The organism is Corynebacterium sp. HMSC034E11, assembly GCF_001835905.1.
GTDB classification, from domain to species: domain Bacteria; phylum Actinomycetota; class Actinomycetes; order Mycobacteriales; family Mycobacteriaceae; genus Corynebacterium; species Corynebacterium coyleae.
The window spans coordinates 282,870-340,540 of sequence record NZ_KV826394.1; the positions used below are offsets into that span (position 1 = coordinate 282,870).

At 60.9% G+C, this 57,671-nt stretch carries 50 protein-coding genes (1 of these 50 only partly in view); 15 read left to right on the plus strand and 35 right to left on the minus strand.

The window, feature by feature from the left end; genetic code table 11:
- From rimM to rpsP, 3 genes are all read right to left on the minus strand, one after another.
- Nucleotides 1–479 (minus strand): ribosome maturation factor RimM (gene rimM, locus HMPREF2690_RS05380; RefSeq protein WP_070820419.1); only part of this gene is annotated, 479 nt, incomplete at its 3' end.
- Nucleotides 480–520: 41 nt separating this feature from the next.
- A complete protein-coding gene (locus tag HMPREF2690_RS05385; protein ID WP_070483910.1) occupies nucleotides 521–1,300 on the minus strand; it encodes an SDR family NAD(P)-dependent oxidoreductase in 780 nt (259 codons plus the stop codon).
- A 132-nt stretch (nucleotides 1,301–1,432) separates the two neighbouring features.
- On the minus strand, nucleotides 1,433–1,942 hold the full coding sequence (rpsP, locus tag HMPREF2690_RS05390) for a 30S ribosomal protein S16 (RefSeq protein WP_070483912.1): 510 nt from the start codon (nucleotides 1,940–1,942) through the stop codon (nucleotides 1,433–1,435).
- A 391-nt stretch (nucleotides 1,943–2,333) separates the two neighbouring features.
- Here rpsP and HMPREF2690_RS05395 point away from each other — a divergent pair, with 391 nt between their 5' ends.
- Nucleotides 2,334–4,529 carry an acyltransferase family protein gene (locus HMPREF2690_RS05395; RefSeq protein ID WP_070820341.1) on the plus strand — a complete coding sequence of 732 codons (2,196 nt, stop codon included), beginning with the start codon at nucleotides 2,334–2,336 and terminating at the stop codon, nucleotides 4,527–4,529.
- Between the two features lie 59 nt (nucleotides 4,530–4,588).
- Here HMPREF2690_RS05395 and ffh read toward each other — a convergent pair whose 3' ends face one another.
- Nucleotides 4,589–6,217 (minus strand): signal recognition particle protein, encoded by a 1,629-nt coding sequence (gene ffh, locus HMPREF2690_RS05400; protein WP_070422388.1) that lies wholly within the window; start codon nucleotides 6,215–6,217, stop codon nucleotides 4,589–4,591.
- Between the two features lie 111 nt (nucleotides 6,218–6,328).
- Nucleotides 6,329–7,966: a signal recognition particle-docking protein FtsY gene (gene ftsY / locus HMPREF2690_RS05405; protein ID WP_246819512.1), complete on the minus strand. Its 1,638-nt coding sequence runs from the start codon at nucleotides 7,964–7,966 to the stop codon at nucleotides 6,329–6,331.
- Nucleotides 7,967–8,156: 190 nt separating this feature from the next.
- On the opposite strand from ftsY, the gene HMPREF2690_RS05410 reads away from it, so the two are divergent.
- Complete coding sequence (locus HMPREF2690_RS05410) at nucleotides 8,157–9,647, plus strand: HNH endonuclease signature motif containing protein (RefSeq protein WP_070483915.1); 1,491 nt, start codon at nucleotides 8,157–8,159, stop codon at nucleotides 9,645–9,647.
- A gap of 29 nt (nucleotides 9,648–9,676) precedes the next feature.
- Here the strand turns inward: HMPREF2690_RS05410 and smc are convergent, their stop codons facing one another.
- Genes smc through gdhA form a run of 9 tightly spaced genes read right to left on the minus strand, consistent with a single transcriptional unit; the run spans nucleotide 9,677 to nucleotide 19,777 of the window.
- Nucleotides 9,677–13,135 carry a chromosome segregation protein SMC gene (smc, locus tag HMPREF2690_RS05415; protein ID WP_070820342.1) on the minus strand — a complete coding sequence of 1,153 codons (3,459 nt, stop codon included), beginning with the start codon at nucleotides 13,133–13,135 and terminating at the stop codon, nucleotides 9,677–9,679.
- 31 nt (nucleotides 13,136–13,166) lie between these two features.
- Nucleotides 13,167–13,451: an acylphosphatase gene (locus tag HMPREF2690_RS05420; protein WP_070422246.1), complete on the minus strand. Its 285-nt coding sequence runs from the start codon at nucleotides 13,449–13,451 to the stop codon at nucleotides 13,167–13,169.
- 18 nt (nucleotides 13,452–13,469) lie between these two features.
- On the minus strand, nucleotides 13,470–14,951 hold the full coding sequence (locus HMPREF2690_RS05425; protein WP_070422245.1) for an alanine/glycine:cation symporter family protein: 1,482 nt from the start codon (nucleotides 14,949–14,951) through the stop codon (nucleotides 13,470–13,472).
- A 52-nt stretch (nucleotides 14,952–15,003) separates the two neighbouring features.
- Nucleotides 15,004–15,510, minus strand: coding sequence for a flavin reductase family protein (locus HMPREF2690_RS05430; RefSeq protein ID WP_070422244.1), 507 nt, complete (start codon nucleotides 15,508–15,510; stop codon nucleotides 15,004–15,006).
- A 10-nt stretch (nucleotides 15,511–15,520) separates the two neighbouring features.
- Nucleotides 15,521–16,342, minus strand: a complete 822-nt coding sequence (mutM, locus tag HMPREF2690_RS05435; RefSeq protein WP_070820343.1) for a bifunctional DNA-formamidopyrimidine glycosylase/DNA-(apurinic or apyrimidinic site) lyase — start codon at nucleotides 16,340–16,342, stop codon at nucleotides 15,521–15,523.
- Complete coding sequence (rnc, locus tag HMPREF2690_RS05440) at nucleotides 16,335–17,102, minus strand: ribonuclease III (RefSeq protein ID WP_070422242.1); 768 nt, start codon at nucleotides 17,100–17,102, stop codon at nucleotides 16,335–16,337. The genes mutM and rnc overlap by 8 nt, the downstream gene beginning before the upstream one ends.
- Complete coding sequence (locus tag HMPREF2690_RS05445) at nucleotides 17,099–17,635, minus strand: YceD family protein (RefSeq protein WP_070570036.1); 537 nt, start codon at nucleotides 17,633–17,635, stop codon at nucleotides 17,099–17,101. The genes rnc and HMPREF2690_RS05445 overlap by 4 nt, the downstream gene beginning before the upstream one ends.
- A gap of 34 nt (nucleotides 17,636–17,669) precedes the next feature.
- Complete coding sequence (locus HMPREF2690_RS05450; RefSeq protein WP_070422240.1) at nucleotides 17,670–18,404, minus strand: DivIVA domain-containing protein; 735 nt, start codon at nucleotides 18,402–18,404, stop codon at nucleotides 17,670–17,672.
- 26 nt (nucleotides 18,405–18,430) lie between these two features.
- Nucleotides 18,431–19,777 carry an NADP-specific glutamate dehydrogenase gene (gene gdhA, locus HMPREF2690_RS05455; protein ID WP_070450958.1) on the minus strand — a complete coding sequence of 449 codons (1,347 nt, stop codon included), beginning with the start codon at nucleotides 19,775–19,777 and terminating at the stop codon, nucleotides 18,431–18,433.
- 111 nt (nucleotides 19,778–19,888) lie between these two features.
- On the opposite strand from gdhA, the gene HMPREF2690_RS05460 reads away from it, so the two are divergent.
- Nucleotides 19,889–21,016 carry a glycerate kinase gene (locus tag HMPREF2690_RS05460; protein ID WP_070820344.1) on the plus strand — a complete coding sequence of 376 codons (1,128 nt, stop codon included), beginning with the start codon at nucleotides 19,889–19,891 and terminating at the stop codon, nucleotides 21,014–21,016.
- Here the strand turns inward: HMPREF2690_RS05460 and HMPREF2690_RS05465 are convergent.
- On the minus strand, nucleotides 20,986–21,375 hold the full coding sequence (locus tag HMPREF2690_RS05465) for a hypothetical protein (RefSeq protein WP_070422386.1): 390 nt from the start codon (nucleotides 21,373–21,375) through the stop codon (nucleotides 20,986–20,988). The genes HMPREF2690_RS05460 and HMPREF2690_RS05465 overlap by 31 nt on opposite strands.
- A gap of 40 nt (nucleotides 21,376–21,415) precedes the next feature.
- Between HMPREF2690_RS05465 and HMPREF2690_RS05470 the strand changes: the two genes are divergently transcribed.
- The 3 genes from HMPREF2690_RS05470 to HMPREF2690_RS05480 are packed head-to-tail and all read left to right on the plus strand — an operon-like array spanning nucleotide 21,416 to nucleotide 26,441.
- A complete protein-coding gene (locus HMPREF2690_RS05470; protein ID WP_224213725.1) occupies nucleotides 21,416–22,768 on the plus strand; it encodes a DUF4921 family protein in 1,353 nt (450 codons plus the stop codon).
- Nucleotides 22,769–22,775: 7 nt separating this feature from the next.
- Nucleotides 22,776–24,029, plus strand: coding sequence for an amidohydrolase (locus HMPREF2690_RS05475; RefSeq protein ID WP_070820345.1), 1,254 nt, complete (start codon nucleotides 22,776–22,778; stop codon nucleotides 24,027–24,029).
- Nucleotides 24,030–24,050: 21 nt separating this feature from the next.
- Complete coding sequence (locus tag HMPREF2690_RS05480) at nucleotides 24,051–26,441, plus strand: glycogen/starch/alpha-glucan phosphorylase (RefSeq protein WP_070820346.1); 2,391 nt, start codon at nucleotides 24,051–24,053, stop codon at nucleotides 26,439–26,441.
- Here the strand turns inward: HMPREF2690_RS05480 and HMPREF2690_RS05485 are convergent.
- On the minus strand, nucleotides 26,438–26,896 hold the full coding sequence (locus tag HMPREF2690_RS05485; protein WP_070450949.1) for a GNAT family N-acetyltransferase: 459 nt from the start codon (nucleotides 26,894–26,896) through the stop codon (nucleotides 26,438–26,440). The genes HMPREF2690_RS05480 and HMPREF2690_RS05485 overlap by 4 nt on opposite strands.
- A 29-nt stretch (nucleotides 26,897–26,925) precedes the next feature.
- Between HMPREF2690_RS05485 and HMPREF2690_RS05490 the strand changes: the two genes are divergently transcribed.
- Together HMPREF2690_RS05490 and HMPREF2690_RS05495 are read left to right on the plus strand one after the other, a co-directional pair.
- Nucleotides 26,926–28,770, plus strand: a complete 1,845-nt coding sequence (locus HMPREF2690_RS05490; RefSeq protein WP_070820347.1) for a chorismate-binding protein — start codon at nucleotides 26,926–26,928, stop codon at nucleotides 28,768–28,770.
- Nucleotides 28,763–29,506, plus strand: a complete 744-nt coding sequence (locus HMPREF2690_RS05495) for an aminotransferase class IV (protein WP_070771463.1) — start codon at nucleotides 28,763–28,765, stop codon at nucleotides 29,504–29,506. Before HMPREF2690_RS05490 ends, HMPREF2690_RS05495 begins: the two co-directional genes overlap by 8 nt.
- A 118-nt stretch (nucleotides 29,507–29,624) precedes the next feature.
- Here the strand turns inward: HMPREF2690_RS05495 and HMPREF2690_RS05500 are convergent, their stop codons facing one another.
- The 11 genes from HMPREF2690_RS05500 to HMPREF2690_RS05550 all read right to left on the minus strand — a co-directional run bounded on the left by HMPREF2690_RS05500 (nucleotide 29,625) and on the right by HMPREF2690_RS05550 (nucleotide 40,273).
- Entirely contained in the window at nucleotides 29,625–32,042 is a 2,418-nt protein-coding gene (locus HMPREF2690_RS05500; protein WP_070820421.1) for an excinuclease ABC subunit UvrA, read from the minus strand.
- An 18-nt stretch (nucleotides 32,043–32,060) separates the two neighbouring features.
- Nucleotides 32,061–33,485, minus strand: a complete 1,425-nt coding sequence (gene pyk, locus HMPREF2690_RS05505) for a pyruvate kinase (RefSeq protein ID WP_070820348.1) — start codon at nucleotides 33,483–33,485, stop codon at nucleotides 32,061–32,063.
- Nucleotides 33,478–34,437, minus strand: coding sequence for a prolipoprotein diacylglyceryl transferase (gene lgt / locus HMPREF2690_RS05510; RefSeq protein WP_070422383.1), 960 nt, complete (start codon nucleotides 34,435–34,437; stop codon nucleotides 33,478–33,480). Before lgt ends, pyk begins: the two co-directional genes overlap by 8 nt.
- Before the next feature lie 18 nt (nucleotides 34,438–34,455).
- Nucleotides 34,456–35,274: an indole-3-glycerol phosphate synthase TrpC gene (locus HMPREF2690_RS05515; protein WP_070422231.1), complete on the minus strand. Its 819-nt coding sequence runs from the start codon at nucleotides 35,272–35,274 to the stop codon at nucleotides 34,456–34,458.
- A gap of 39 nt (nucleotides 35,275–35,313) precedes the next feature.
- Nucleotides 35,314–35,979 carry a TIGR02234 family membrane protein gene (locus HMPREF2690_RS05520; RefSeq protein ID WP_070483936.1) on the minus strand — a complete coding sequence of 222 codons (666 nt, stop codon included), beginning with the start codon at nucleotides 35,977–35,979 and terminating at the stop codon, nucleotides 35,314–35,316.
- Nucleotides 35,980–35,995: 16 nt separating this feature from the next.
- Nucleotides 35,996–36,784 carry an inositol monophosphatase family protein gene (locus tag HMPREF2690_RS05525; RefSeq protein WP_070422229.1) on the minus strand — a complete coding sequence of 263 codons (789 nt, stop codon included), beginning with the start codon at nucleotides 36,782–36,784 and terminating at the stop codon, nucleotides 35,996–35,998.
- The gene (locus HMPREF2690_RS05530; protein WP_070422228.1) at nucleotides 36,777–37,433 is read right to left on the minus strand and encodes a type 1 glutamine amidotransferase family protein; all 657 of its coding nucleotides are present in this window, start codon (nucleotides 37,431–37,433) and stop codon (nucleotides 36,777–36,779) included. Before HMPREF2690_RS05530 ends, HMPREF2690_RS05525 begins: the two co-directional genes overlap by 8 nt.
- 27 nt (nucleotides 37,434–37,460) lie before the next feature.
- Nucleotides 37,461–38,774, minus strand: a complete 1,314-nt coding sequence (locus HMPREF2690_RS05535) for an MFS transporter (protein ID WP_070820349.1) — start codon at nucleotides 38,772–38,774, stop codon at nucleotides 37,461–37,463.
- A gap of 1 nt (nucleotide 38,775) precedes the next feature.
- The gene (locus tag HMPREF2690_RS05540; protein WP_070483940.1) at nucleotides 38,776–38,955 is read right to left on the minus strand and encodes a hypothetical protein; all 180 of its coding nucleotides are present in this window, start codon (nucleotides 38,953–38,955) and stop codon (nucleotides 38,776–38,778) included.
- An 86-nt stretch (nucleotides 38,956–39,041) separates the two neighbouring features.
- A complete protein-coding gene (locus HMPREF2690_RS05545) occupies nucleotides 39,042–39,563 on the minus strand; it encodes a hypothetical protein (protein ID WP_141761207.1) in 522 nt (173 codons plus the stop codon).
- Nucleotides 39,563–40,273: a hypothetical protein gene (locus tag HMPREF2690_RS05550; protein WP_070422224.1), complete on the minus strand. Its 711-nt coding sequence runs from the start codon at nucleotides 40,271–40,273 to the stop codon at nucleotides 39,563–39,565. The genes HMPREF2690_RS05545 and HMPREF2690_RS05550 overlap by 1 nt, the downstream gene beginning before the upstream one ends.
- A gap of 210 nt (nucleotides 40,274–40,483) precedes the next feature.
- Between HMPREF2690_RS05550 and HMPREF2690_RS05555 the strand changes: the two genes are divergently transcribed.
- The 5 genes from HMPREF2690_RS05555 to HMPREF2690_RS05575 all read left to right on the plus strand — a co-directional run bounded on the left by HMPREF2690_RS05555 (nucleotide 40,484) and on the right by HMPREF2690_RS05575 (nucleotide 46,333).
- A complete protein-coding gene (locus tag HMPREF2690_RS05555) occupies nucleotides 40,484–41,041 on the plus strand; it encodes a TetR/AcrR family transcriptional regulator (RefSeq protein ID WP_070450933.1) in 558 nt (185 codons plus the stop codon).
- 39 nt (nucleotides 41,042–41,080) lie between these two features.
- Nucleotides 41,081–43,270, plus strand: coding sequence for a glycogen debranching protein GlgX (gene glgX, locus HMPREF2690_RS05560; protein WP_070820351.1), 2,190 nt, complete (start codon nucleotides 41,081–41,083; stop codon nucleotides 43,268–43,270).
- Nucleotides 43,271–44,632 carry an exonuclease domain-containing protein gene (locus HMPREF2690_RS05565; RefSeq protein ID WP_070820352.1) on the plus strand — a complete coding sequence of 454 codons (1,362 nt, stop codon included), beginning with the start codon at nucleotides 43,271–43,273 and terminating at the stop codon, nucleotides 44,630–44,632. It abuts the gene before it with no gap.
- A 103-nt stretch (nucleotides 44,633–44,735) separates the two neighbouring features.
- On the plus strand, nucleotides 44,736–45,287 hold the full coding sequence (locus HMPREF2690_RS05570) for a hypothetical protein (protein WP_070450928.1): 552 nt from the start codon (nucleotides 44,736–44,738) through the stop codon (nucleotides 45,285–45,287).
- Nucleotides 45,288–45,301: 14 nt separating this feature from the next.
- Nucleotides 45,302–46,333, plus strand: coding sequence for a GTP pyrophosphokinase (locus HMPREF2690_RS05575; RefSeq protein WP_070820353.1), 1,032 nt, complete (start codon nucleotides 45,302–45,304; stop codon nucleotides 46,331–46,333).
- 6 nt (nucleotides 46,334–46,339) lie between these two features.
- Here HMPREF2690_RS05575 and HMPREF2690_RS05580 read toward each other — a convergent pair whose 3' ends face one another.
- The 4 genes from HMPREF2690_RS05580 to ilvA are packed head-to-tail and all read right to left on the minus strand — an operon-like array spanning nucleotide 46,340 to nucleotide 48,907.
- Nucleotides 46,340–46,723, minus strand: coding sequence for an RNA-binding S4 domain-containing protein (locus HMPREF2690_RS05580; protein ID WP_070570058.1), 384 nt, complete (start codon nucleotides 46,721–46,723; stop codon nucleotides 46,340–46,342).
- A gap of 4 nt (nucleotides 46,724–46,727) precedes the next feature.
- A complete protein-coding gene (locus HMPREF2690_RS05585; protein ID WP_070422217.1) occupies nucleotides 46,728–46,961 on the minus strand; it encodes a hypothetical protein in 234 nt (77 codons plus the stop codon).
- An 11-nt stretch (nucleotides 46,962–46,972) separates the two neighbouring features.
- Nucleotides 46,973–47,623 carry a YigZ family protein gene (locus tag HMPREF2690_RS05590; RefSeq protein ID WP_070483953.1) on the minus strand — a complete coding sequence of 217 codons (651 nt, stop codon included), beginning with the start codon at nucleotides 47,621–47,623 and terminating at the stop codon, nucleotides 46,973–46,975.
- A complete protein-coding gene (gene ilvA / locus HMPREF2690_RS05595) occupies nucleotides 47,624–48,907 on the minus strand; it encodes a threonine ammonia-lyase IlvA (RefSeq protein ID WP_070483955.1) in 1,284 nt (427 codons plus the stop codon).
- A 277-nt stretch (nucleotides 48,908–49,184) separates the two neighbouring features.
- Between ilvA and HMPREF2690_RS05600 the strand changes: the two genes are divergently transcribed.
- Together HMPREF2690_RS05600 and HMPREF2690_RS05605 are read left to right on the plus strand one after the other, a co-directional pair.
- Complete coding sequence (locus HMPREF2690_RS05600) at nucleotides 49,185–49,628, plus strand: hypothetical protein (RefSeq protein WP_070820354.1); 444 nt, start codon at nucleotides 49,185–49,187, stop codon at nucleotides 49,626–49,628.
- Between the two features lie 29 nt (nucleotides 49,629–49,657).
- Nucleotides 49,658–50,152 (plus strand): hypothetical protein, encoded by a 495-nt coding sequence (locus tag HMPREF2690_RS05605; protein WP_070771485.1) that lies wholly within the window; start codon nucleotides 49,658–49,660, stop codon nucleotides 50,150–50,152.
- Nucleotides 50,153–50,542: 390 nt separating this feature from the next.
- Here the strand turns inward: HMPREF2690_RS05605 and dnaE are convergent, their stop codons facing one another.
- From dnaE to HMPREF2690_RS05625, 4 genes are all read right to left on the minus strand, one after another.
- Complete coding sequence (gene dnaE / locus HMPREF2690_RS05610; RefSeq protein WP_070450911.1) at nucleotides 50,543–54,103, minus strand: DNA polymerase III subunit alpha; 3,561 nt, start codon at nucleotides 54,101–54,103, stop codon at nucleotides 50,543–50,545.
- Nucleotides 54,104–54,136: 33 nt separating this feature from the next.
- On the minus strand, nucleotides 54,137–55,405 hold the full coding sequence (locus tag HMPREF2690_RS05615) for an ABC transporter permease (protein ID WP_070771487.1): 1,269 nt from the start codon (nucleotides 55,403–55,405) through the stop codon (nucleotides 54,137–54,139).
- Nucleotides 55,406–56,116 carry an ABC transporter ATP-binding protein gene (locus tag HMPREF2690_RS05620; protein ID WP_070422382.1) on the minus strand — a complete coding sequence of 237 codons (711 nt, stop codon included), beginning with the start codon at nucleotides 56,114–56,116 and terminating at the stop codon, nucleotides 55,406–55,408.
- Nucleotides 56,117–56,278: 162 nt separating this feature from the next.
- Nucleotides 56,279–57,671: the 3' portion of an efflux RND transporter periplasmic adaptor subunit gene (locus HMPREF2690_RS05625; protein WP_070450906.1), read on the minus strand. It continues 197 nt past the right edge of the window; the window shows 1,393 of its 1,590 coding nt (coding positions 198–1,590); its start codon lies off the right edge, out of view; the stop codon is at nucleotides 56,279–56,281.

Genomic DNA, 57,671 nt, shown 5'->3' on the forward strand with positions numbered 1-57,671 from the left:
GGCGGCGTAATCACCAGGTAGCCATCAGCGAGGTCAATATCCGGCACAAACTCCATAACGAAGGGCACGAGGACTTCCTTGCCGCGATAGTCGATCTCCAGAATCTTGCGATTCGGCGCATCCATCACGCCAGTAACCTCGCCAACTTCATCGCCGTCATGGCGGACCTTCAACCCGATGAGTTCGTGGTTGTAGTACTCGTCGGAATCCTCGTCGCGCTCCAGAGGTTCTGCAAAAAACTTCATGCCACGCAGACTGTCCGCGGCAGTGCGGTCTGGCACCTCCTCAAAACTGACGAGGAGGCGCTTCTGATGAGGCCGAACCGTCTTCACAGTCAAGTGCTGTTCCTTGCCAGCCTGGCGGCCAGTGAGCACCTCGCCGACAACAATGTGGTCTTCAGACTCGTCGGCGAGTAGCTCGACTGCTACCTCACCCTTCACGCCATGCGACTTCACGACGCGGCCAATGTTGAGCTCCATAATCGGCTACGGTAGCAGCCCCACAAATTGCCCTTGTCGGCCTACCAGACCTTGTCGCCACGAACTGTGGCGTCGAAGCCGCCGTCGATAAAGACAACCTGGCCGCACAGGTGGGTATTCTCCTCACTGGTCAGCCATGCAATGAAGCTGGCCGCAGCCTCTGCCGGCATCCAACCGTTCAGCGGCATCGGCACCTGTGCCAACTGCGCACGACCTTCGTCGGTGTTGCGCAGCTCTTCAGTCATCGGGGAAATCACAACGGCCGGCGCAATAGCGTTCAGCGCAATGCCCTTGCCAGCCCACTCCTCGGAGATCGCGTTCTTGCGCACCCAACGAGCAATGGCCTGCTTAGAGGACGAGTAGTTAAGGTATGCAACCTCGGGGCCCTGGTCAGCAAGTTCCTGACCGCGCTTGACAGTGGCTTCCTCATCACCAGCAAGCATCGCCTCAATGAGCTGATCGTCAGCCGGCTGCAGTGATGCGATCGACGCCGTCACCACAGCGCGCGGCGCATCCGACTCCTCCAGCAGCGGACGAAGCCCCTCAAGCGTTGCCACCGCGCCGAAGTAGTTCACCTGCGCGGTCTTCGGCGTCGGCGCCTGCATACCTGCATTCGCAATGACGCCGTCGAGCTTTCCTTCGGAAAGCTTGGTTGCCTCATCGACGAGTGCCTGTCGGCCCTCAACAGTTGTGAGATCCGCATTGATATCCGCATTCGCAATATCGGCAGTAATCACCTTGTGGCCGCGAGAAGTAAGCAACTCCGCAGTCGCCTTGCCAATGCCGCCCGCGCCACCAGTCACCAAAAACGTACGAGCCATGATCCGCTCCCCTTTCGATTAGGAAATGTCTACATGCCCAACCGTACGCAAGTTTTGCAAAGCTGCAGCACGAAAAACCCCGCACCGGCACGAAAAGTGTGCGGTGCGGGGTGTCGTCGATAAGCGAAAGGCTTATGCCTCCTCGGCCGGAGCCTCCTCAGACTCAGCCTCAGCAGCCTCGCCCTCGGCCTCTGCAGCCTCGGCCTCTGCGGCAGCTGCAGCCTCAGCAGCTGCCTTAGCCTCAGCGTCTTCCTTAGCCTTCTTGCGCTTCTCGGTGATCGCCTCAGCGGTCGGGCCGTTCTTAGCCTCTTCCAGAGCCTGGTTGAACAGGTCGAGCTTGGACGGCTTCTCCTCAGCAACCTTGAGGGTGCCCTCAGCACCGTCGAGGCCCTTGTGCTTCTGCCAGTCGCCGGTCACCTTCAGCAGCGCGAGCACCGGCTCGGTCGGCTGTGCGCCGACACCCAGCCAGTACTGAGCGCGCTCGGAATCGATGCGGATGAGCGACGGCTCTTCCTTCGGGTGGTAGATGCCGATGTTCTCGATGACAGCACCGTCACGACGGGTGCGAGCATCAGCGATGACGACACGGTACTGAGCGTTGCGGATCTTGCCAACGCGCTGCAGCTTGATCTTGACAGCCATGGTGTACTTCCTTTAGGTCACTGGGCAGTGCAGACACCCGCCGCTTCTCGACGAGCCGGTTCAACCCTTCTTATTTACCCTGCGCGTGCCTGGCCGGTCGACCATCCCCTCCCAGGCAACCTGGGAAGGATCCAGACGGATCCGGCGCGTACGCAGTTATAGACTTGTCGTGCCAAACGCCAACAATGACGTCAGACAACCTTTGACACCTTACGGGCTAAAACCCCAAGACACCAAACTCCCGCACGGCAATGCCTTGCAATGCCCCGGTGTGGCTGGTTCGGTCATGCAAAGTTCAGACTGTATGGTCTTTACCGATTGCGACGCGCATTGCCAGCTGCAATACACGTCGCCTGTAACGAAATAGAAGTAGTTGACAAGGTTGGACACGATGGCAGGACAATCGGCACAGTCGACAAAAGGCTCGACCGCATACCGCGTCGACCTCGATGGGCTGCGTGGATACGCCATCGCACTCGTCGTCCTGTTCCACGTCTTCGTCGGACGTGTCTCTGGTGGCGTCGACGTCTTCCTGCTGCTGTCCGGTTACTTTTTCCTTGGCGGGCAACTGCGATACGCCCTGCGTCCGAACCCAAACCTGAACCCGTGGTGGCCCCTGTGGCGCACCATCCGCCGACTCGTACCGGCGCTCGCACTTGTCATCGTTAGCGTTGTCCTTCTCGTTCTCGCGTTTACGCCAGAACTGATGAGCCAGCAGCTCGCGAGCCAAGTCACAGCGTCGATGCTGTACTACCAAAACTGGGAACTCATCGCCCAAAATGCCGACTACGCTGCAGCAAGCCAGGAAACATCCCCGCTACAGCACCTGTGGTCAATGTCGGTCCAGGGCCAGTTCTACATCTTCGGCATCCTCATGGGCACCCTATTGGCTGTTGCAGTATCGAAGCTCAAAGCCAACCCTGTCTGGGCGCGACGCGTAGCCATCGGAGTGCTGGCACTCATCACTATCGCCTCCTTCGCCTGGGCCTCCCGCTTCGGTTTCGTCGGCACCGGCGCCAACTACTACTCCACGTTCTCTCGCGCATGGGAACTCTCCCTCGGCGCACTGCTCGCCTTCGTACCAGCCGAGCGATTCTTCCCACAGCGTTTCGCCTGGTTCACTGCGCTACTCGGCGTCGCAATGATCACCATCACCGGCATCGTTATCCCAACGTCGCTCGCATTCCCCGGCCCCCTCACACTGCTGCCACTGACCGGTGCCGCACTGGTCATCCTGTCAGGCAACAGCAACGCTGTCTCCGGCGTGCTGGCATCTGCACCCATGACCTGGCTGGGCAAGATCGCTTACTCGCTCTACCTTTGGCACTGGCCGCTTTTGATCATCGTCACCGCCCTCGGCGGATACGCCGTTCCCCCAGCATGGCTCGGCGCATGTGTCATCGCCGTGTCCCTCGCCCTCGCACACATCACCCACATGCTGGTGGAAGATCCACTACGCCAGCATCGTGCGCGCCCGCGTGCCATGGATACGCCGGTGCGCGACGCGGGGTCGTCGCTACGCACGTGGCCCGGAAAATTCCGCGCAACGGGTGGTGTGCTCACCGCCGCTTTGTTTGCCGCAGCACTTGCCATCCAGCCAATCTGGAACGATCGTATCGACGACGCCGACAAACCCCTCGACCCCGCCATCTACCCAGGCGCACTCGCACTCGCCGGCGCCGAAGTCCCCGACGTCGAAGCCCGACCAGACCCGAACCTGGTTGCAGGCATCTACCCACCAATCGGGCTGGACAACTGCATGGTCTTCCTCCCCGAAGGCCCAGACATCATGCCGGGACCTCACTGCGTATACGGTGACCTGGAAGCCGACACCACCATCGCACTGGTCGGCGGCTCCCACATCGAACCATTCGGCATCCCACTGGACATCCTTGGCAAACGCCACGGCTTCAAAGTTGCAACATTCGTGCGCCAAGAATGCCCACTCGTCGTCGGAGGCCCCTGGGACCCCGCCAACGCCGACATTGTCTCGCCAGAATGCGCAGAATGGGGCGAGAACGCGTTCGCAGAACTCGTCGAACTCAACCCTGCCATGGTGATCTCCACCTCCACACGCCCCGCAGGTCACGCAGGCGGTGGCATCGCCTCTCAGGACTACGTGCCTGACGCATACGCAAACTTCTGGCAACGCCTCGCTGAATACGGCATCCCATTCGTCGGCCTGCGCGACAACCCATGGATGTTCAACCCCGACGGCGACCCAATGGACCCCAACCTGCGCCTCGTAGCCGGATACTCCGAAGCCGACTGCTCCATGGACGCACACGTGGTCTACTCCCCTGAAGACCCTGCGAAGTACTTCCTCGACGGCGGCTACAACCAGTGGGAAATCGACACCGCCAGCTGGTACTGCATCGACGGCATCTGCCCGCCACAGATCGGCAACATTTACATCTACCGCGACCAGAATCACATCTCCAACGCGTACGCCGAATCGCTCGCCCCATTGATGTGGGAAGAGCTCACCCCGATCTTCAACAAGCTTGGGCTTATCGACGACACCACGCTGGCCCCCGAAACCGCCACCGACTCTGCCCAAGATGGCGAAGAGGCCAACACCCTCTAAAGTGCTGGCCTCTCCCCCCCTTTGATCTGTGAAGCGTTCGCGCTGCGGCGCGCTGCGCGCTAGAAGAACTTCCCCTTCTGCATACGCTTCATCGCCTCGTTGAAATCGAGGTTGTTGAGATCCATGCCCTGCATGCCCGCAGGAAGCTGGCTCTGCAACTTTTCCAAATCCTTCATATCCGGCATACCGCCACCCATGCCCGGCATTCCTGGCATTCCTGGCATCCCTGGCATCTTCGGCATGCCCTGATTTCCACCGCGCTTCACCGGCTTGCGCTTGCCGTTCTTGCCCCGGCGACCCTTCGGCTTCTTCTTAGTAGCGCTTCGGCCCATGCCAGGCATACCCGGCAAGCCGAACTGGCTGGCCATCTGCCCCATCATCTTCTTCGCCTCGAAGAAGCGCTCCACCAACTGGTTCACATCCGAGACCTTCACACCGGAACCGTTAGCGATGCGCTTGCGGCGCGATGCGTTCAAAATCTTCGGATCCTGGCGCTCCTGAGGAGTCATACCGCGAATGATGGCCTGGATACGGTCGAGCTGCTTCTCGTCGACCATGTCCGCCATCTGGTTCATCTGCTTGCCGCCAGGCATCATCTTGAGCAGGTTGCCAATCGGCCCCATGCGACGAATCATGAGCAACTGGTCGAGGAAGTCCTCCAGTGTGAGTTCGCCGGAAGCCAACTTGGTTGCGGCTGCCTCAGCGTCCTGCTCGTTATAAGTCTGCTCAGCCTGCTCAATCAGCGACAGCAGATCACCCATGCCGAGAATACGGCTGGACATGCGGTCCGGGTGGAACACGTCGAAGTCGTCGAGCTTCTCGCCAGACGACGCAAAGAGAATCGGCTTGCCCGTGACCTCACGGATGGACAGCGCGGCACCGCCACGGGCGTCGCCATCAAGTTTGGTCAGTGCAACACCAGTGAAGTCGACGCCAGCAGCGAACGCCTCGGCGGTAGACACCGCATCCTGACCGATCATCGCATCAATAACGAAGATGACCTCATCCGGATTCACTGCATCACGGATGTTGCGGGCCTGAGTCATCAGGGTCTCATCGATACCGAGGCGGCCCGCAGTATCGATGATGACCACATCGTTTTTGTTCTGCTTGGCGTGCTCAATACCCTGCTGCGCCACCGCAACCGGATCACCGTGCGAGGTGCCCATCTCGTGCTCATACGAGTCGATGGACGTACCCGGATCCGGGGCAAACGTCGGCACACCAGCGCGCTCACCAACAATCTGGAGCTGCTGCACCGCACCCGGGCGCTGCAAGTCACACGCCACCAACATCGGGGTGTGGCCCTGCTTAGCCAAGTGCTTAGCCAACTTACCTGCCAGGGTGGTCTTACCAGCACCTTGCAGACCGGCGAGCATAATCACGGTCGGCGGGTTCTTCGCCAAATTCAACCGGCGAGTCTCACCGCCGAGAATGTTTGTCAGTTCCTCATCAACAATCTTGATGACCTGCTGCGCCGGATTCAGCGCTGCCGAAACATCGGCACCGAGGGCACGCTCCTTGACACGCTTAATAAACGCACGCACAACCGGAAGCGACACGTCCGCCTCCAGCAACGCGATACGAATCTCGCGAGCCGTGGCGTTAATATCCTCCTCGGTGAGCTTGCCCTTGCCTCGCAGACCACCCAGGGCTGATTGGAGGCGGTCGGACAGTGACTCGAACACGGTGTGCACGCTCCCTTTTGCTTCTAGCGGAAAAGAACCCCCACAAGACTAGCGCGCGCCCCGGGTGATGGGCACATCACCGGGGGCGCGGGGTCGTCGACAAGCAAGCGCTTAGCCGAGAAGAGCGTCGACGAAACTCTCAACCTCAAACGGCGCAAGATCGTCCGCGCCCTCACCAAGACCAACCAGCTTTACCGGCACACCAAGTTCCTCCTGAACCTGGAAAACGATACCGCCCTTGGCGGTGCCGTCGAGCTTGGTCAGCACCACACCCGTGATGTCAACAACCTCACGGAAGACACGCGCCTGCGCAATGCCGTTCTGCCCCACCGTCGCGTCGAGCACCAGCAACACCTCATCGACGTTGCTCTTCTTCTCCACGACGCGCTTGACCTTGCCCAGCTGATCCATCAGACCCGTGGAGGTGTGCAGGCGGCCCGCCGTATCGACGAGCACCACATCAGCACCCTCGTCAACACCAGTTGCCACAGCATCGAAGGCCACCGAAGCCGGGTCCGCACCCTCCTTGCCACGAACCGTGGAAGCGCCGACGCGCTTGCCCCAGGTCTCCAACTGGTCCGCAGCCGCCGCGCGGAACGTATCCGCAGCACCAAGCACCACCGAGTGCCCCATAGACACGAGCACACGAGCAAGCTTGCCGGTAGTCGTCGTCTTACCGGTGCCGTTGACACCGACAACCAAGATCACGGCCGGTTTGCCGTCATTCGGCATCGCCTTAATCGAACGGTCGAGCTCCGGACGGGCAGCCTCAATCAGAGTTTCGCGCAGCATCGCACGAGCCTGCGCTTCGTTTTCCACACCACGCTCAGCGATCTTCTCGCGCAGGTTGTCCGTGATCTTCATCGTCAGACCCGCACCGATATCGGCCAAGATCAGCGTGTCTTCAATCTCCTCCCACGCGTCCTCGTCCAGATCGCCAGCGGAAAGAATGCCAAGCAGACCCTGGCCGATGGCGTTCTGAGAACGGGAAAGGCGGCCACGAAGCTTGCCCATGCGACCTGCTGCTGGAGCGATGTCATCGATCGGTTCGCTCGCGGGGGCCTCAACAACGACAGCCTCATCGGAAACCTCAGCGCCATCCTGGAGCGCCTCTTCAGCACCCTCTTGAGCCACTACAGCAGCCGCAGCAGCCTCCTCTGCCTCCGCCGTGTCTGGTGTGTCTGGCGCATCGGGCGTTTCCGATTCGGCCTCAGGGGTTTCTGCCTCATCGACAACAGGTTCCGGCTCCGGTTCTGGAGCTGGCTTCGGCTCTGCTACCGGCTCAGGTTCTGGTGCCGGCTCCGGTTCTGGCACGGCACATTCTTCAACGACAGGCTCCTCCACAGGCCGCTCGGCCGGCTCCGGCTGATCTACCTCCGTGCTGGTGGTGTCGTCGACAAGCAATGGCTCTTCATCAGGCGCAACTGCTTTCTCGATAACAGTCTTCGGCTCCTGCTCGGCCTTTTCAGGCTCGACTACTGGCAGAACCGGCTGGTCACGACGAATCGGCTCCGGCTGCTTCGGCTGAGCATCCGCCGGTGCGAAATTGAAACCGCCCTTCGCCTGATAATTGCCGGATTTCTCCTGCTGAGTGAGCTCCTTCGGCTCCTCCGGCTTCTCAAACGAAACGGTCTTCGACTCCTTGCGCTTCTTCCCCGCAACGACGATGCCCACGATGATCAGCACGGCAACGACGACCGCAACCGCCACCCAAAGGGCCGGGGAGTTCATCAACTCAGTGGTATTCATGCGTTCTAGTGTGCCAGCCGCCACGACACAAGGTGGAACAGCAATAGACACATTGCTTATCGACGAATCAACGCTGCAGGTCAGGCCCATCCATACGAACGGGTGTTCGAATGTGTGGCGATCGTGTCGGCCTGGTCTGTAGCTTCATTTTCAACTCAGTTAGCAGCACACGTAGCCGAGAGGGGGACCCATGACAACCATCATCGACCAACACGTCAACCAGATCACCGCTGGACTAGAAGCGCTGTCCAACCTCATGATGGAACCCGACTCCCTCCACCTCCTCGGCACCCACCAAGCAATAGAGCGGCTACACGGCTCATTGCCACTGCTCGGAAACGTCAACGCCGCCTTCGCACATCTCTGCACAAGGGACAATGCCGGATCCCTGGTCGGCGCCAACCATCCCGTGGAATACCTCACGCAACGCCTCGGCCTCTCCCGTGCCCAGGCGTTCGACCTCCTCAACCACGGCAAGCGCCTCTTCGGCGAGCCCGACATCCCAGTCCCACCAACTAACCCGGAACAAACCGAAGAGGACAAGCGAGCCGCAGAAGAAGAAGCACAACGACGCAAAGAACAAGAAAAGAAAGCCCAGGAACGCGCCCGCAAGGCTGCACGAGAAAAGAAAGCCTCCGAAGAAAAGAAGCGCATTATCTCCAACGCGCTCAAGGACCTCAACGAACACGCCAACCCGGGCTACCTCGAGTGCTACTCCCAAGCCATGGAAGCCGCAGCACGCATGACCCCCGAAGAGCTCCGGAAGTTCGTCACCGACCTCGTCCGCAAAGCCAACCGCGCGGGGCTGGACTACGAAAAGAAAAAGGACCCCCTAGCCGCGTTTAAAAAACGAGGCATCTCCTTCGGACCCACCGATGCAGACGGCGGCTCCTACGCCCGGCTCTACCTTGACGCCGCATCACGCGCAAAATTCGAAGCAGCCCTCGCCGCCGGAGAAGCCCCCGGCTCTCACCTACCCGACGGCTCCAAAGACACCCGCACGAAACAACAACGCCGCTTCGACCAACTCATGCACATCCTGGATAACTACTCCCAGGCACGTATCACGCGCGACCGCGGCATCGGAACCGTTGTGGTGACACTGACCCTGGAAGATCTGGTCGGTGCTGATTGGCAAACACGCTTTTCCACCAATACCAGTGTGGATCTCACTGCCCTCGACATTCTTCACCTGGGCTTAGCAGGAGACACTTTTGCTCTCCAACTCGACTCTGCAACCGGTGTGCCACTATCACTCGGACGCGCCCGCCTCGCGTCGATTGAACAGCGCCTCGTCCTACTCGCTACCCAAGGTGTCTGCGCCTGGAACGGGTGCACCAAACCTGGCGTCGAACTCGAAGCCCACCACCTGCAGTCCTACCTCCACGGAGGTGTCACTGACCTCAATAACCTGATACTGCTATGTCGCGAACACCACAGATGCAACAACGACAACAGAGACGGAGCCGGTGGTAAGGGTCACTTCGAAAAAGACCCCGACACTTGGGACATCACCCACCATCCAGCCGACGGCGGGCCACCGACCACGACCAGCACATGGCAGTTCGAACAGTCACCCGGTCAGCGGCATAAACGAAAAATTCGGGACAAACACCCAAGTTTCGACGACCAAGAACTACCGGGAACAGATCCACCCCTGTTCGCACCGGACACCGGGTAGCCATCTTGCGCTGTGCTACGCCCCAGGTGCTACACCCCAGGCGCTGCACCGGCAGGTTGCATGCGTTGAGACAGCACTCGAGTGACGCCATCGCCACGCATAGTCACGCCATAAAGCACGTTCGCAACATCCATCGTTGGCTTCTGGTGCGTGATCACAATGAGCTGCGAATCCTGACGGAGTTCCTCCAGAAGGGCAATGAGCCGGCGCAGGTTGACGTCGTCGAGCGCCGCCTCAACTTCGTCGAGCACATAAAACGGACTTGGACGCGCACGGAAGATAGCGACCAGAAACGCCAAGGCTGTCAGCGATTTTTCACCACCGGAAAGCAGCGAAAGCCGCTTGACACGCTTACCCGGTGGCCGAGCCTCAATTTCAATGCCGGTGGCCAACATGTCGTCTGGCTCGGTGAGCACCAAGCGCGCCTCACCACCCGGGAAGAGCGTCTGGAACACTCGCGGGAACTCGGCCTCCACATCCGTCCAGGCATCGGTGAACAACTGCAAGATCTGTGCGTCAACGTCCTCGATCACACCAGTGAGGTCTTTGCGCGCCTGAATAACATCATCAAGCTGCGTAGAAAGAAACGAATACCGCTCCTCCAACGCCTTGTATTCCTCCAATGCCAGCGGGTTGACCTTACCCAGCGCGCGCAGATCCTTTTCTGCCCGCTTGAGACGTTTCTCTTCTGCTTCGCGGTCAAAGTCCTCACCTGGGGTGTACCCATCAAGCAGATCGGCTACGGCGATGCCCAGGGTGGAGGTGATGTTGGCTTCGGCTTCGTCGATACGCACCTGTGCTTGCGAGCGGGCAATATCGGATGCGTGTGCGTTGTCGGTCAATCGAGACAATTGTTGGCGCGTGGCATTGACCTGCTGACGAGCTTGCTGCAACTGCCCCTGCAGGCTTGCGGTCTGGGCGGAGAGCTCATCGCGTTGCGCCGTCGCGCGTGCCAACGCGTCCTCGATTCGGGCGGCAAGGTCGCGCGCGTGCTTCTCGACGACCCCCGCTAGCTCCGCCTCTGCTCGACGCCTTGCCATCGCAGCGTCATGGCGGGCTTTCGCCTGACGTTCTTGCTCGGCTTGGCGGCGTAGCGCGTCTCCCTTGCCCGCTTCCGCCTCTGCCCGCTGTTGTGCAGTACGCGCGGCGAGGACGGCCTCCATTTCCATGGATTTGATGTGGTTTAGCGCGTTTCGGGCAGCGTCGCGTTCGGCAGATGACGGCTCCTCGGGTGAGGCGGATACATCCGTGTCCACTCGGGTGAGACGGTCGCGAGTTTCTTCCAGTTCGGCGCGGCGTTGCGCAAGCCGTGCGTCAGCTTCGTTGGCGCGCTGCGCAGCTCGTTCGTGCTCCGACTTGTTCGCTTCAGCTTGCTTGACCAGGCGGGTGCGATCGCGTCGCCAGGCTTCGAGTTCGGTGTCGTGTTCTCGAAGAGACGCACGCGCCGACGCGGCGTTGACTCGGGCTTCTTCCGCCGCAACCTTCGCACCTTCAAACGTGCCTGCGAGTTCGCTGAGTTGTTGGCGGGCCGTTTCAAGTTCCACGCGAGCAGCCTCGATGCGGGCGGAGACTTCAACCGTGGTTGCTTGCCCGGAGCCGGCTGCGATCCAGCCTTCGCCGACAAGTACGCCGTCGTGTGTGACGGCTCGTAATCTCGGGTCTTGTTCGACGACGGCACGAGCCAGCTCAACATTTTTTGCGACCACAGTGTCAGCGAGCAAACGTGTCACCGGACCAGCCACTGCATCGTCCAGCGTGACGTGGTCGAGCAGCCAGTCCACCTCAACGTCGGTCTCCAGGCGCCATGTGGAGCCGCCTCGCTTATCGACGACCACCGTACGACTCGCATTCCCCAACCGCGACACGGTCTCGTCGGACACATCACCTGCGAGCGCTTCGGCATAGTCGCCGAGGGCCGCCGCAAGCGCTGTTTCCAAACCTGCCTCTGTAGTCAGCAAACCCGCTAGCGGTGAGAAACCGTCGAGCAATTCGGCGGCATCCATTTTCGGCGTCTGCTCAGACAGCGTTGCAATGCGCGATTCAAGCGTTGCTACGTTGCGTTCGTGTTCGCGCTGCTCAGCACGAAGTTGCTCTAGGCGCTTCTCTGCAGCGTCAGATTCGGTGTGGGCGCGGGCGAATGCGGCGTCGAGTGGAGCGCGTTCCGCCTGAAACGCCGCGATGCGTTCCTCAACGGACACAACCTCAGCGTCAGCTTGGCGTGCACGTTCACGGGTTTCTTGAAGCGTCTCGTCGAAACGCCGAATCTCCTCCTCAGCAGCTTCAACCGCTTGCGCCTGCGATTCTTCTTGAGCAAGCAGTCGCACTACGCCTTCGCGACGGTCCGCGATCGCACGCACCTGCGCCATGTGTTCGCGCTCAGCTTCATCGAAAGCTTCCTGTCGTTCCGCGACTTCTTCTCGTACCGTTTCCAGCTGTTCTGCTGCTTCTTCGGCTGCTTCGACGGCTTCCGCGTAGCGTTCGTCGGCAATCCGTGCCCGTGCTTCGAGGTCTTCCGGGTCTTGCCCGGCATAGGCAACATCGGCGTTGTGGCTCCGAGCACGCTCCGATGCGATGCGTTCCGTAGCACTCGCCCGTTCCGCCAGCGTCGATAGCGCAAACCACACCTGCTGTGCTTCTTGTGCTTTGGGCTGTACTTCCTGCTGCTGTGCTTCGATGCTCTCCTGCGCTTCGGTGTATTCCTCGAGTTGCGCGGTAACGGTTTCTACCTGTTCTTCGAGGAGTTCGGCGGCGCGGGCGGCGTCGGAAAGCTTCGCTCGCAAACGCACGACTTGGTCACCTGCGAGTTTGAGTTTGGCGTCGCGCAGTTCGGCCTGCACCGCCGCCCCACGCTTCGCGGCTTCTGCCTGCCGCGCCAACGGTTTGAGTTGCTTGCCCAGTTCGTCGGTGAGGTCGGTGAGGCGATCCAGGTTCGCCTGCATGCCGACAAGTTTGCGCTGTGCCTTCTCTTTACGACGACGGTGCTTCAGTACACCAGCGGCTTCTTCGATAAACGCGCGACGTTCTTCAGGGCGCGAATCAAGGATTTCGGAGAGTTTGCCCTGGCCGACAATGATGTGCATTTCGCGGCCGATACCGGAGTCGGACAGCAGCTCCTGAATGTCCATGAGACGTGCTTTGGAGCCGTTGATTTCGTATTCGGACGCACCGTCGCGGAACATGCGGCGAGTGATTGCTACATCGGTGTAGTCGATGGGCAATCGTTTGTCGGTGTTGTCGAAAGTAAGCGTGACTTCGGCACGTCCGAGTGGTTTGCGCCCGCCGGCACCGGCGAAGATGACGTCTTCCATCTTCCCGCCACGCAGGTTTTTCGCACCTTGCTCGCCCATCACCCACGCGAGTGCATCGACGACGTTGGATTTTCCCGAGCCGTTCGGCCCGACGACGGCGCAAATGCCCGGTTCGAATTTCATGGTTGTCGCGGACGCGAAAGACTTAAATCCTTTGAGCGTCAGCGATTTCAGGTGCATTCGCGCAATATTACCCGCTCGGGCGCGGCTTTTAGCGTTCGTCGAACCCTACCGCACCCTTCGGTGCGCTGTACTGGGCTTGCACATGGTTCACGCGCCCAGGGCGCCCCGAACCAGAGGGTGTTTCCCGCAAGAGCTTTTCAAGCTTTTCGACGCCACCCTGCTCCCCCTCCGCAACCACTTCAACGCGGCCATCTGCAAGGTTCTTGGCGTATCCCGCAAGTCCAAGTTCGAGGGCGCGGGAGCGTGTCCACCAGCGAAACCCAACCCCCTGGACTTCGCCGTGGACGTGGGCGGTCATGCGTTTCTCAGCCATACCGCCCGAGAATACAACTTAGATGCGGTCGTCTGCGCTGCGTCGGGTGACGGGGTCGGAGCCGTCCCAGAACTCAACGTTCTTGACTTCCGGCAGCATGTCGCGGTGGAAGACAGGGTCTTCTCCTCGGCGACGCTGTTCGTTGTAGTTCTTCAGCAGCTTCAGCGCTACCCCGCCGAGCGGAACGATTGCGATGATGTTGAAAAGCGCCAGAAGACCGGCCATCGTGTCGCCGAGGGCCCAAACGAGCGGCACAGATCCGAACGCACCGAAGATGACGAAGCCGAGAACAACAATGCGGAACGTGGTCAACGCGGACTTGGAGTCGGTGAGGTACTGCAAATTAGCTTGCGCCAAGTAGTAGTTACCGATCACGGAAGAAAACGCCAGGAAGAACAGGATGCATGTGATGGCGTGTGCGCCCCAGGCGCCGACAGAATCGGCGAGTGCAGACTGCGTCAGCGAGGCACCCTGGATGTCATCGCGGCCATAGGTGATTGCGGGGCCGAGCAGTACAACAAACGCGGTGATGGAGCACACGAGCAGGGTGTCAAAGTACACGCCGAGGGCCTGCACAAGTCCCTGCTTAACGGGGTGAGACACGGTCGCAGTCGCGGCAGCATTTGGTGCCGAACCCATGCCTGCCTCGTTGGAGAACAAACCACGACGCATACCGTGTGCGAAGGCTGCGCCAACGGTCGCGCCCGCAACCTGCTTGAGGCCGAGAGCGTGGCCAACGATGAGTTCGAACATGCCTGGGATCTCGCGCCAATTGATCACCAGCACTGCGAGGCCAATCAAGATGTAGGCACCGGCCATGAACGGAACGATCACCTGGGTCCAAGATGCAATGCGGGTAACGCCACCGAAGATGATGAGCGCGGTGAGTGCGGCGACGACACCAGCCACGATGGTTTTCACAGCGACAGAGTCGTTGCCCAACGAGCCGGAAACCGCTTCAGCGATGGAGTTGGTTTGGATGGCGTTGTACACAAAGCCGTAAGTGATGGCGAGGAAGGCAGAGAACAGCACCGCGAGTGGCTTCCATCCAAGGCCGCGGGTCATGTAGTAGGCCGGACCGCCGTGGTAATTGCCGTCGCTGTCCTTGGTTTTCCACAGCTGGGCCAGCGTGGATTCGACGAATGCGGTCGCACCACCGAGCAAGGCGAGCATCCACATCCAGAACACCGCACCCGGGCCACCGATGGAGATTGCCAGTGCGACACCGGCGATGTTGCCGGTGCCGACACGAGAGGCGGCAGAGATGGTGAAAGCCTTGAAGGCCGACAAGCCACCGTACTCTTCATCGAGGTCGCGGCCCTCGCGGTCTTTGCCCTTCGGGGTTTCTGCAACGGCTTTGAGCATGTCCGGGAACATGCGGATTTGAACGAATAATGTGCGCAAGCCGAAGTAGATGCCGGCAGCAACGAGGAACCACGGTACGAGGCTCCAAATCACGCCATTGAGCGATCCCTCGACAAATGAGGTAGCTGAATCCATGGCGGGCAGCTTATCCCTGGGTTGTCTCAATTACCCAACGTGATCGAGCGCACTACCCCTCTATGGATTTGGTCTGTACCTCTCCGGGTTGGATTGGCCCGTGGGTGCCAAACTCGCGTTGCCAGTACAGCAGCGGGCAGTTTGCGGTAACTTCGGTGGCAGTGACGTCAACCAAGACGAGGAAGTGGTCCCCTGCTTCGATGATGCGGCTAACGTTGCCGGCGATCCAGGTGTGGTCGCCGGCAAGTTTCGGTGCGCCGTCGGCAATGCGCCAATCCACCCCCGCGAAACGATCCTCGAGCTTGTCAGCGAACCTGCGCGCCAACTCGTTCTGTTCGGTGGACAGCACGTTGATACCGATCGGTGAGCCGATCTCCAACCTCGCGAGCAGCGATGACTTCTGGTCTAGCGAGACCAGCACCATCGGTGGTTCGAGAGAAAGTGACATGAATGCGCTGACCGTTGTGCCGTGTGCCGATGCTTGCGTCCCTGTCGTCACAATGGCAACTGCAGCGGCAACCTGGGACATCGCGACTTTGAACGTCTGCTGATCAACCATGTCTTCTAACCTAGAGCACTTGGCAAACCGGGCAGTAATAACTGGAACGGCCGTTGATCACGGTGCGGGCGATCTCCGTTCCGCATCGCGCACAGGGTTTTCCGGCTTGACCGTATGCATTGAGAGAGCGTGCGAAGTATCCGGAGGCTCCGTTGACGTTGACATAGAGGGCATCGAAGCTCGTTCCGCCTTGCTCGAGCGCCCGGGCCATTACGTCACGCGATGCCTCAAGCACTGCTTCGGCGTCGCGTTGTCGCATGGTGCGCGCTTTACGCCAGGGTTTGAGGTTTGCAGACCACATTGCTTCATCGGCGTAGATCGAGCCGATTCCACTGACAATTTCTTGGTTGAGCAGCACCGTTTTCAGAGCCGAATTCTTCCGGCGCATCGCGCGCGCTGCCTCTCGCACATCAAATGCATCCTCGAAAGGGTCCGGCGCAATATGGCCCGCAGGACGTGGCACCCCATCGACAAGGTCGGTGTATTGCCAGAATCCGAACGTGCGCTGGTCGACGAAACACAGCTCACATTTGCCCATGTCTGCGCGAATTCGCAAATGCGGCGATGTCACTTCGCCATGCTTTGCGACGAGCATCTGCCCGCTCATCCTCAAATGCACCAGCACCGCTGCCCCATTGTCCAGCAGTAGCCACAAGTACTTGCCCCGTCGGCCCGTATCCACGACGGTACGTCCCGGCAGCACTCGCTCAAGATCAACTTCGTTGCCACGTGCCGCACGTGGGTGAAGCACTTCGACGCGGCCAAAGGTAAGGCCGACAATGTGCTGTTCAAGCCCCCGGCGGACCACCTCAACTTCTGGCAGTTCAGGCATGTCCTAGGGTCGCCTCGGCAGCGTGGTCGCGCAGGTATACCAGTGCCTGTTGCGCTGCTTCCTGTTCCGCGAGTTTCTTGTTCGGCCCTACGCCCTTACCTCGCACGACGCCGTTGATCAGTGCTTCGGCGTGGAAGGTCTGCTCATGGTCTGGACCAGTGGCTTCAGAGCGATACTCTGCAACAGGGAGCTTCAGTTCTGCCACACGAACTTGCAGTGCGGTCTTCCAGTCCTTGTTCTTCTTGCTTACCGTGGCGTGACGCAGTTTCTCGTCGAAAAGCCGCAGGATCACGTCGCGGGCAGTCGCGAATCCATGCTCGAGGTATATCGCGCCGAGCACAGCTTCTGTTGTGTCGGCAAGAATCGACTCTTTATCGCGCCCACCAGTCAGTTCTTCACCTTTGCCGATGAGAACGTGCTGGCCGAGGTTGATCTCACGGGCGATGTCGGACAAGCCGTAACGCGACACAATCGCTGCGCGCATTGGAGAAAGATCGGACTCGGGACGCGACGGGTAAAGCTCAAAGAGCTTAGTTGCCACGGTCAGACCTAAGATGGCGTCGCCGACGAACTCGAGTCGCTCGTTGTTGGGCAGTTGGTTGTGTTCGTTGGCGAACGAGCGGTGAGTCAGCGCAAGTTTGAGATTGTCGCGCTCGATGTTGACGCCCAGTTTTTCCAGCAGTGGCGCATGGTCTACTGCCCCATAGGCGTCTTCCCATGCCTGTTCGGCGTTGGCGGGTTTCCTGCGTGAACGGCTCACAGGAACTTCTCCAGATCTGCCCAACGCGGGTCGACGAGGTTGTTTTCTTCACCCGATACACCGTCCGGCACGGGAACGTCGGTATCTCCGGCACATTCTGGCTGGCAGGACGGGTTGAACGGCAGGTTAAGCCCAGCTTCGTTCACAAACCCTTGCTCTAGGTCGACAGTATCGCCTTCGACACGGGCAATTTCGTCCCCCGAGCCACGGTCTTCTTCTTCCTCTGCGTCTCCGGTGATGAAATCATCTGAAGTGGAAAACACTTCGGAGATCTGGAGCGTTTCGGTGGGGGTCAGATCTTTAAGGCAGCGCACACACTGGCCTACAAATTCGGCAGTCAGGGTCGCATCGACCATGATGCCGGAGCCAAGTGGGGTCAGGGTGGCTTCTATCTTGACCTCTCGGCCTTCAGGAATAGCGATCATTTCCGGGCCGATACGCGACGGGGATGGCCCCGTCTGCGTCAGGGTTTCCGGCAGTCCATCGCCTTTGAGGACGCCGGAAACATCAAATACGAAAGGATTGTTAGCCATAGCCCTTTCAGACTACAACGAATCGCTTCCCTTGCTAGTACTCGTCGGCTTCACCCTGGCCACGGCGAGCGCGGTCTGCACCGGAGACGCCCGCCCCACGACGCAGCGCGGAGCGGTCGGTGGAGACAGTGCGCAGCACGGTGTTGAGGGTCTCCTCGAACTCTGCGAGCTTGGAGTCGACATAGTCGTCGCACTCTGCGCGCAGGCGGGAGGATTCAGCGTGTGCGTCTTCGACGAGGCGATGTGCCTCTTCGTCTGCGCGACGCATGACCTCAGACTCGGAGATCAAGCGCTTCTGCTCCTTCAGGCCCTGGTCGACGGAGCGCTGGTATTCCTCGTTGCCGGTTTCCACAAGGTGATCGGCTTCGCGCTGAGCACTGTTGATGGTGGTTTCTGCAATGTCGCGAGCGCGGGTGATCATCATGTTCGACTCTTCCTCGGCGCCCGAGACGAGTCGAGTTGCGTGGTCCTGGGCGTCCGACAGCACCGTCTCCGATTCGGCTTGGGCGTCGGAAACGATGCGACGGGCGTCCTCTTCGGCGTCGCCAACGAGAACGTCGGCGCGTTCCTGGGCCCCGCGCAGGATTTCGTCCTGCTTGTCCAGAACGTCCTGGGCGTCGTCTAGATCGCCGGGCAGGGCGTTGCGGAGGTCGTCGAGAAGAGCGAGCATCTCATTGCGGGGCACCATGCAGTTGGAGGTCATCGGCACGCCGTAGGCCTGCTCCATCGTCTGCACTAACTCATCGAGGGCTTCAAAAACGCGGTACATAGTTGCACAGCGTACTGGATGAAGCTCTAAATCACGCCTTGCGCCAGCATCGCGTCGGCAACCTTTTTAAACCCAGCGATATTTGCGCCCACAACATAGTCGCCCGCGCGGTCATATTGCTCTGCGGTTCGTGCCGCGGTCTTGAAGATGTTGGACATGATGCGCTGCAGACGGTCGTCGGTGTATTCGAAGGACCAGGAGTCACGGGAAGCGTTTTGCTGCATCTCCAGCGCAGAGGTAGCAACACCACCGGCATTAGCCGCTTTACCTGGGCCGAAAGAGACCTTATTAGCCCGGAAGACCTCGGTCGCTTCGTGCGTGGACGGCATATTGGCGCCCTCCGCGACGTACTTCACACCGTTGTCGACGAGGCGTTGGGCATGCTCGCCGTTGAGCTCATTTTGGGTTGCGCACGGCAACGCCACGTCAGCTTCGAGGTCCCAAATGGAGCCGTCGGTGTGGTAGGTCGCCCCGGTGGCTTCTGCGACATAGTCGGAAACGCGTCCGCGACGGTTTTCCTTGATGTCGATCAGGAGCTCAGTATCAACCCCATTCGGGGTCTCCACCCAACCGGAGGAGTCGGAGAAGCCAACGACAGTTGCACCAAGCGCCTGCGCCTTCTTGATCGCATAGGTGGCAACGTTGCCGGAGCCGGAGACAATCACGCGTGCACCGTCAATGGATTCGCCGTTGGTACGCATCATTTCGTCGGTGAAGTACACAGCGCCGTAGCCCGTGGCTTCCTTGCGCACGAGGGAGCCACCCCATGTCAGCCCCTTACCGGTGAGCACGCCCGACTCGTGCTGGTCCACCAGGCGGCGGTACTGGCCAAACAGGAAGCCGATTTCGCGCCCACCCACGCCGATGTCACCCGCGGGGACGTCGCGGTATTCGCCGATGTGGCGCCACAGTTCAGTCATGAAGGATTGGCAGAAGCGCATGATTTCGGCGTCGGACTTGCCCTTCGGGTCGAAGTCGGACCCGCCTTTGCCGCCGCCGATGGGCAGACCGGTGAGCGAGTTTTTGAAGATCTGTTCAAAGCCAAGGAATTTGATGATGCCCAGGTTCACGCTCGGGTGGAATCGCAGACCGCCCTTGTAGGGGCCAAGTGCGGAGTTGAACTGGACACGGAAGCCACGGTTGACGCGCACGTTGTTGTCATCGTCGATCCACGGGACGCGGAAGATGATCTGACGCTCCGGCTCGCAGAGGCGCTCGATGAGGCCGTAGTCGGCGTAGTGCGGGTCTTTTTCCAGGACGATCTTCAGCGAGTCGAGCACCTCGGCAACTGCTTGGTGGAACTCGGGTTCTCCCGCGTTTCGCTCGAGCACCCTGTCGTAAAAACTCGCAACTTCCTGGTCGATTGCACTCATGTGACCCCGCCTCCAATTTCTATAGGCTTGCAGAATTGTTTACCGGAAAGATGCTACAACACATCTCGCCCGCCCGCGGAATTTTGCGGTCTTCCGGTTAAACTTGCCCGCATGTCTTCCTCTTTCGACCCGGCTCCGTCGCCGAAAATCGTCATCGCCCCGGATTCGTTTAAGTCCACTGCTACTGCGCAGGAGGCTGCTGAATGGCTGGCAGAGGGTGTGACAAGCGTGATCCGCGATGCCCAAATCATCCTTGCCCCGATGGCCGACGGTGGCGAGGGCACGTCCGCGTTGTTTGAGGGGGAACGCATTTGCTTACCGACGACCACAGCAGACGGTCGCCTTACCGAAGCCGAATACACATTCCACGCCCCCTCCTCCACCGCCTATATCGATGTGTCTGCTGCTTCTGGGTTGCCCGCTGTGGAAAAGCCGGCCCCGCTGACCGGCGACACTTACGGCACCGGTGTGCTCATCGCTGATGCGGAGACCCGCGGCGCGAAACGTATCGTGCTTGGTCTCGGTGGCACCGCAACGGTCGATGGCGGTACCGGCATTCTGGTGGCGCTCGGTGTCAACCCCCTCGACGCTGCTGGCTATCAGCTAAAACCTGGCGGTGGCGCTTTGGAAAACCTTGCGGATTTCGACACTGCCAAAGTCAATGTCCCTGCTGGCGCTATGGAGTGGGTGCTGCTCACTGACACGTCTGCACCAGCAACAGGCCCGAACGGTGCAGCTCACGTGTTCGGCCCACAAAAGGGCGCTACCACCGACGATGTTGAACTCTTGGATCGTGGCCTTGCTCGACTGTGCGAGGTCGCAGAGATCGACCCCACAACCCCGGGGCTTGGTGCGGCGGGCGGCGTGGGCATCGGCCTGACATGGCTTTCCACCATGCTGCACGGGACCGATTCCCACGTGCATATCGTGCCCGGCGCGCGCGTTGTCGCAGATTCCAACGGGCTGACTGAGCAGATCGATGGCGCTGCGTTGGTGATCACCGGCGAAGGTCGCTTCGATGGACAGACAGGCACCGGCAAGGTGGCGTCTGTGGTCGGCGAGCTTGCTGCGGAAGCAGGTGCGGTATTCGCGATTGCTGCAGGGCGTTTCGACGAGCAGCCCGCCGACGGAACTCTCGCAGTGACGCTGCCCGAGATTGACGACGTCCGCGAGCAGCTCGTTCGCGCCGGTGCGGAGATTGCGGTCGCTTACCTCAACACTTCAACTGTCCAGGGATAGATCGACGGGGCCTCGAACTTGTCCTGGTCCTCGAGCGCCACGGGGTCGCGTGGCAGGTCGCGCTTGGGGGTCAGGATGCGTGAGAGCCCCATAGCGAGGCGGTTAATACTGTCCGCGCCTTCGGACTCGATGCGGTAGCGGTGGATTTCAGCGTCGTCTGCTGGCTCGCCGCGGTCGTGTTCATAGGTTTCGGCGAGCTGGGCGTGCACGGTGTCGTCGATACGCACTTGCTCCATAGTCACGCTGCCGGAGGTGAGCATCTCGCGGCGCACCAGGATGTCGAGGGCGCGCTGGAATGCGTCGCGTACCTCTGGAGCTGCCGCGGGTGGGACGAGGACGTCGAATTGAATGACAGACATGGGCATAAGGCTAGACGCTCGGGGCGGTAGGGTGTCGTTCATGTCTCACGCTGCTGTCAACCCGACGCCCGCGCAGCACACAGCGCTGCAACGTATGAAGGACGGCACGTTAAAGCAGGTCAATCCGTTCACCGGAACCCATGTGTGGACGGTGCCTGGCCGTGGCAACCGTCCGCTTCACCCCCAGCCGAACGAACCTGCAGCACTTGGCCCCGGCGCGCACACCGATACGTGTAATTTCTGCGCGGACCGCATGCTGCATACTCCCCCGGAGCGTTCGCGACTGGTGACTACCAGCACGGGTTTCGACATTCTGCGCAATGTCATGCCGGATGAACTCGATGCGACACAGGCCGACTTTCGGCGCGTGCCCAACCTGTTCGAGATCGTTTCTTACGACTACTGGCGCGAAAACTATGGTGCGGAAATGTCAAAAGATTGGCAGGAGCACATGGAGCGCTACCTGTCGGACCCGTCTGGCCGACACCACGTGTTGGATATTGTGCGCACGCGCTTGTCTGCGTCGGGTCAGGATCCGGATCTGCCGGACGAGCAACTGCTCAGCATCGCGCCTGCTTATTTTGGTGGTGGGCACGACGTCATCATTGCAAGGCGGCACTTTATCGACGACGCCCGCGACACCTCCGACCTCGCAGGCTCAGGCTCGCTCACTGCGGATGAGCATTACCAGTTCATCGCCTTCACCGTCGATTCGTTGCACGACCTCATCACTCACCACCGTCACGCCCGCTATGTTGTGGTGTTTCAAAACTGGCTCGCCGCAGCCGGCGCGTCCTTTGAACACCTGCATAAGCAGTTGGTTGCTATCGACGAGCATGGCGTCAACGCTGAGTCCGAAATCGCCAAGTTGCAGCAGCACCCGAACATGTACAACGACTGGGGTGTGAACCCCGCTTTCGACAACAACCTGGTCATCGCGGAGAACGACCACGCCGTCCTAGTTGCCGGTGTGGGGCACCGCTACCCCACGATGACGGTGTATTCGAAGTCGGAAGCATGCGAGCCATGGCTGCACACTGACGACGAGGTCCGTGCCATGTCGGACCTGCTCCACGCCGCACACGCCGCGACCGGTACCCGTGTGGCCACGAACGAAGAGTGGCACTACAAACCACACGATGTCGAGGTGCCAATGCCGTGGCGTATCAATGTGAAGTGGCGCATCTCTACTGTTGCGGGTTTTGAGGGCGGCACGCAGATCTTCGTCAATACGCTTTCGCCCTTTGATGTCCACGACCGCGTCACCACGGAACTGGAGCGCTTGCGTGCCGTGGGAACGGTCGCGCCTAGTATCCGTATAGGCCAAGAATGCACGCCTAGGCCGAACGTGCTGCGCTATACCCAAGGTTTGGCCCCGAACGTAGAGAGGTAACGAGACTATGAGCAACATCGCCGATATCTTGGATACGTACCAGGTTGATGCAGCCTGGCAGCGCCGACTCTACGAGGAACTGCACGCTAACCCGGAGCTCTCCATGCACGAGGAGGAGACCTACCAGCGAATCCTGCATGAGTTGAAGCCGCTTGATTGCGAGGTTGTTGCCCCGATTGGCAAGTACGGCATCTGCGCAGTCTTTCGCAACGGTGAAGGCCCGACAGCGCTCTACCGAGCCGACTTTGATGGCCTTCCGGTCACGGAGCGCACCGGCGTACCGTTTGCTTCCCGCAAGGTGGTCACCACTGCGGATGGGCACACGACCGGCACGATGCACGCTTGCGGCCACGACATCCACACCACGGCTCTGCTGAGCTTGTGCCACGTCATGGACAACACGCGCGACCACTGGTCGGGCACGTTTATCGCATTGTTCCAGCCTGGCGAGGAGCTGGCTGCGGGCGCCCAAGACATGGCCGATGGCGGCCTGGCTGAGAAGGTGCCCACCCCGGACGTGGTGTTGGGCCTGCACGTGATGCCTGGTCGCGCTGGCGAGGTCATGTCCAAGCCCGGCCCGCAGTTCGCTGCTTGTGATTCGATCAGGGTGCACATTCCCGGCCGTTCGGCCCACGGTTCGATGCCGCACAACTCGGTGGATCCCACGTTTACTGCCGCGATGATTATCGCTCGTCTGCAGGCGATTGTGGGGCGTGAGGTCAATCCGGCGGATTTCGCGGTGGTCACCGTCGGCAGCATGAGTGCTGGGCGCGCGATCAATATCATTCCAGGGTCTGCGGAGTTGGTGCTCAACTGCCGTTTCTACGACGACAAGGTCAAGGCACGCGTGTATGCCGCCATCGAGCGTGTTGTCCATGCCGAGGTAGCTGCCTCGGGCGCGGAGGGCACGGCTGGCATCGAGTACTTTGCTCACGGCGAACTGTTGGACAACGACGAGGCGGTCTTTTCCGCAGTGCGCGCGAACTTCGATGCGGTGTTCGGTGAGGAGTCGGTCACGTCCGATCCGAAGACGGTTTCCGAGGACTTCCCGATCATCGGTCAAACGTTTGGGGCGCCGTACCTCTTCTGGCTCATCGGTTGCACCCCGCGCGACGTGTGGGATCGTGCTGTCGCGGAGGATAGGGTTGCCGAGGATGTTCCGGTCAACCATATGCCGAACTTCCTGCCGGATTATGAGCCCACGATTTCTGCTGCCACACGCTCGGCCGCAGTTGCTGTCTTGACCTACCTAGCTGGCTAACTGGCGGTACGCTTGGGCGCCATGACGTTCTCCAAGCAGTCACCCGCATTTGAGCAGACGATCGCAGGCCATGTCCGTGGCTTTGCCGGCAAGTCGCCGCAAGCCGCAACCGTAAAGAAGTTTTGGACCGGCTTGTCGGCCGCTGTCGTTGAGCAGATCGCCGACGATTGGGATGAAACTCGCAACACCTACCGCAAGACTCGTCGCGCTGCGTATTTCTCGGCGGAGTTTTTGCAGGGCCGTGCGCTGCTGAACAATCTGACGAACCTTGGGCTCGTCGATAAGGCTGAGGCTGTGGCCCGCGAGTTGGGCCACGAGCTCTCCGACGTGTTGGAGGCAGAACACGACGCGGCACTGGGCAATGGCGGGCTCGGCCGCCTCGCCGCCTGCTTCTTGGATTCGGCAGCGACGCAGGACTATCCGCTGACCGGCTATGGCCTGCTGTACCGCTACGGGTTGTTCCGCCAGGAGTTCGAGGACGGCTTCCAGCGCGAGCACCCGGACCGTTGGAAGGAATCGTTCTACCCGTTTATCGTGCGTCGTGGCTCTGAGCAGCGCATTGTTCATTTCGACGACATGGATGTGCGCGCAATTCCGTACGACATGCCGATCACGGGTTACGGCACGAACAATGTGGGCACACTGCGTCTGTGGGACGCTTCCCCGATCGATGAGTTCGACTATGACGCGTTCAATTCTCAGCGCTTTGCCGACGCGATCCTTGAGCGCGAGGCTGTCCACGACATCACGCGTGTGCTCTACCCGAACGACACCACGTACGCCGGCAAGTTGCTGCGCGTGCGTCAGCAATACTTCTTCGTGTCTGCATCGTTGCAGGAACTTATCGACGACTACCGCGCCGCCCACGGCGACGACCTGCGCAACTTCCACAAGTACAACTCGATCCAGCTCAACGACACACACCCGGTGCTCGGCATTCCTGAGCTGATGCGTTTGCTTATGGACGAGCACGGACTCGGCTGGGACGACGCCTGGGAAGTCACCACCAACACGTTTGCCTACACCAACCACACGGTGCTGCAGGAGGCGCTGGAGACCTGGGAAGAGTCCATCTTCAAGCAGCTCTTCTGGCGCATCTGGGAGATTGTGGAAGAGATTGACCGCCGTTACCGCCTTGATATGGAGGCCCGCGGGGTGGATCCAGAAACGGCGCACCACCACTCCCCGATCCACGACGGTCGCGTCCATATGGCATGGATCGCCTGCTACGCCTCCTATTCGGTCAATGGTGTGGCTGCGCTTCACACGGAGATCATCAAACGCGACACGCTCGGCTTCTGGCACGGGCTGTATCCGGAACGCTTTAACAACAAAACCAACGGTGTGACCCCTCGCCGTTGGCTGCGTATGTGCAACCCGCGTTTGTCTGAGTTGCTGGACCGTCTCGCGGGATCGGACGAGTGGGTCACCGACCTGTCCAAGCTGCAGGAACTACGCCGCTTCGCGGACGATCCGGAGGTCATGCGCGAGTTGCGGGAGATCAAGGCTGCAAACAAGCGTGACTTCGCCGAGTGGATCAGTGCCCGCCAGGGTGCGGTGATCGACCCAGACTCGATCTTTGACACCCAGATCAAGCGTCTGCATGAGTACAAGCGCCAGTTGATGAACGCCCTGTACATCCTGGATCTGTACTTCCGGATCACCAAGGATGGCGAGCACAACATTCCGAAGCGCACGTTCATCTTTGGTGCGAAGGCGGCCCCGGGTTACGTCACGGCGAAGGGCATCATCAAGCTCATCAACACCATCGCTGAGCTGGTGAATAATGACCCCGTGGCGTCTCAGTACATCCACGTGGTGTTCGTGGAGAACTACAACGTCTCCCCCGCCGAGCAGATCATCCCGGCAACGGATGTCTCTGAGCAGATTTCCACCGCTGGCAAAGAGGCGTCGGGAACCTCGAATATGAAGTTCATGATGAATGGCGCTCTCACCTTGGGCACGATGGACGGCGCGAATGTGGAGATCGTCGATGCTGTTGGCGAGGACAACGCCTACATCTTCGGCGCCCGCGAGGAGGACCTGCCGGAGTTGAAGGCGCACTACAACCCGCGCCAGGTTGCGGAGCAGACCCCAGGGCTCATGCGCGCACTCGATGCGCTTGTCGACGGCACCTTGGATGACCGTGGCACCGGAGCCTTCCACGACATTCGCGCATCGCTTCTCGACGACAACGGCTACGGCGAGCGCGACGTCTTCTACGTCTTAGGCGACTTCGCTGATTTCCGTGCGACTCGCGACCGTATGGCCGCTGACTACTACGCCGACCAGGACGAGTGGGCGCGGAAGTGCTGGATCAACATTTGCGAGTCTGGCCGATTCTCCTCCGACCGCACCATCCGCGACTACGCCGACGAGGTCTGGAAGATCAGCCCAACCCCGATCAACTAATCGCGCACCATGCGTTTGGTGGTGATCTTGTCCCGCTCATGGGTTTTCGACTCACCATCAAACGCAAAGCCTTGCTTGGTGTAGAAGGCCTGGGCGCGGTCGTTGAAGTCTGCCACCCAGAGAAATGCTGGTTCGCCGGGGTGGATGACGGCGTCGAGAAGCTTCGGCGCCACTCCGGTCCCTGCTGCGTCCTCGAGCAGGTACAGGTTGCGAAGTTCGGTGCGCTCGCCTGGGATGCCGTACGCCAACCCGATGATCTTTCCGTCAAACTCCGCGATTGCGACGCGGCCGTTGGGGTTGCGGAAGTACTCGACCCACTGTTGTTCGAGTGCTGCGTGATCGTCGAGGACGTCGTCGTCAATATGCCCCCGGAATGCTTGGGCACGGGAGCGGTAGTGCATGTCGGCAATGGCGATGGCGTCTTGTGCGCTTGCTTGTCGGATGCTGGCGTCCATGCGCGTCAACGCTATACGATTCCGAATCGATGATCCTGCTCATTGACAATTACGATTCATACACGTTCAACCTCGCCCACCTCATCGCCGAGGCTGCCGGCCGCGAACCACTCGTTGTGCCTGCTGGCGAGGGTGCTGACCTGCCACAGCGTGTGCGCGCCGGCGAGTTCAGCCATGTGGTGATCTCGCCCGGCCCAGGTACCCCCGAGCGCGAGGAAGACTTTGGTACGTCCCGGCGCGTGATTGAGGCTGCCGCCGATTCCGGGGTTCCGCTGCTGGGCGTGTGTCTGGGACACCAGGGTTTGGCGATGCTCGCCGGGGCCGCCGTCACCCGAGCGCCGGAACCTCGCCACGGGTTCGTCTCCACGATCACCCATTCCGGGGAGGGCATTTTCGCCGGTATTCCGCAGGATTTCCAGGTGGTGCGCTACCACTCTCTGCATGTCGAGGAGGTCCCCGGCATCACCGTGCATGCCCGCAGCGAAGACGGCGTCATCCAGGCACTCAAGGTCGACGGCGCTCCGCATTGGGGTGTGCAGTTCCACCCCGAATCGGTGCTGACTGAGCACGGCGCCGCGATCATGCGTAACTTCCTCGGCGGCTGGCGGTTGCTGCACCGCGAGCTGCCCGGTGCACTCGACTGCCAGCGCGTCTTCAACGCGATCAAGCGCGACGGCAACGATGCGTTTTTCCTCGATACCGCCGACCCCCGCGGGCGTTTCTCCATCCTCGGAGACACCGCGGGCGCCCTGTCGCGCTCGTTTCGCTATTCGCTTGGTAGCGACCCCGATATCCTCCACACCCTCAACCGCGAACTGTCCGCCCCTCTCCACGACGCGCCTGACCTGCCCTTTACCGGCGGTGTCATTGGGTACCTCGGCTACGAGTGCGCGGAGCTTACCCTTCCGATCACGCTGCGCCACCGCTCCCCATACCCGGACGCTTACTTTGTGCGCCCGCAATCGTTCATCGTTTACGACCACGAGGCCGAAATCGCCCACTTGTGTGCACTCGCCGGCGACGGCACGGATGCACTCCTTGACCGCCTCGAGAAGGCCTTGGATGGGGCGGACGGTGCGCGGGGGTCGTCGATTAGCAATGGTTCCTGGAGCAACCCCGACTACCTCGACTGCATCGAGAAAGCACAGGACCTGCTGCGCGCCGGTGAGAGTTACGAGGTCTGCCTGACCGACACCTACACCGCCGAAGCAACCGGCGAGATCTATGCGCCGCTGCGTGAGCACAACCCCGCGCCATATGCCGCGCACCTCATCTTCGACGGTGTGGAAGTCGCCAGCGCCTCGCCCGAACGTTTCCTCACCGTGCGTGGCCGCGAGGTGGAGGCCAAGCCGATCAAGGGCACCATTCCCGCTGATCAGGACCCCGCATTGCTTCACGACGACAAAACCCGCGCCGAAAACCTCATGATCGTCGACCTGCTGCGCAACGATCTTTCCCGCGTCTGCGAACCCGGCAGCGTACAGGTCCCGGGTCTGATGCAGGTGGAGTCGTATGCCACCGTGCACCAACTGGTTTCCACCATCACCGGGCAGCTACGCGAGGGAGCCACTGCCGTCGACGCCATCCGTGCCACCTTCCCGCCCGGTTCCATGACCGGCGCACCGAAACTACGGACGTGCGAAATCATCGACCGGCTGGAAACCTCCCCGCGCGGCGTCTACTCGGGCGCGCTCGGCTACATCGGGTTCGACGGCCAAGCCGACCTGTCGGTGGTCATCCGCACCGCAGTACGCGCCGGCTCCACTGTGACAGTCGGTGCAGGTGGCGCGATCGTACTCGCCTCCGACCCTGGGGCTGAGCTCGCCGAGCGCAACCTGAAGGCCCAGTCCGTTTTAGGAGCGTGGGATGCGTAAGTACGCCTGGTACGGCGCGTTTGTTCCGCGCGACTTCTCCGACGGCCCCCTGGACGTCGCCGATTCTTGGCGCCACTCCTCCGGCCGCACCAACGGCCTCAGCCTGCACATCGAGCGCTTCACTCGCACCGCCGGTCCGCTCCCCGCCGGGTTTGTCGACGCGATGCTGCCGCTGCTCAGCGAAGGCGAACTCTTCCCCCGCATCGCGCTCTCCTCAGGGCTTTTGCTTCTCGACGTCCGCCCCGCCCCATCCCCTCGCCCCACCACCTCACTGACCTACACGCAAGCCCCAGACCCGCGCACCCAGCCCGAGGTGAAAGGCCCCGACTTCGGCGCGTTCCGCGCGTACCGTTCGCGGTACCAGGTGGAGGGGACGGACGACACGGTGATCGTCGATAAGCATGGCTCCATGCTGGAGACCACCACCGGCGCGCTCGTGATGTGGGACGGCGACTCCCTGTGTCTGCCCGACGGAGTGTGGCTGCCGAGTGTCACACTGCACCAGGTTGTCGCGCGCGCCGAGAAGTTAGATATGCGGGTGGAGCGCCGTCAGCTCAAACCCGAACTCGCCGCCAAGCACCCGTTGTGGTTCCTCAACTCGCTCCACGGCATTAGCCCCGTCAGCGAACTGCATGTAGGCGACGATGTGATCACTCCGCCGGTCCACCCAAGTTTCAACGAGTGGCGCGACTGGTGGTGGGGCAGTTTTACGACCGAATGGCACATCGAGGCATAGCGAAACACCGTGGGTCCCCAGGACTATGCCGCTGCATAGTCTCTACAACCGCCAACACACTATGCCGCTGCATAGCGTCGCACCACCGCCGGGTCCGAAACCCAGCGAGCCCCCGGGACTATGCCGACCGCTCGGCGAGCACGCGCCCTGTTGCGGTGTCGCACTTTGCGAGCTCTGACGGGGTGCCCGAAGCCACAACTTGTCCGCCGTCTGCGCCAGCGCCGGGGCCCATCTCGATGACACGGTCCGCCTGCGCGATCACGGAGACGTCATGCTCGACCACGATCACGGTTTGGCCCGCTTCGACGAGGCTGTTGAGTTCCTTGACTAGCAGTGAGATGTCGGCGGGATGCAGGCCGGTGGTGGGCTCGTCGAGGAGGTACACGGTGTGGCCCCGGCGCGAGTTGCGGGAGCGCTGCAACTCGGTGGCGAGTTTGATGCGCTGTGCCTCGCCACCGGACAGTTCGGGCGCGCCCTGGCCGAGGCGCAGGTACCCCAGCCCCACGGCTTGCAGAGTTTCGACGGCGCGCAGGATCTTCGGTTCGTCGGCGAATACGTCCGCGGCTTCGTCGACGGTCAACTCCAGCACGTCCGCAACGCTGAGTCCTTCCCAGGTCACTTCGAGGGTTTCGTCGTTGTAGCGTGCACCGCCGCAGTCGGGGCAGGTGGTGTACGAGCCGGGCAGGAACACTAGCTCGACTTCGATCTTGCCGGCGCCGCCGCAGGTCGGGCACTGCCCTTGCTTGACGTTGTAGGAAAAGCGCGACACGCTCCATTTGCGTCGCTTTGCTTCGTCGGTTGCGGCGAAGAGTTTGCGCACGCCGTCGAAGAGTCCGGTGTAGGTGGCCAGGGTTGACCGCGGGGTGCGCCCGATCGGCTTTTGGGTAATTTGCACGACGCGGGTGACAGCGTCAAAGCCATCATGCTTATCGACGCCCCACTCGCCCTCCTGTCCCACCTCATCGTCTTCATCAACAACGGTAGAGGCGGCGTCGCGAAGGACCCCGGCGAGAACGGTGCTGACCAGCGTCGACTTGCCTGAACCAGACACACCAGCCACGGCGGTGAACTGCCCCATCCCAAACGACACATCCAGGCCGTCGATGGAGCGGGCCGAGACACCGGACAGGGAAAGTTCGCCGGTTGCGGCGCGGGGGTCGTCGTTAAGCGAGAGCTTGCGGTTGGCAAGCGCGCGGGCAGTTGGCGCATCGCCGGAGTATTCGCTGGTGGGGCCAGAATAGACCACTTCACCACCGCGTTCGCCAGCGAGCGGCCCGACGTCGACGAGCCAGTCAGTCTGGGCAACGAGTTCCATGTCGTGTTCCACCAAGAGAACGGAATTGCCTGCGTCGATGAATCGGCGGCAAATATCCAGCACCGCACCACGCTCGGACGGGTGTAGGCCCGCTGACGGCTCGTCAAGCACATACGCCACACCGAACAGGCCGGAGCGCAACTGTGAGGACAACCGGATGCGCTGCAACTCACCCGCGGACAACGTGGGCGCGGGCCGATCCAGGCTCAAGTGCGCAAGGCCCAAGTCGAGTGCGGACTGCACCGCGGGCAAAATCTGTTTGAGCAGCAAGTCTTCGGCGGAGCCCTCCGAGGGCTTCTGTGCCGCGAGTACCTCATAGACACGGTCGAGAGGCAAGGCGCCGAGCTCGTCGATGGGCATGCCAGCATAGGTAACCTTGAGTGCTTCCGGGTTGAGGCGACGGCCGTGGCAGGTCTCGCAGACGCGTGACTCCATGTAGGACAGCACGCGTTTGCGCAGGGTATCGGACTGTGTTTCGGCGAGTGTACTGGTCAGATACGACGCCACAGATCGCCAGGTGCCTTTGTAGTTTCGCTGGATCTGGTCCTCACCGCGCAAGGGTTTCACGGTCACCACGGGGCGCTCGTCGGTGAACAGGATCCAGTCGCGGTCCTTCTTCGGCAGATCCTGCCAGGGTGAATCGAGGTCGTAGCCCAGCGTCTGCAAAATGTCGTGGAAGTTCTTACCTGCCCACGCGCCAGGCCAGGCTTGGATCGCGCCCTCCTCGATGGATAGCGTCGGGTCCGGCACCATCGACTCTTCGGTTGGCTCGTGCACGACACCTGTGCCCTGGCACGTCGGGCACATGCCTTCCGGCGTGTTGGGCGAAAACGAGTCGGAGTACAGCCCCTTCGGGTTATCGCCAGCGCGCGAGTACAGCAGGCGGATGCTGTTGGACAGCGCCGAGACCGTCCCCACCGTCGAGCGCGCCCCGCCCCCGGAGGTGGACTGTTCGAGCGCCACGGTCGGCGGCAGTCCCTCAACCGCGCCGACCTGCGGGTCTACTGCAGAACCAATCAGGCGACGCGCAAACGGCGCCACCGACTCCAGGTAGCGCCGTTGCCCCTCCCCGTGGATGGTGCCGAACGCCAGCGACGACTTACCGGAGCCTGACACCCCTGTCACCGCAACGAGAGTGCCGCGTGGGATATCCACGTCCACGTTGCGCAGGTTGTGTAGGTGGGCATCGCGTACTTGGATTCCGGCATGTGTTTCAGGCATGCCCACCAGGGTAACGCGTTAGGGGTTTCGCGTGTCCTCGCCGAGTTGGTGCACGAGGATCGTGTTGGTAGTGCCCGCAACTCCTGGCGGGGTGCCTGCAACAACCACCATGGTGTCGCCTTCGTGGTACTGGTCCATGGCTAGCAATTGCTTGTCCACAACTTTGACCATCTCGTCGGTGCTGTTGACCTCATCGCACAGGAACGTCTCCGCACCCCAGGTCATGGCCAATTGCGAACGCACCTGCTGCACCGGTGTGAACACGAGTAGTGGCAGGTCCGGGGGCAGACGCGCCACGCGGCGTGCAGTATCGCCGGAGGTCGTAAACGTGACAATGGCACGCGCGTTGAGTCGCCGCGCAATGTCGTTCGCCGAGTAGGACACCACGCCACGCTTGGTGCGCGGAATGTGGTTCAGCGGCGGAACGTTGCCCATAGTCTCAGCGGAGCGCACGATGCGGCTCATGGTGCGCACCACGTTGTGTGGATCTACGCCGACGGATGTCTCGCCGGACAGCATCACGGCATCCGCGCCGTCGAGCACCGCGTTGGCTACGTCGGAGGCCTCCGCACGGGTGGGGCGGGAGTTCTCAATCATCGAATCGAGCATCTGCGTTGCGACGATCACCGGCTTCGCATTCTCACGCGCGATCTGAATCACACGCTTCTGCACAGCCGGCACCTGCTCGAGCGGGATCTCCACGCCCAGGTCACCACGAGCGACCATCACCGCGTCGAATGCAAGGATGATGGACTCCAACGCGTCGACAGCCTCGGGCTTTTCCAGCTTTGCGACGACCGGCACGCGCCGGCCGACCTCATCCATGATCTCGTGCACGAGGTCGACATCAGACGGCGAACGGACGAACGACAACGCAATAATGTCCACGCCGAGCTTCAGCGCGAACCGCAGATCTTCCTTGTCCTTCTCGCTCAGCGCAGGCACGGAGATGTCCATACCGGGAAGCGACACGCCCTTGTTGTTCGACACCGGGCCGCCTTCGGTGACGCGGCAGACCACGTCGTTGCCGTCGATGTCGGTGCAGACGAGGCCGACCTTGCCGTCGTCGACAAGCAAACGATCCCCCGGCTTCGCATCCTTGGCCAGCTGCTTGTACGTCGTAGACACACGGTCGTGCGTACCTACAACATCGTCGACGGTGATGCGGACGGTTTCGCCCGTCTCCCAGTAGGTTTTGCCGTCGCCTTCAAAGCGGCCAAGGCGAATCTTCGGGCCCTGCAAGTCCGCCAAAATGCCGACCGCATGGCCGGTCTCATCAGTGGCTTCGCGCACCCAACGGTAATTCTGCTCGTGATCCGGGTAATCGCCGTGCGAAAAGTTCAGGCGCGCGACATCCATGCCGTCGCGCACGAGTCCTAAGATCGCATCCTTGCTGGCCACAGCGGGACCGAGCGTACAAACGATCTTCGTTTTCCTATCCACGTTTTCCAACCTCACCTTCGTAGGCTTCTCGCGTGTCTTCCACCGCAACACGGTACTCCGGATTGTCCTCTTCTGCCGTGGACGGTGCGTTGTAATCCGGATCGACCTCTTCCGGGGTCTCGCGCCCCTTCGGTGTGCGCATGAACATCACCACCGCGATGATGAACAAGATTGCGGTCATCCAGGTGTTGACGCGCAGGCCGAGGATGAGCGTGGCTTCGTCGCTACGCATCAGCTCGATGAAGAACCGGCCAAGGGTATAACCCGCGACATAGAGCCAAAACACGCTGCCATGGCCAAGGCGCCGGCGGCGGTCAATCCAGATGAGCAGGAAGAACACCGCAACGTTCCAGATCAGCTCGTAGAGGAACGTCGGGTGCACGCTCGCGATCACCTCACCGGTGGACCGGCCGGTCAGCGGCGCGAACTCCCCCGCCTCGTTGACGCGGTAGTAAATATCCAGCGCCCACGGCACATTGGTTTCGGCCCCATAGAGCTCCTGGTTGAAGTAATTGCCCAACCGGCCGATGCCTTGGGCAAGAATCACCGTCGGCGCAACTGCATCCGCAAGTGGCGCGAACGGAAGGCCCTTGCGGCGCATCATCACCCACACGCACAGGGTTCCCAGCGCGACTGCGCCGATGATGCCCAACCCACCCGAGGTGATGTCGAAGGCCTTCCACGGGTTCTTGCCCTCACCGAAGTACTTATCGTAATCCGTGATCACGTGGTAAAGGCGCCCGCCGATAATGCCGGTCGGGATAATCACGATCGCTGCATCCCAGATCGTCTCCGGATTACCACCGCGGGCCTTGTAGCGACGCAGGGAAATCAACAGCGCGACAACAATGCCCGCCATGATGCACAGCGCATAGGCACGAATCGGAATCGGTCCGAGCTGCCACACCCCCTGCGGCGGGGAAGGAATGTTTGCCAGAAGTGTTGTTTGCACGCCCAACAGTGTGCCAGTTTAATTCCGCGATGGACAGGCTGGGTGCTGTCCCGCGGCCGCCAAAGAGCGGGTTGCCTCGTACACATCGCCAGACGCCATCACAGCCTCCGCTGCCAACACGGCATCCGCACCACACGCGGCGGCGTCCATCAGGTCACGCGGAGTGGTCACACCACCCAGGCTGATCTTGATCACTTCGGTGGGAAGCCCCGGCGCGATATCCGCAAAGGCGTTGCGGTTGAGGTCGTTGGTGTCAAAGGTCCAGGAGTTCACCGCGATCACACTCACGCCGGCCTTAAGGGCCCGATCCGCCTCCGCTGGCGTGCGCACCTCGGCCACACCGACCATGCCCAGCGATTCCACTCGGTCCAGCAGTGCCTCCAGGCGCGGCTGTTCGAGGATGCCTACCTGCAGCGGGAGCATGTCGGCGCCGTAGCAGCGGGCCTCGTGGATCTGGTACGGGTCGACGATGACATCGCGACACACCATCGGCAGGCTTACGGCTGCGCGGGCGTTGGCCAGATCTGCCAGGGAGCCGTCGAAACGCAGCCGCTCTGTCTGGCAAGCGATGAGGTGGGCGCCACCGCGCTCGATGTCTTGGGCAACCGACTCGATCGAGCGTCTGCCTACCGCGGTTGGGCCAAAAACTGGCGAGTTGCGTTTGATCTCCACGATGACCCCGCAGCCGTGGCGCAAAAGTGCTGCTTTAGCATCGCGGGTTGGGGGCATGTCGCGCGAGCGGGCCTTGATTTCCTGGAACGGCACGACCGCTTCGCGTTTTTCGACATCACGGAGCACACCAGCGACAACGTTTGATACTGCGCTCGGTGCCGACATGCGCCTACCTCCAGGTGATACGGCCTATAGCGCTATAGGTTAGCGGTTGCCCTGCGTAGGACGAAAATCCTCGTCACCAGTTTCGGTCGGGTCGATATCCGCGTCGAGCGCATCCCACATCACGCGTCCGGAATCCGGCTCCTCTTTCAGGTCGTGACGGATGGTTTCTTTGCGCACAGCTTCCTTCTCGTATTTGTGTTGCTTCGGCGCATCCTCGCCAGGCTTGACGACGAGCATCGCACCGCCAATCACCCCCAGCACACATCCCACGATCGTGAGTACTGGGCCTACCACAGCAACGTCGGCGGCGGTGATCTCCGCCCAGTTCGCAATAGCAGCGGAGGACGTATCCGTGGCTGCCTGTTCCGCCCCTGCCGTCAAGATGGCGTGGATACGCTCATGGTCAGCACCACGCGCCAGAAGCGCTGCTGCTGGGATGACAGCAGCAGCGGCGGCGAGCGCGCAAATTCCGCCGATAACACGACGACCGACCTTGCGCAACGCAAACGCGGCAATCGCACCGGCGAGCAGCAGCACCGCCACTGCGGTGATCTCGGTGGACCACTCCGCGCCGGTGATGGTTGCTACACCTTCGCCGGAGAGGTCGTCGTTGTACTTCGCGGTCACCCAGTCCATGCGGGAAAAGCCCCACATCACCGCACCCGCCACACCGAGCAGCAGTGCACCGGTTTTGTTCTTCTTCATCTGAAGCGTCCTTCCGCTACTTTGCAACCATCTGGATCGCATCGAGCACAGTACGATGCGCATGCGGTGTACCGATAACCACACCGGCGGTGGTCGGAGTCCATTCCGAACCATCAAACGCGCTTGCGTTCGCCCCTGCACTGCGTGCCAACAACACACCAGCTGCGTTATCCCAGATGTGCGGGGAAAAACTGACCGCAGCCTGGTAGATCCCCTGCGCGACGAAGGCCAGGTCAACGCCGACCGATCCGCTGATGCGCGGCCGCAGGTGCGAATCCGTGAGTGCGCCTGCCAAGTCGAGACGGAACGATGCTGGGTATCGCTGCCTATCCGCCGAGGCCAACGAGCCAATCCCGACCTGCTCCGCAGCGGAAGTCAGCGCACCAACCGGTGGCAAGGCGTTGCCGTTGAGGTGCACGGGCTCGCCATCGACCGCGGTGAGGCGCATGTTCAGCAGCGGCGCATCGGTAATCGCTGCGACCGGTTTTCCACCAAGCAGCAGCGTGCACAGGATGGCGCAGTTCGGATTGCCGGACGAGTAGTTCGACGTACCGTCGATCGGGTCAACAACCCAGCACGCCTCCGGATCAAACGACCCGCCTTGTTCCTCGCCGTACACCGCAATGCCAGTCGTGTCCGTCAGACGCTTGCGCAACAGCTTCTCAATGATCAGATCAGCCTCTGTGGCAAAGTCGCCGGCCCCCTTGCGCAGTGCAGGAGCAGCCCCCACTTTGTCGACGAATACCTCACGCGCCTCATCAACCGCGCACAATGCAGCATCAAGCAGCTCCGCCGGCTTATGCATGAGACACCTCCGGCTGCAGCTGCTGCACCCAGTTGCCCAGCACGCTCACACCAACCTCACCGGACATGGCTGGGTCGAACGCCATCGCCCACAATGGCCCATTTTCTACAGCGGCAAGGATGCGCTCGCCGTTGATGTCTGCCCAAGACAGTTTCGGGTAGGCGATGAAGTCATCCTCTGCCAACGGGAACGACTTCACGGCTTGTGGCGCGTCGAAGAACACGTCTCCAACAATTCCGGCCAGCAGCTTCGAACCATCTGCCGCCACGACGGGGTACTCCCCCGCTTCAAATGCTGCCTCCACAACTTGGCCCGGCCACTCCCCAAGGCCTGGTGTGGTGCGGCTGCCGGTCACGGCGTCGTCGAAAAGCACGTGCATTCCAGTGCCGACCGCAAGCAGTGCCCTACCCCCTGCCAGACGCTGGCCTACGATGCGATCCCCTTTGATGCGCTTGATCGCCGCAGCAGCGTCTGCAAACGATGCCCCACCAGGCAGGACAAGACCGCTTGCCTGCACAGCCTTGTCGGGGTCAGTGGTGGCAAAAGCATCAGCACCTGCATTCACCAAAGCACTGACAAGGCTGGTGGTGGTCTCACTGCCGAGGTAATCAAGTACCGCGACTGTCGGGCTTGCCGGGGTGTTCGTCATGGTTGCGTAGTGTATCCGCTCCCCCGATTACTGGTTCTTCGGCTGCTTCTTATTCTTCGACGGATAACGACGCGGCGCCTGCACAGCCTTCAAACGAGCCGACAGATTGTTAACTTCCACCACACGGTGGCGGCCCAACTGACGGTCAAGCAACGTGACAATCAGCCCAATCGCGATGACACCGGAGGCGATGCCGAACATCGGCGCGAACGCCATCGTGGCAATGAGCATGCCGTAGAAGGTAGAACCCAGGCCAGTTCCGCCGTCGAAAGCAATGTTCCAGATAGCAGAAGCTTCCGAGGTCTTCGAGCGCGGCAGGCGGTAGAACATCATGGTCAGTGCCTCGTTTTGCACCGCGCCGAAGCCTGCGCCGTAACACAGGGCGGCCAGCAGCATGGTCCACACCGGTAGCTCAAGCGCCAAGATGGCAGCCATGAGCAACACGCCGAGTGCACAAAGGACCTGGCATGGGATGAGCACGGTGCCGGGCTGCCCACGACGGTCCATGATCTTGCCTGCCGTGTAGCGCGAGATCATCGACGCAAAGTTCATCACGCCGAGCATTACGCCACCCATCGCGGCACCCGTGGCAGGGTCGAGCTCGCGCATGGAGACCGGCAGGAAGTTCGTGATCGCACCGTAAGCAGTGGTCACAAACATCAACGCGAGTGCCGGGACGAGCACCAGATGCCACATGGGCACATGGACCATGTTTGTGGTCTCTGGCTCGGGATCCGGTGGTGGAATAGCAGGGATCGCCGCACAGGCAATGAGCGAGATGCCACCGATCGATGCGGCGATAATATACACGGCGTCGTACCCAATCCTGTCCACCAGGGCTAAGCCCGATGGCAGCGCAATCATCTGAGCAAGGCCGACAACACCACCGAAAATTCCCGTGGCACTGCCGAGCAGGCGCAGCGGTACCAGCTCCGCGATAATCGCCGCTTCAGCCACGGACAATGCACCGAAGCCGATGCCACGAATCGCACTAACCGTCAGCAGCGGCGCTGCATCCATGCCGATGATGTACCCCAACGCCGGGATACCCAGAAGCATTGAGGCCACTGCCATGATGATGCTGTAGCCGAACCTCCGCAGAGCCCACGGTGTACAAACTTGTGTGAGCACTGTTGCCAGCATGAACACACCAGTGGACAGCCCGGCAAGGGATGCAGACTGTCCGGCATCGATGACGGCTGTGGGCACTACCGGCAACAGAAGCGACCAGGCGGCGAAGGCGGATGCAACGGCGACGAGCACCGGGATCAAACCACGGGCCCGCCACACATTGGTTAGCGAATCAACCTCGTCGCGGGTAAGGGGCCGAACTCCGAACATCTCACATCACCTCCACCAACATCAGCACACCACCTAGGGCTGCCATAACTGCAAGAAGCGCGAGGACGGCAGTCACCGCTCTTGAGGAGCCGTTCTGATACGACGACCACACTCCACCGACGAGGATGCCTGCAAGGAGGAACAGCAAAAGAATGAAGAATGTGTTTCCGGCACCTGCCACTGGGCGAACCTCCTGCGTTATTGGCGCGTTCAAGCTGTGTACGCCGTCAGTGTAACGACGCAGTCCGATTCCGGCCGTTCGGGGCCTTACAGACGGCTGTCGTCATCCCCGCGTGGTTCACGCGCATAGGCGCGCAGGTTGCCGATCCAAAACACCAGACCAGCTGTCAGCGGCGCAACAGCCCACCCGACCCCCGGCGAAACCGGCGGGACAAACGTGAAGCTCGATCCGGTTTCCAAGACATCGTGGGTAGGCCTGGGGTGCAGTTTGAGGCTCAACCAGTCACCAAACAAGTAGATCGAGATCGCGCCGAGTACGGCAACGGTCATGATCCACAGCATCCACCACACAGAACCGCCGACCCTGCCGCGGCGCACGCTGCGCCACCCCACGGCGCCAAGCACCACCCCGAGCAGGAGTGCCAGCAGCACAAACCACGCAAACCCTGTGAACTGTACATTCACAGGGCTTGCCACTTCGTCGACCCCGATACCGCCGCTTTCTGTAATCACGCCGACGTATGCGGGACGAAGACCACCCCAGGCGAAACCTCCAGCGATACCGAGGAGCAGGGCTAGCGCGAGCAGCCCTGCACCAGATCCCATCACTAGTTGCAGAACTTCCAGCGGCCGTCTTCCTTCTCGAAGATCATGACCTGGGTTTCTTCACCGTTTGCGTTCTTTGCAGTCAGGTTGGCGGACGCACGGTTACCGTCCACACGAACGTCGGAAATGCTGACCTCAGACTTCGGCAGCTCGAGCGCCTGGCCCTGCTGCTCAGCAAGGCGACCCGCCTCTTCAACCTGCTCAAGGGTCAGACCCTGACGCTCCAGTTCCTCCATCATCGGGTCAGCGACTGCCTTACAGGAATTGTCCAAGATGGTGCGGGTCCAGTCAGCGAAAGAACCCGGGTTAAGCACAGCACGTGCAGTGTCTTCCATCTGCTTGCGGTCTTCGTCGGTACCTTCCTGTGCGCCCTCGAGCGGCTGGTTGGTGTTTTCCGGCATGCCGTTCTCAAACGGATTGGCAAGGGTCGGCGCCTCGCCCTGGTTGCCGCCCTCTTCCTTCGACTCCTTCTTCTTCGAAGTCGTGGCGGTTGCCTTCTTCTCGTCCTTCTTTGCGTCGTCCTTCTTTCCTTCGCTCTTATCGGCATTCTCGGACACCGTGGACTCGACAGCCGTATCGGCCGGAGCAGCCTCAGCAGCGGTGGACAGCCCTCCGGACTTGCCTTCGTCGGAGGATCCGCATGCCGAAAGCGGAAGTACGAGCATTGCTGCAGCTACGCATGCTGCCATGCCGGACGTAGTGTTCATTTTCATCTTTGACTACCTTCCTAGTTTCACCCCATCCGTTCGCTGGACGCGGGCAACCGTCTTGGGCGTGGATTGGCGCCACGACGGGACGTTCGTCCCAAAGAGTACCAACGCAACGCTTACCTGACGGTTGAACGTCCGTACTATTGTTCTGAATGGTTCCTGTGAAGTCACGTAAACCCATGTTTCGGCCACTTCGGTCTAGGGTGGTGTGTCATGCAATTGTCTCGCGAGCGCATCACGCAGGCGGCGCTTGAGCTGCTGTCTGGGTACGGTTTGGCTGATGTTTCCATGCGGCGTGTGGCGTCGTCGCTGGGCGTCGCCCCCGGCGCGTTGTACTGGCATATCGCCAACAAGCAGGAGTTGCTCGCGTCGTTGGCGGAGCATATTGTGCGCCCTCTCATGAGCGATCCAGTTGCCGACCCAGCTGAGCTAAGTCGCGCGCTGCGGGAAGCGGTGCTCGGCATCCGCGATGGCGCAGAGGTGCTTGTGGCTGCAGTGAGTCAGCCGGACGCTGAGGTTCGCGCCCAGTTGTCGGAATTGTTTATTGCGTCGGTGCGTGAGTATTCGGGTGAGGGGTCGTCGTCAAGCGAGATGCGTGCTGTGGCTCTCGGCCTGTTGCATTTGACGCTTGGGGATGCCGCCGTGCACCAAGCGAGCACACAACTTGCGGAAGCGACCGGCAGTGTTTCGGACACGTACGAAGACGATTCTGCGCAGATGCATGCTGCGGCCGTGAAGTTTTTGCTGGACGGTTTGGCGCTGCATTCGTAGCCCGGGCAGTGTCGAGCGGGTGCACTATGCTCGGGCAGCATGACTGAGACGACGCATCCGGATCTGCAGCAGCAAGTCTGGCCTGGCTCCGCACATCCGCTGGGCTCGACGTTTGATGGGGCGGGGACGAACTTTGCACTGTTTTCGGGGGTTGCTGATGCAGTTGAGCTTTGTCTTATCGACGACACCGGCGCCGAAACGCGTATCTCCCTCGACGAGGTGGATAACCATGTCTGGCACGCTTACCTGCCCGGTGTTGGCCCAGGTCAGCGTTATGGCTACCGCGTGCACGGGCCGTGGGACCCGGCCGACGGCAAGCGTTGCGATCCCAGCAAGCTGCTCGTGGACCCGTACGCGCGCGCCTTTGATGGGGAGTTTGATCAGCATTCCTCGCTGTTTTCCTACGACGTCAACGCAGAAGAACCTGGTACCGGTCGCAATGAAGAAGACTCGCTCGGCCACACGATGTTGTCGGTGGTGATCAACCCGTTCTTCGACTGGGGCGACGACCGCGCGCCGAAGATCCCTGATGAGGAGATGGTGATCTACGAGTGCCATGTCAAGGGCATGACACAGACCCACCCGGGCATTCCTGAGCAGTTGCGCGGCACCTATGCGGGTATGGCGCACCCGGTAATGGTGGATTACCTCACCGACCTTGGTGTGACCTCGATTGAGTTGCTGCCGGTGCACCAATTTTTGCAAGACGACCGCCTACTCAAACTCGGGTTGCGCAACTACTGGGGCTACAACACGTTCGGTTTCTTCGCCCCGGAGCACAGCTACGCCTCCTCCTCTGCCCCTGGCGATGCCGTGGCCGAGTTCAAACAGATGGTGCGCGCCTACCACGAGGCCGGCATCGAGGTGATCCTGGATGTGGTATACAACCACACCGCGGAGGGCAACCACATGGGCCCGACAATTGCGTTTCGTGGCATTGATAACGAGGCGTATTACAGGCTTGTCGACGACAACCGGTTCCTCTATATGGACTACACCGGCACCGGAAACTCACTGAACGTGCGCTACCCGCACTCCCTGCAGTTGATTATGGATTCGCTGCGCTACTGGGTCACCGAGATGCACGTCGACGGGTTCCGCTTCGACCTCGCCTCGACCCTCGCGCGCGAGTTTTCAGACGTGGACCGTCTGGCCACCTTCTTCGACTTGGTTCAACAGGACCCGGTGGTGAGCCAGGTCAAACTCATCGCTGAACCGTGGGATGTGGGCGAAGGCGGCTACCAGGTAGGTAACTTCCCTGCCCTGTGGAGCGAGTGGAACGGCAAATACCGCGACACCATGCGCGACTTTTGGCGCGGTGAAGATTCCACGCTCGGTGAGTTTGCCTCGCGCCTCACCGGCTCATCGGACCTGTACCAGCACAACGGGCGCCGCCCTACCGCGTCGATCAACTTCATCACAGCCCACGACGGGTTCACCCTGAATGATCTGGTGTCCTACAACGACAAACACAACGAAGCCAACGGCGAAGACAGCCGCGATGGCGAGAACCACAACCGGTCCTGGAACTGTGGTGTGGAGGGCCACACGGACGACCCTGTGGTGCTCGACCTGCGCGCACGGCAGCGCCGCAACTTCCTGACCACACTCTTGCTATCTCAGGGCACCCCGATGCTCGCTCACGGCGACGAGATCGCACGCACCCAGGGCGGTAACAACAACGTGTACTGCCAGGACAACGAGACGGCTTGGATGGACTGGTCCAACCTTGAAAGCGCAGCAGACCTGCACGAATTCACGCGTCGGCTCATCGCTTTGCGCCGAGATCATCCGGTGTTTCGCCGCCGCAGGTTCCTCGAGGGCGGTGCGCTTGGCGACGACGAACACGGCCGAGAGATCGCTTGGCTCACCCCCGACTGCCGTCTCATGACACAAGACGATTGGAACGCCGCCTTCGGCCGTGCACTTATGGTTCACCTCGATGGCGAAGCCATCGCCGAGCCCGATAGTCGAGGACAGCGCATCGTGGACGACTCCTTCCTCCTGATGTTCAACGCCCACTATGAGGACATCGACTTCACAGTCCCCGGCGCGAGGTTTGGTGACGAGTGGGAGATCGTCGTCGATACGACTGGCCCCCTCGGCTACCGTGAAGGCGCACAGCCCATCGGTCCGGATTCGACTGTCACCGTCGGCCAGCGCTCGACCGTGGTGCTGCGCCGTACGCAACCGCCCGCTGGAGCGGGCCGAAAGGAAGGCAACGCCTAAATGATTTCCGCTCATGGTGCAACGTTGACTGTGACCAACGACGCCCTCACCGTGACCCCAACTGCCCTCCTCGCCTCGCTGCGCGGCGACTCCTCGGACCGCACCGTCAGTATTGCGGATATCACCGGCGTGGATATCACCGAAGGTGACGCATGGTCGCCGACCAAAGTGGATGTTGCCACCACCGGTGCTCCGCTGACCGTCTGGTTCGCACCGGGAGACGTCGATGGCGCAAAGAAGTTGCGCACGCTTCTCGACGACGCCAAGCACGGCAAGGCCCCCACCACCGCTACCGCCGACGGCGGAGCAGGCATTCCTGGCTTCTCCTTCGTCGGTTTCGATGTGGAAACCGCGAACCGTCGCTGGGGCTCGATCTGTCAGATCGGGTTGGTCAAGATTGTCGACGGCGAAGAGGTCGAGCGAAAGTCTTGGTTATGTAAGCCGCCTGCCGGTTTAGACGAGTTCGAATCCGGCAACGTTGCTATCCACGGCATTTCTGCTGAGGATGTCACTGATGCCCCAGACGTGCGCGACTGTATCGCGGAAATGACCACCTTTGTCGGGGATTTACCCCTTGTCGCGCACAACGCACAGTTCGATGCCGCCGCACTTCGCGATGCTTGCTTGGCCTCCTCCATCGCCGTCCCGAAGATGCTGTTCGCGTGCACGTTGGCACAGGCCCGCGCTACCAAGCTGGATGTGGCAAACCACAAGCTTCCAACCCTTGCGCAGCACTTCGGCGTTTCCTTGGACAACCACCACGATGCCTGCGAAGATGCCGCTGCGTGCGCCGGTGTGATGGTTGGTCTCGCCCGGGAGGCCGGCCACACTGGCAGCCTGATGAGCTTCATCCACGACACCGGGTTCACGCTCGGATCGATCGACGACGCCCGCGTCACCCCTGTCCTCCGCGACCGCTCCGGTGCCGGCCGCGCGGTGCAGGCGAAGCAGGTCGCCGAAGGTGGTGTCGCTGCTGCCGTTGCCGCCACCGCCGAGCCACGTGGTTCCAACCAGGCCGGGCCGGTGAAGAAGGAGCGCAAACCCGCTCCGTGGCAGTCGGTGGCCACCCCGGACACCGTGCCGGAGCCAGATGCTCAAGCCGACCCGAACGCTCCTCTCTACGGCGAGCACGTCACCTTAACCGGTGAGTTCGAACCGCACGATAAGGGCGAGTTGTGGGACGCGATTGCGAAGCAGGGCGCGCAGGTGGGCAAGAACGTCACCAAGAAAACGACCATCTTGGTTGTCGGCGAATGGTCGAGTGTGACCTCGAAGGAAAAGCGAGCCCGCGAACTGCAGGAAAAGGGCCAGGACATTCAGATTTGGCAGGCCCCGAAACTCCTCGAGGTACTCGGTCTGTAAAAAGTTTTGGTTCGGATGGAACCGGGGCGGTGTTGGCTACGTCTAACTGAGTATGTACGTAGTAGAAACTCTTCCCCGCCCTGTCCACCAAGATGCTATTGAATTGCGGCTGGCGCGTCGCGACGACGTCGCGCCATCGTCGTCGTCACGTTCCTGGCTCACGCCTGGCTTTTCGGCCTCGACCGCGTTTATCAACCTTGCACCGCGCCTGGTGTGTGTCTTTACCGTCGACGACGGTCCGGCGCTGACCCACCAACAAATCGGTGAGCTCACGCCGAGCATGAACCAGCTCTGGAATGGTGCCGCTGACCGGTTGGCGAAGCGGGCGCTCGTCGACACGGGCGTCGAGTTTTTGGTGCGCAATCCCGCTGCCGCGCTGGAGCAGACCGGCCTTCCGCCCGGTTTAGAGGTAGGTGGACACGGTGTGCCACCCACCGCGTGGCTCGCTCACCCGAAAACGTTTACGGTGATGCACCGCCATTTCCAGACGGTGCTCGACCCCCACCACGAGCTGGTCTACGCCACCCGCGACGACCAGGAACTGTTTATCTTCGACGCACCGCTGCATCACGTCCGCGACATCCTGGGGCGCGGCGCGCTGATGACATACTCGGTCGGCTTCCCGCTAATGCACGATCCACCAGTTTCCGGGTAAGCTCACCCGCCGACATGAGCACTTCAAAACAACCGGCCAAGCGAAACAAGGAAGCTGACGACACAATCGCACGTCTCGGCTCCACCTACTTCGCTTGGGTAAACGCACACGAGGACGTGGCGATGACCTTCCGCCACGCCCTCCATGAACTCATGCGCGATGCCGGCGTGAATTTCGACCGCGTAGATGCACGAGTAAAGTCCTGGACCTCGTTGAAGGAAAAAGCCCGCAAAACTCGCGACGGTGAGTTGCTCTACCCCGACCCGTGGCACGACATCAAAGACATCATCGGCGCCCGAATCACCGTGCTGCACTCGACCGAGATCCCTGCAGTGCAGCGCCTGCTCGCCGACGAGTTTGAGGTGTTGCGCAGCGTGGACAAAGCCGAAGAAACCCGAGTCGCCGGCAACTTCGGCTACGGCTCGCACCACCTTGTCGTCCGTGTTGAGGAGCAATCCGAGGGCCTTGAGGAGTTCGTCGGCCAAGTCTTCGAGGTGCAGATTCGTACAGTGCTGCAGCATGCGTGGGCGGAGTTTGAGCACGACATCAGGTACAAACGCTCAGCGGAAAAACTCGACCCGCAGGTGGACCGCGCGTTCACCCTCGCCGCAGGGCTTATCGAGCTAGCCGATCAGCAGTTTGACCAAATTTCAACCTTGGCAGACCCGCAGGAAAAGGTGCACACCGACGTGGACACCGAAATCTCGCCTGAGACACTGCCGGGCATTCTGACCGTGTTGCTTGGCAGCCAGTTTCCGCTCTCACGCGCGGGCGACTACCGCTTCCTCACCGAGTTGCTGCGTGCCCACGGCATTGAGCTTGTCTCGGACGTTGCGGACCTGACCAACCCGGCAGACATCGAGGCTGTCTCCAACTCGATGAACTACTCATTCGTCCCGGGGCAAGTGCGCATTATCGACGATCTGCTGCTCAACCGGTTCGGCACCGAACACATCGAGAAAACCTGGGATTCGGGAAACCGCCCAGAGGTGCGCCGCGAGCGTCTGAACGGCCGTCTAGCCCGGCTGCGCAGCAGCATCGATTAGCTGCGTTTAGTTACGCCGCCCCATGAGGCGGTCGATTTCGCGGCGTTCCTTCTTCGTGGGGCGCCCAGTTCCGCGATCGCGCACAGGAGGTGCCGCGAAGAGTTCACGCGGTGGTGGTGGCGGACTGTGGTCGATGTAGCAGGTGCGCGCCACCGGGGCGCCAACGCGCTTCGACACCGTCGCCGTAACCTCGAGAATGTACTCGTGGTGGTTCTTCCATACCCGCACCGTGTCTCCCGGCACGACCTGGACGGCAGGTTTGACTGCCTTGCCACCGATCTTGACGTGCCCAGCACGAACGGCTTCGGCGGCCTGGCTGCGTGTTTTGAAGATCCGCACGGCCCACAGCCAGGCGTCGATACGGACGGCTTTGCCTGACGGTTCGATCAAGGCGCTAGTAACGGTCCTGGTGATTGACGATCTTTTGGACCTTGTTCCAATTCACAAAACCACCCGCAACTCCGATGACGAGCCCAAGCACCAGGATCGTCCAGGACTGCATCAGCAGACCGAACGCGATGCCGCCGGCGAGGCCGCCGCCGGCCCACACCAGCGCGTCGCGCGAGTATTTGCGCACGGCGGCTTTTCGTTGGTCGATCGGGTTGTTTGGGCGCGGCTGCATAGTCATGGCATGCAATTCTAGCGCGAAGTAGACAACTCGACCCACCGTGGTCCGAGCGTTTTGCTTTCTGCTTGGCCTTGGGTGGCGGCGGCGAGGAGGTCGTCGATACGCTCACGCTCCCCTGGTTCGAACGCGAGCGTGTACGTGGCGGCAGCTCCGTATTTGACGTCTACGACTTCCACCCCAGCGTTGCGTAGTTCTGCTTCGATTCGGCCGGCTTCAGCATGCGGAAGGTCCACGGCAACTTGCTCACGCATGGCACGTGTGGTGGTGACAACGCTCGGCAGTGTTTCAGACACCGCGTTCGTATACGCACTCACAAGGCCGCCTGTGCCAAGCTTGATGCCACCAAAGTAGCGAATAACCACGGCGACAATGTCGGACATACCTGATCCTTTGAGCACCTCAAGCATCGGCTTTCCTGCCGTGCCGGAGGGCTCACCGTCGTCGGAAGAGCGCTCGATCGGCTGTGCGTCGTCGACATGAACGATGAACGCCGAACAATGGTGGCGCGCATCCGGGTACGCCTCACGCGCGGCATGGATGACCTCGCGCGCTTCCTCCTCAGTGGTGGCACGCGTCACCCAGGTGATGAACCTGGAACGTTTGATCTCAAGCTCGTGGATGGCTGTCTCCCCAGCCTTGGGTCGGACGTAAGAAGTAACCATTTAACCTGCAACGATGAAGTCGTACTCAGGCGTGCCAGGCTCGAGGCGACGGCAGCCGATCGGCGACGCTTCCATACGATCCAGCAAGGGCGCCAGGTCTTCTGCATGCGCCAACTCAATGCCAACTAGCGCCGCACCGGTTTCGCGGTTGTTCTTCTTCAAGTACTCGAAGAGCACGATGTCATCTTCCTCGCCCAGGATCTCCCGCAGGAACATGCGAAGCTGTCCTGGCTCTTGGGGGAAGTTGACCAGGAAGTAGTGACGCAGCCCGCGGTGGACCAAGGAGCGCTCCATGACCTCCGCGTAGCGCAGCACATCGTTGTTGCCCCCAGAGATGATGCAAACGACGGTCGAGCCTGGCTTAATCGTCGTTTGTGCAAGGCCCGCAACCGACAGCGCACCCGCGGGCTCAGCGATGATGCCTTCGTTTTGATACAGCGAGAGCATTTCCGTGCACACTGCCCCTTCGTCGCAAGCAAGCACCTCTGCACGATCCTTATGTGCTTGGAACACCTGCCAGGGAGTGTCACCGATCCGCTTCACCGCCGCACCGTCTACGAATGGGTCGATAGATTCCAGCGTCACCGGCTCGCCCGCCTCAATCGCAGCGCGTAACGACGACGCCCCCACCGGCTCAACACCAACCACCCTCGTCGACGGCGACATGTCCGCCACATACGACATCACACCTGACATCAGGCCACCGCCACCGACCGGCACAAGAACAGTGTCGAGCTGCTTGCCCATACTGGACAATTGCGCGACGATCTCGGCCGCGACGGTGCCTTGCCCGACCACGGTATTGCGCGAGTCGAACGGCTCAATCACCGTCGCTCCCCGTGCCGCAGCGTCTTCGCGCGCAGCCTGGGCAGCCTCGTCAAACGTGTTGCCCGTAACGACGAGCTCAATCGCATCACCGCCGTGCACCAAAATGCGGTCACGCTTCTGCTTCGGGGTGGGTTTCGGGACAAAGATCTTGCCCTGAATCCCAAGCGCACGGCACGCGTACGCCACGCCCTGGGCGTGATTGCCTGCCGACGCCGCCACTACGCCAGCCTCCCGCTCCTCCGGGGTCAGCTGCGAAATACCAAAGTACGCCCCGCGAATCTTGTACGAACGCACATCCTGCAGGTCTTCACGCTTGAGATAAATCTCAGCACCGTACTGCTGAGACAGCCGCGGGCAGTACTGCAGCGGCGACGGAGTAATGACAGAAGAAATCCTTCCCTGCGCGAACTGGATATCGGCGGCATGGACCTCTTGGAATGTGTCAGATGGGCGCATGGCCGATCAGTGTACGCGCGACGAGCTTTCAGTTTGTTCAAACCTCGATTTACCCCGCTTCCACAGGACTTAGACATATAGATGATTTGGGGTACACTGCTCGCCGTGACCAAACCCCTGACTTCCAGGTGTTGGCCAATCCGATGCGGGGATCACTGAAAACATTGCCTATATCACTATGTTTTCTTCTGGGAACCTGCTAGGTTCTTCCGAGTGATCTGTCGAGCGCACGGTCGACAGCGACAAACCCCCTAAATTTCCATAGGAGTTTTTCATAATGAAGCGCATTTCTTCTGCAATGGTCGCTGCCGCGACCGCGCTGACCCTGGCTGTTACCCCGGCTTACGCTGAGGACGCCGAAAACACCGGCAACGAGGCCACCGACACCCACACCACCGCTCCGGTTGACCAGCCCGAGGACAACAAGGGCGAAACCGACAAGCCGGGCGAGGGCGAAACCGACAAGCCGGGCAAGGGCGAGGACAACAAGGACGAGACCAACAACCCGCCGGCTCCCCAGAAGCAGACTTCCGGTTCCTCCCAGGGCCACATCATCGGCGCAGTGTCTGGCACCCTCGCTGCGGTTCTGACCACCGGTCTGATCGTGTTCTCTGACCCGCGTGGCATCAACAAGATCATCGACGCACTGAACCGCGAGTTCCACCTGGGCATCCCGCACGTCCACGTGCCGCAGGTCCAGCTCCCGAAGCTCCCGTTCTAAACCTCCACCCCAGCTAGGAATATTCAAGCATGAAGCTCCGCACTCTGTTGGTTTCCGCAGCCGGTGCCGCCGTCGCCGCTGGCGCTCTTGGCACTTCAGCTCTCGCTGCAGAGACCACCACATCCGAACCCACTTCGGCAACTACCACCGCCACCTCGGAACCGGCACCGACGACGACCACTGAGGCGCCGGCGGAACCGGCACCTTCCGAGGGCACGGAGGAAACCACCACCTCGACGACGACCACTGAGACGTCGGAGGAAACCACCACCAACCAGTCGACCGAAACCACGACGAAGGAGACCACGACCGCTCCTACACCGACAAAGGTGACCGCTGAGCCTTCGGCAACGCTGGCTCCGCACGGAAGCATCGGCCCTGTCGATAACGAGGAAAAGATCCTGAAATCAATCACGACTATCAGCGTGATTGTGACGACGCTTGGTGCTGCAATTGGCAGCCTGGTTGTCTTCATCAACTCGATCCCTGGTGGTCGCGAGGCACTGCGTAAGTTCTTCAAGTAAGACACGCGCTTCATCTCCTCATGCCCGCTGTGCAATATGCCAGCGGGCATTTTGCTGTGCCGACTATGCAGCGGCATAGTTTCCCCTAACCCAGCATCCCCGCACCCAAGGTTGCCTTGAGATCACCCATCAGGCTCGCAGAACGGTACCGCCGCAGAGAATCACCGAAGCCGACTATGCAGCGGCATAGTCACTACCGCTGGAACCTCGAGCCCGCGCACTATGCAGCGGCATAGTTTCTCCTAGCCGAGCATCCCGGCTCCCAAGGCGTAACCCAACAAGCTCGCGGCGCGGTACACCCGCAGATGGCGGCCGAAGCCGACTATGCAGCAGCATAGTCACCACCGCACGAGCCCCAAACCCGCACACTATGCAGCGGCATAGTTTCCCCTAGCCCAAGATCCCCGCACCCAGGGTTGCCTTGAGATCACCCATCAGGCTCGCAGAACGGTGCACTCGCAAATGGTCGCCGAGGATCATCAGTTGACTGTGTTCGCCGTTGACCAGGTTGAGATAGACGTCTGAGTCGCCTGGGTTGTTCGACAGCACTCCCTTGAGTTTCGAAATGTTGTCGATGGTGCACTGGTCCGTCCGCAGCGTTAGACGGAGCGGCAGGCCAGCACCGTTGCCGGGGCCAAGTTCGGGGACTTTGACGTCGTCGCCAAACAAGCTCATACGCTCGTCGCGAATTGAGACATGTGCTCTGACCAAAATGATGTTGTCCTCCACAATTTGCGGAGCGACGAGCGCGTACACCTTGTTGAAGAGCAGCACATCCACCTGCGCGCCGTGGTGATCCTCGATGGTCACAATCGCCCAGGGGGAACCGTCCTTCTTAGAGAAGCGTCGGTCCACAGTCGAAATCAACCCACCGATGGTGACCTCTGCGCCGTTGCGTAGTTCACCGGACAGGATGGTGGTGAGCTGCGTATCGGTCTGTGCATCGATGGCTTCCTCGTACCCATCAAGCGGGTGCCCGGACACGTATAGGCCAAGCATTTCGCGCTCGAGGGCGAGTTTGTGCTTACGGTCCCATTCGTCTTCAGGTACTTCGATGGCAAACGCAGAGTTCGCGGAACCGTCCTCGCCGCCAAGGCCCGCGAAGAGGTCGAATTGGCCCTTGTCAGCGGCCTTCTTCGTCGCCAAGACTGAGTCCACCGCGTCTTCCTGGATCAGCATCAAGCCTTTACGCGGGTGACCCAAAGAATCGAACGCGCCTGCCTTGATCAGCGATTCCGTGATGCGCTTGTTGCACGGAAGGAGATCGATCTTGTCCAGGTAGTCAGAGAAGCTGGTGAAGTGTCCCTTGGACTTGCGGGTCTCTTTGATGGACTCCACCACTTCCGCACCGACGTTTCGCACAGCCGCAAGTCCGTAACGGATGTCTTTGCCGACAGCCATGAAGTTCTCTTCAGACTCGTTGATATCTGGCTGCAACACGCTGATGCCCAAGTGGCGGCAATCCGCCAGGTAAATCGCGGACTTGTCCTTCTTATCACCAACAGAGGTCAGCAGCGCGGCCATGTACTCAGCGGCGTAATTCGCCTTCATGTAGGCAGTCCAGTACGACACCAACGCATAGCCTGCGGCGTGCGACTTGTTAAACGCGTACGACGCGAACGGCTCAATCGTTCCCCACAGTGCATCGACGGCTTCCTTGGAGTAGCCGTTTTCAAACATGCCGGCAGAAAACGTCTCGTACTCCTTCGCCAGCACCTCCGGCTTCTTCTTACCCATGGCTTTACGGAAGCCGTCTGCCTGACCAGCCGTGTAGTTGGCTACCTTCTGCGAGATGTTCATGATCTGCTCTTGGTAGACGATCAGGCCGTAGGTTTCGTCGAGAATCTCGCGCAGCGGCTCCTCAAGCTCCGGGTGAATCGGAGTGATCGGCTTGCGCCCATTCTTGCGGTCGGCGTAGTCCCAGTGAGCGTTCACACCCATCGGGCCCGGACGGTACAGAGCGAGCGAGGCAACAATATCGTTAAAGCCCGTCGGCTTCATACGCTTGAGAAGCTCCTGCATACCTCCGGAGTCGAGCTGGAACACTCCAAGGGTGTCGCCACGAGACAGCAACTCGTACACCGCCTCGTCGTCGGTGTCCAAGGCTTCAAGGTCGATGGTCTCGCCGCGGTTCTTCTCCACGTTCTCCAGCGCGTCGCCAAGCACTGTCAGGTTGCGTAGGCCGAGGAAGTCCATCTTCAGCAGGCCAATGGCCTCGCACGCCGGATAGTCCCAACCGGTAATGATCGCACCGTCGGCAGGACGCTTCCACATCGGAATGTGGTCCATCAGCGGCACAGACGCCATAATCACAGCACACGCGTGTACGCCTGCTTGGCGCACAACGCCTTCAAGTCCACGGGCGGTTTCATAGATCTTGGCCACATCCGGATCTGTCTCGATCAGCGAGCGAACCTCAGCCGCTTCCGCGTAGCGCTCGTGCTCCGGATCGGTGATGCCGGACAGTGGAATATCCTTCGCCATAATTGCTGGTGGCAAGGCACCGTTGATGCGGTCGGCCATCTGGAAGCCCGGCTGGCCGAAGTTCACCTTCGCCGAGTCCTTAATCGCCTGCTTTGTCTTCACCGTGCCAAAGGTGATCACCTGGGCGATCTTGTCCTCACCCCAACGCTCGGCGGCGTAGGTGATCATCTCGCCGCGGCGGCGATCGTCGAAGTCGATATCGATATCCGGTGCGGACGGACGCTCCGGGTTGAGGAATCGCTCGAAGAGCAGGCCGTGCTCCATCGGGTCAATATTTGTAATGGTCAACGCATACGCAACCAACGAACCAGCGGCGGAACCACGACCGGGACCAACGCGAATGCCGATCTCGCGGGCGTGCTTAATCAGCTCCGCAACGATCAGGAAGTAGGAGGGGTAGCCCTTCATGTCGATGACGTCGATCTCGTAATTCGCACGCTCGGTGTATTCCTGCGGAACCTCTCCCCCGTTGAAACGCTCCGACAGTCCGCGGCGAACCTCCTCACGCAGCCACGTCGTCGGAGTGTGTCCCTCCGGAACGTCCGCGATCGGCATGCGATCGTGCGGGTGTTCCTCCCACAACTCGCTGTAGTCGCCGACACGCTCCGCGATCCACAGGGTGTTGTCGCACCCGTCAGGCACGGTGGAATCCCACAACTCACGCATCTGTTCGGCAGTCTTGATGTAGTAGCCGGAGCCATCAAACTTGAAGCGGTCCGGATCCAGCAGCGTCTTGCCTGTCTGGACACACAGCATTGCCTCGTGCGCGGGCGCCTGGGATTCGAGGACGTAGTGGCAGTCGTTGGTCACCAGCGGCGGCAGTTCAAGCATCTCTCCGATGCGCAACAGGTCGTCGCGCACGCGGCGTTCGATGTGCAACCCGTGGTCCATCAGTTCAAGGAAGTAGTTGTCCTTGCCGTAGATGTCCTGCCACATCGCCGCAGCCTCCAACGCGGCGTCAAACTGGCCTAGACGCAGGCGAGTTTGCACGTCACCGGACGGGCAGCCAGTGGTCGCGATAATGCCGTCAGCATGCTCGGCGATAAGTTCCGCATCCATGCGAGGCCACTTACCCAACTGTCCCTCGTACGACGCAAGGGAGCTCAGCTTGAACAGGTTGCGCAGACCCGTCGCGTTCTCGGCGAGCATGGTCTGGTGGAGGTATGCGCCGGACGCGGAGACATCGTCACGCTTTTGATCCGGCGTACCCCACAGCACACGCTTCTTATTAAAACGAGAGTCCGGTGCCATGTAAGACTCAATGCCGATGATCGGCTTCACACCAGCATCGACCATGCGACGGTAAAACGCATTGGAGCCGAACATGTTGCCGTGGTCGGTCATGCCGACTGCTGGCATGCCCTGGCGGGACACCTCCTCAGCCAGCAAGTCCACCTTTGCCATGCCGTCCAACATGGAGAACTCGGTGTGGTTATGAAGATGAACGAAGGAGGATTTTTTGGCCATGCGGCTCATCTTAGACGGCTACGCAAGTCCGAATTATTCGTAGCGCAGCGCGTCGATGGGCTGCATCTTCGCGGCCTTCGACGCAGGGTATGCGCCGAAGAACACACCGGTCGCCAGCGAGAACAGCAGCGCGAACACCACGGCTCCGATCGGCGGCCATGTCATTTCCAAAAGCGCCGAGCTGGCGATCATGCCGACAGCGCCACCCAGGATGACGCCAATGACGCCGCCGATGAGGCACACCAGCATCGCCTCGACGATGAACTGGACACGAATATCATTGTGGGTTGCGCCGAGCGCTTTACGCACGCCGATTTCGCGGGTGCGTTCAGTAACCGTGATCAGCATGATGTTCATCACGCCGATACCGCCGACGAGGAGCGAGATGCCGCCGATTGCGGAGAGCACGGTCGACAGGGTGCGGAAGATCGTCGTCAAGCCTTCGAGGCTCGCTGAGATATCGAACACCTCGGCCTCGTAGTTGTCGTTACCGGCGTACATGCGATCCAGGTACGTTTGCAGGTCTGCGCGGAACGCCTCCGGGTCCTCATCCACAGCAGCACGCACGCTAAACGACGACACCCAGTCCGCCTCCAAGCCAACCCTGTCCGCGGCCGTGACCGGAATGTAGGCGTCCGCAAACGCGGTTTCCCCGAACATGGGCTGGCTCTCCGATTTTTCCAGCACACCGATGATGGTGAACACCGCCGGCTTGCCGTGGATGATGAGGTCGAAGCGGGAGCCGAGCGCCTTGCTCGGATCGTTGTCGAACAACGCCTCAACCAGCTCTGGCGATACAACGGCAACGGGGCGACGACTATCAATGATGTCTTGATCCAACCCGCGACCGTACTGAACCTTCAGGCCACGCATGTCGAGCGAGCTCGCAAGCGACGGGTAGATCGACACACTTGAAGTGTTGTCCCCGACCTGTGCGTCACCACCACCGGAAAGCTCCAGATCGATGCCTTGCACGCGGTCGCCGAACGACGCTTGCAGCTCGTTGAGCTGATCAAACGTGACAGCATCGTTCTCGTTTGTCGGCGGGGCAAGATCAAACGCCGCAAACGGGTCCTCGGATTTCTCGCCTTCTTCCGCGCGTTCGTGCACCATCACCGGGTACGTGGTCGTGCCGGCGTCTTCCAGACCACCCATCACATCGTTCTCGAGGGCACGGCCCAACGTCATGATGATGATCACGGCCATGATGCCGATGATGATGCCCAAAAGCGTCAGCAGCGAGCGCAACTTGTTGGTATTCAGGCTGGACAGCGCCAACCGTAGCGATTCGCGAATATTCACCTAGTTCACCCCACCCGGCTGGCGCACACGAGCGATTTTTCCGTCCATCATTTCCACGATCCGGCCGGTTTCTTCAGCCAACTCCGGGTTGTGGGTAATAAACACGATGGCTTTGCCCAGTTCCTGGTTGAGTTCGTGGAACAGATCCATGACCATGCGTCCGGTTTTGGAATCCAGGGCGCCCGTGGGCTCGTCGGCAAGCAGCAGCCCTGGGTCATTGGCCAGGCTGCGTGCGATTGCCACACGCTGCTTCTGGCCACCCGAAAGTTCGTTGGGGTTGTGGTGCAACCGATCCCCCATGCCCATGCGATCCAGCAGTTCGGCGGCGCGCTCCTCGCGCTCGCGCTTCGGCACACCGGCGTACATCATCGGCATGGCCACGTTCTGCAGCGCGTCGATGCGGCCAACGAGGTTGAAGTTCTGAAAAATGAATCCGATGTTTTGGCTGCGGTAATGCGCCAGTTCCTTGTCCTGCTTCGCGTACACAGGTTCGCCGTTGAAGGCATACGCACCTTCAGTCGGGCGGTCGAGCATGCCAATCAGGTTCATCAACGTCGATTTACCGCAGCCCGAAGGACCCACGATAGAAACAAATTCGCCCTGTTCAGCGTAGAAATCCACGCCGTGCAGTACGGTCAGTTCGCTCGGCTCGCCAACGTTGTACGTCTTCACGATCCGGCGCATGTCGATCAACCTGCCGGTGTTCTCCATGCGCGGCTGCGTATCGACGACTTCCTCCACCGGGACAGTTTCAACTACCGGTTCGTCTTCATCGGCTGGGTCTTCTTCGCCGTCGAGGAAGAACGGGTCGTGGGTGTCTGTCGTGTCGGTCAGGGTGTCGTCGTCAAGCGGACGCTTTTTCCTGCGAAACACTTACGGCTGCTCCTTCTCGCCGTCCTGCTTCTTCTTGCCTTCGCGAGCCTCGCGGACCTTCTCCGGGTCGAAGTTCGGGTCGTTGATCTCAACGGTCTCCCCGATACGCTCGCGGTACTCGTCCGGCCAGTTCACGACAATATCGCCAGCCTTGAGGTCGCCGCCCGTAATGGCAATGTCGACGTCGTTGGACGCACCGGTTTTCACGATGCGTTCCTCGACCTTGCCAGAGGTCGCATCTTCGCCCTCGGTTGCCATGACGAGAACCTTCTTCTTGCCGTCCTCCTCATACACGGCGTCGAGCGGGACGTTGAGCGCGTCCTTCGCCTCAGCGGTAATGATCTCCGCACGCGCGGTACCACCCAGCAGCAGACCTTCCTTGTCGCCGGTGATTTCGATCTCGACCGGGAACGTCACCTCGCTCGAATTTTGCGATCCGCCGCCGCCCATCGCCATGCCAGGAACCTCAGCAGAACCAGAACCGCTCGCGGCCGGCGCAATGCGCGTGACCTTGCCCTTGAACTGCTTCTTGCCAGTTGCGGTCGACGTGAAATCAACCCGGTCCCCGACAGAGATGTTTGGCACGTCCGACTCACGGACGTCTGCCCGGATGACCAGGGAGGAATCGTCGGCAATACTGAGCAATTTGCCTTGCGGGATGTCGCCTTCGTGCACGGAAACCTCGGTCACCAATCCCGCGATCGGGGCGTACACGGTGCCTTCACGGACTTGGTATTCGAGGGTGCCGTCGCCCTCGCCAAGCTGCGCCGACTCGGCCTGACGGGTAGCGGAGCTCACCTGCGCCTGCAACTGGTCACGTTCCTGCGCCGCCTGCGCACGTGCGGACTCAAGTTCCGCCTGAGCCTGCTGCAGCGCCGCCTGAGCCTCCTGCTTGCTCAACGAACCACCAGCGAGCTGCGCCGGAGCTTGCGGTGCCGGTTGTGCCGGCTGTGCCGGTGGTGCTGGAACACCCGGCTTTGCCGTCGCATTGCCAAGCGAGGAGATCTGACCCGCCATCTGCTCCACAGCCGCCATGCCGCGGTTGATCAAGCGCGGGCCGCCCTCTGCAGCAACAGCTGCGTTATAAGCCGCCTGCGCCTGGTCGACCTGCGCTTGAGCAGCAGCAATCGCCGGGTGCGTCCCGTTATTGATGCTTGCCTGATACGCGTTCAACTGCTGCTGCGCCTGCTGCACGTTGGCCTGCGCATCAGCCTGCGCGTTCGCCTGCTGCTTTTGCTGGACCGCCAACTGGCGCTCCAGCTCCTCGGTATTCATGGCAACGAGGAACTGCTGCGCCTGGACCCTATCGCCAGCCTTCACTGCAACGTTCTTTACCTCAGACTGCACCGCGGAGGTGATGTTGACCGTGCGCACCGGCTCAATCTTGCCGGAG

What these genes read in the sequence shown, in the direction of transcription:
- HMPREF2690_RS05395 (WP_070820341.1), top strand. Translation starts at nt 2,334, where the DNA reads ATGGCAGGACAATCGGCACAGTCGACAAAAGGCTCGACCGCATACCGC.
- mutM (WP_070820343.1), bottom strand. Translation starts at nt 16,342, where the DNA reads ATGCCTGAACTGCCAGAAGTTGAGGTGGTCCGCCGGGGGCTTGAACAG.
- HMPREF2690_RS05525 (WP_070422229.1), bottom strand. Translation starts at nt 36,784, where the DNA reads ATGCATAAGCCGGCGGAGCTGCTTGATGCTGCATTGTGCGCGGTTGAT.
- HMPREF2690_RS05565 (WP_070820352.1), top strand. Translation starts at nt 43,271, where the DNA reads ATGATTTCCGCTCATGGTGCAACGTTGACTGTGACCAACGACGCCCTC.
- HMPREF2690_RS05520 (WP_070483936.1), bottom strand. Translation starts at nt 35,979, where the DNA reads ATGAAGAAGAACAAAACCGGTGCACTGCTGCTCGGTGTGGCGGGTGCG.
- HMPREF2690_RS05555 (WP_070450933.1), top strand. Translation starts at nt 40,484, where the DNA reads ATGCAATTGTCTCGCGAGCGCATCACGCAGGCGGCGCTTGAGCTGCTG.
- dnaE (WP_070450911.1), bottom strand. Translation starts at nt 54,103, where the DNA reads ATGGCCAAAAAATCCTCCTTCGTTCATCTTCATAACCACACCGAGTTC.
- HMPREF2690_RS05410 (WP_070483915.1), top strand. Translation starts at nt 8,157, where the DNA reads ATGACAACCATCATCGACCAACACGTCAACCAGATCACCGCTGGACTA.
- rpsP (WP_070483912.1), bottom strand. Translation starts at nt 1,942, where the DNA reads ATGGCTGTCAAGATCAAGCTGCAGCGCGTTGGCAAGATCCGCAACGCT.
- HMPREF2690_RS05590 (WP_070483953.1), bottom strand. Translation starts at nt 47,623, where the DNA reads ATGGTTACTTCTTACGTCCGACCCAAGGCTGGGGAGACAGCCATCCAC.
- HMPREF2690_RS05475 (WP_070820345.1), top strand. Translation starts at nt 22,776, where the DNA reads ATGAGCAACATCGCCGATATCTTGGATACGTACCAGGTTGATGCAGCC.
- HMPREF2690_RS05585 (WP_070422217.1), bottom strand. Translation starts at nt 46,961, where the DNA reads ATGACTATGCAGCCGCGCCCAAACAACCCGATCGACCAACGAAAAGCC.
- HMPREF2690_RS05600 (WP_070820354.1), top strand. Translation starts at nt 49,185, where the DNA reads ATGAAGCGCATTTCTTCTGCAATGGTCGCTGCCGCGACCGCGCTGACC.
- HMPREF2690_RS05620 (WP_070422382.1), bottom strand. Translation starts at nt 56,116, where the DNA reads ATGGAGAACACCGGCAGGTTGATCGACATGCGCCGGATCGTGAAGACG.
- HMPREF2690_RS05445 (WP_070570036.1), bottom strand. Translation starts at nt 17,635, where the DNA reads ATGGCTAACAATCCTTTCGTATTTGATGTTTCCGGCGTCCTCAAAGGC.
- gdhA (WP_070450958.1), bottom strand. Translation starts at nt 19,777, where the DNA reads ATGAGTGCAATCGACCAGGAAGTTGCGAGTTTTTACGACAGGGTGCTC.
- HMPREF2690_RS05495 (WP_070771463.1), top strand. Translation starts at nt 28,763, where the DNA reads ATGCGTAAGTACGCCTGGTACGGCGCGTTTGTTCCGCGCGACTTCTCC.
- HMPREF2690_RS05605 (WP_070771485.1), top strand. Translation starts at nt 49,658, where the DNA reads ATGAAGCTCCGCACTCTGTTGGTTTCCGCAGCCGGTGCCGCCGTCGCC.
- ftsY (WP_246819512.1), bottom strand. Translation starts at nt 7,966, where the DNA reads ATGAATACCACTGAGTTGATGAACTCCCCGGCCCTTTGGGTGGCGGTT.
- smc (WP_070820342.1), bottom strand. Translation starts at nt 13,135, where the DNA reads ATGCACCTGAAATCGCTGACGCTCAAAGGATTTAAGTCTTTCGCGTCC.
- HMPREF2690_RS05480 (WP_070820346.1), top strand. Translation starts at nt 24,051, where the DNA reads ATGACGTTCTCCAAGCAGTCACCCGCATTTGAGCAGACGATCGCAGGC.
- glgX (WP_070820351.1), top strand. Translation starts at nt 41,081, where the DNA reads ATGACTGAGACGACGCATCCGGATCTGCAGCAGCAAGTCTGGCCTGGC.
- HMPREF2690_RS05515 (WP_070422231.1), bottom strand. Translation starts at nt 35,274, where the DNA reads ATGTCGGCACCGAGCGCAGTATCAAACGTTGTCGCTGGTGTGCTCCGT.
- HMPREF2690_RS05535 (WP_070820349.1), bottom strand. Translation starts at nt 38,774, where the DNA reads ATGTTCGGAGTTCGGCCCCTTACCCGCGACGAGGTTGATTCGCTAACC.
- HMPREF2690_RS05425 (WP_070422245.1), bottom strand. Translation starts at nt 14,951, where the DNA reads ATGGATTCAGCTACCTCATTTGTCGAGGGATCGCTCAATGGCGTGATT.
- HMPREF2690_RS05470 (WP_224213725.1), top strand. Translation starts at nt 21,416, where the DNA reads ATGTCTCACGCTGCTGTCAACCCGACGCCCGCGCAGCACACAGCGCTG.
- HMPREF2690_RS05530 (WP_070422228.1), bottom strand. Translation starts at nt 37,433, where the DNA reads ATGACGAACACCCCGGCAAGCCCGACAGTCGCGGTACTTGATTACCTC.
- HMPREF2690_RS05385 (WP_070483910.1), bottom strand. Translation starts at nt 1,300, where the DNA reads ATGGCTCGTACGTTTTTGGTGACTGGTGGCGCGGGCGGCATTGGCAAG.
- HMPREF2690_RS05485 (WP_070450949.1), bottom strand. Translation starts at nt 26,896, where the DNA reads ATGGACGCCAGCATCCGACAAGCAAGCGCACAAGACGCCATCGCCATT.
- HMPREF2690_RS05500 (WP_070820421.1), bottom strand. Translation starts at nt 32,042, where the DNA reads ATGCCTGAAACACATGCCGGAATCCAAGTACGCGATGCCCACCTACAC.
- HMPREF2690_RS05430 (WP_070422244.1), bottom strand. Translation starts at nt 15,510, where the DNA reads ATGGTTGATCAGCAGACGTTCAAAGTCGCGATGTCCCAGGTTGCCGCT.
- HMPREF2690_RS05420 (WP_070422246.1), bottom strand. Translation starts at nt 13,451, where the DNA reads ATGGCTGAGAAACGCATGACCGCCCACGTCCACGGCGAAGTCCAGGGG.
- HMPREF2690_RS05460 (WP_070820344.1), top strand. Translation starts at nt 19,889, where the DNA reads ATGTCTTCCTCTTTCGACCCGGCTCCGTCGCCGAAAATCGTCATCGCC.
- HMPREF2690_RS05550 (WP_070422224.1), bottom strand. Translation starts at nt 40,273, where the DNA reads ATGAAAATGAACACTACGTCCGGCATGGCAGCATGCGTAGCTGCAGCA.
- HMPREF2690_RS05490 (WP_070820347.1), top strand. Translation starts at nt 26,926, where the DNA reads ATGATCCTGCTCATTGACAATTACGATTCATACACGTTCAACCTCGCC.
- HMPREF2690_RS05465 (WP_070422386.1), bottom strand. Translation starts at nt 21,375, where the DNA reads ATGTCTGTCATTCAATTCGACGTCCTCGTCCCACCCGCGGCAGCTCCA.
- HMPREF2690_RS05575 (WP_070820353.1), top strand. Translation starts at nt 45,302, where the DNA reads ATGAGCACTTCAAAACAACCGGCCAAGCGAAACAAGGAAGCTGACGAC.
- ilvA (WP_070483955.1), bottom strand. Translation starts at nt 48,907, where the DNA reads ATGCGCCCATCTGACACATTCCAAGAGGTCCATGCCGCCGATATCCAG.
- HMPREF2690_RS05450 (WP_070422240.1), bottom strand. Translation starts at nt 18,404, where the DNA reads ATGTACCGCGTTTTTGAAGCCCTCGATGAGTTAGTGCAGACGATGGAG.